The 49,575-nt window shown below is 73.1% G+C and carries 39 protein-coding genes and 3 pseudogenes (1 of these 42 only partly in view); 25 read left to right on the top strand and 17 right to left on the bottom strand.

Features of this window, described 5'->3' with window-relative positions; translation table 11 throughout:
- The first annotated feature begins 171 nt into the window (after window positions 1-171).
- Window positions 172-1,290 carry a serine hydrolase domain-containing protein gene (locus ABD353_RS05635; protein ID WP_344622351.1) on the top strand — a complete coding sequence of 373 codons (1,119 nt, stop codon included), beginning with the start codon at window positions 172-174 and terminating at the stop codon, window positions 1,288-1,290.
- A 90-nt stretch (window positions 1,291-1,380) separates the two neighbouring features.
- Window positions 1,381-3,153, top strand: a complete 1,773-nt coding sequence (locus tag ABD353_RS05630) for a sensor histidine kinase (protein ID WP_425555078.1) — start codon at window positions 1,381-1,383, stop codon at window positions 3,151-3,153.
- Window positions 3,154-3,200: 47 nt separating this feature from the next.
- On the opposite strand, the gene ABD353_RS05625 is transcribed toward ABD353_RS05630, so the two are convergent.
- The 3 genes from ABD353_RS05625 to ABD353_RS05615 form a co-directional block, all read right to left on the bottom strand.
- Window positions 3,201-3,590 (bottom strand): pyridoxamine 5'-phosphate oxidase family protein, encoded by a 390-nt coding sequence (locus tag ABD353_RS05625; protein ID WP_344622349.1) that lies wholly within the window; start codon window positions 3,588-3,590, stop codon window positions 3,201-3,203.
- 89 nt (window positions 3,591-3,679) lie between these two features.
- On the bottom strand, window positions 3,680-4,378 hold the full coding sequence (locus tag ABD353_RS05620; protein WP_344622348.1) for a response regulator: 699 nt from the start codon (window positions 4,376-4,378) through the stop codon (window positions 3,680-3,682).
- Between the two features lie 370 nt (window positions 4,379-4,748).
- Window positions 4,749-6,338: an oleate hydratase gene (locus tag ABD353_RS05615; protein WP_344622347.1), complete on the bottom strand. Its 1,590-nt coding sequence runs from the start codon at window positions 6,336-6,338 to the stop codon at window positions 4,749-4,751.
- Window positions 6,339-6,597: 259 nt separating this feature from the next.
- On the opposite strand from ABD353_RS05615, the gene ABD353_RS05610 reads away from it, so the two are divergent.
- The 6 genes from ABD353_RS05610 to ABD353_RS05585 all read left to right on the top strand — a co-directional run bounded on the left by ABD353_RS05610 (window position 6,598) and on the right by ABD353_RS05585 (window position 14,825).
- On the top strand, window positions 6,598-7,398 hold the full coding sequence (locus ABD353_RS05610) for a universal stress protein (RefSeq protein WP_344622346.1): 801 nt from the start codon (window positions 6,598-6,600) through the stop codon (window positions 7,396-7,398).
- Between the two features lie 218 nt (window positions 7,399-7,616).
- A complete protein-coding gene (gene adhE, locus ABD353_RS05605; protein WP_344622345.1) occupies window positions 7,617-10,253 on the top strand; it encodes a bifunctional acetaldehyde-CoA/alcohol dehydrogenase in 2,637 nt (878 codons plus the stop codon).
- A 58-nt stretch (window positions 10,254-10,311) separates the two neighbouring features.
- Window positions 10,312-12,579, top strand: a complete 2,268-nt coding sequence (pflB, locus tag ABD353_RS05600; RefSeq protein ID WP_344622344.1) for a formate C-acetyltransferase — start codon at window positions 10,312-10,314, stop codon at window positions 12,577-12,579.
- A 30-nt stretch (window positions 12,580-12,609) separates the two neighbouring features.
- A complete protein-coding gene (gene pflA / locus ABD353_RS05595) occupies window positions 12,610-13,437 on the top strand; it encodes a pyruvate formate-lyase-activating protein (RefSeq protein WP_344622343.1) in 828 nt (275 codons plus the stop codon).
- 159 nt (window positions 13,438-13,596) lie between these two features.
- Entirely contained in the window at window positions 13,597-14,043 is a 447-nt protein-coding gene (locus ABD353_RS05590; protein WP_344622342.1) for a universal stress protein, read from the top strand.
- Window positions 14,044-14,150: 107 nt separating this feature from the next.
- On the top strand, window positions 14,151-14,825 hold the full coding sequence (locus tag ABD353_RS05585; protein ID WP_344622341.1) for a CBS domain-containing protein: 675 nt from the start codon (window positions 14,151-14,153) through the stop codon (window positions 14,823-14,825).
- 337 nt (window positions 14,826-15,162) lie between these two features.
- On the opposite strand, the gene ABD353_RS05580 is transcribed toward ABD353_RS05585, so the two are convergent.
- Window positions 15,163-15,402 carry a hypothetical protein gene (locus ABD353_RS05580; protein WP_344622340.1) on the bottom strand — a complete coding sequence of 80 codons (240 nt, stop codon included), beginning with the start codon at window positions 15,400-15,402 and terminating at the stop codon, window positions 15,163-15,165.
- A gap of 182 nt (window positions 15,403-15,584) precedes the next feature.
- A complete protein-coding gene (locus tag ABD353_RS05575; RefSeq protein ID WP_344622339.1) occupies window positions 15,585-17,378 on the bottom strand; it encodes a glycosyltransferase in 1,794 nt (597 codons plus the stop codon).
- 433 nt (window positions 17,379-17,811) lie between these two features.
- On the opposite strand from ABD353_RS05575, the gene ABD353_RS05570 reads away from it, so the two are divergent.
- The 6 genes from ABD353_RS05570 (at window position 17,812) to ABD353_RS05545 (ending at window position 23,340) form a co-directional block, all read left to right on the top strand.
- Window positions 17,812-19,143 (top strand): nucleotide disphospho-sugar-binding domain-containing protein, encoded by a 1,332-nt coding sequence (locus tag ABD353_RS05570; protein WP_344622338.1) that lies wholly within the window; start codon window positions 17,812-17,814, stop codon window positions 19,141-19,143.
- Window positions 19,144-19,484: 341 nt separating this feature from the next.
- Entirely contained in the window at window positions 19,485-20,138 is a 654-nt protein-coding gene (locus ABD353_RS05565; protein ID WP_344622337.1) for a fasciclin domain-containing protein, read from the top strand.
- A gap of 86 nt (window positions 20,139-20,224) precedes the next feature.
- Entirely contained in the window at window positions 20,225-20,953 is a 729-nt protein-coding gene (locus ABD353_RS05560) for an alpha/beta fold hydrolase (protein ID WP_344622336.1), read from the top strand.
- 65 nt (window positions 20,954-21,018) lie between these two features.
- Entirely contained in the window at window positions 21,019-21,663 is a 645-nt protein-coding gene (locus tag ABD353_RS05555) for a carbonic anhydrase (protein WP_344622335.1), read from the top strand.
- A 341-nt stretch (window positions 21,664-22,004) separates the two neighbouring features.
- Window positions 22,005-22,295 (top strand): DUF3040 domain-containing protein, encoded by a 291-nt coding sequence (locus tag ABD353_RS05550; protein ID WP_344622334.1) that lies wholly within the window; start codon window positions 22,005-22,007, stop codon window positions 22,293-22,295.
- 304 nt (window positions 22,296-22,599) lie between these two features.
- On the top strand, window positions 22,600-23,340 hold the full coding sequence (locus tag ABD353_RS05545) for an SDR family NAD(P)-dependent oxidoreductase (RefSeq protein WP_344622333.1): 741 nt from the start codon (window positions 22,600-22,602) through the stop codon (window positions 23,338-23,340).
- A 54-nt stretch (window positions 23,341-23,394) separates the two neighbouring features.
- On the opposite strand, the gene ABD353_RS05540 is transcribed toward ABD353_RS05545, so the two are convergent.
- Window positions 23,395-24,372, bottom strand: a complete 978-nt coding sequence (locus ABD353_RS05540) for an ABC transporter substrate-binding protein (protein ID WP_344622332.1) — start codon at window positions 24,370-24,372, stop codon at window positions 23,395-23,397.
- 347 nt (window positions 24,373-24,719) lie between these two features.
- Window positions 24,720-25,994, bottom strand: coding sequence for a cyanophycinase (locus ABD353_RS05535; protein ID WP_344622331.1), 1,275 nt, complete (start codon window positions 25,992-25,994; stop codon window positions 24,720-24,722).
- A 355-nt stretch (window positions 25,995-26,349) separates the two neighbouring features.
- Between ABD353_RS05535 and ABD353_RS05530 the strand changes: the two genes are divergently transcribed.
- The 6 genes from ABD353_RS05530 to ABD353_RS05505 all read left to right on the top strand — a co-directional run bounded on the left by ABD353_RS05530 (window position 26,350) and on the right by ABD353_RS05505 (window position 32,664).
- The gene (locus ABD353_RS05530) at window positions 26,350-27,303 is read left to right on the top strand and encodes an ABC transporter substrate-binding protein (RefSeq protein WP_344622330.1); all 954 of its coding nucleotides are present in this window, start codon (window positions 26,350-26,352) and stop codon (window positions 27,301-27,303) included.
- Between the two features lies 1 nt (window position 27,304).
- Window positions 27,305-28,270 (top strand): amino acid ABC transporter permease, encoded by a 966-nt coding sequence (locus ABD353_RS05525; RefSeq protein WP_344622329.1) that lies wholly within the window; start codon window positions 27,305-27,307, stop codon window positions 28,268-28,270.
- Between the two features lie 4 nt (window positions 28,271-28,274).
- The gene (locus ABD353_RS05520; protein ID WP_344622328.1) at window positions 28,275-29,039 is read left to right on the top strand and encodes an amino acid ABC transporter ATP-binding protein; all 765 of its coding nucleotides are present in this window, start codon (window positions 28,275-28,277) and stop codon (window positions 29,037-29,039) included.
- Complete coding sequence (locus tag ABD353_RS05515) at window positions 29,036-30,262, top strand: M20 family metallopeptidase (protein WP_344622327.1); 1,227 nt, start codon at window positions 29,036-29,038, stop codon at window positions 30,260-30,262. Before ABD353_RS05520 ends, ABD353_RS05515 begins: the two co-directional genes overlap by 4 nt.
- A 122-nt stretch (window positions 30,263-30,384) precedes the next feature.
- Window positions 30,385-31,680, top strand: a complete 1,296-nt coding sequence (locus ABD353_RS05510; RefSeq protein ID WP_344622326.1) for a cyanophycinase — start codon at window positions 30,385-30,387, stop codon at window positions 31,678-31,680.
- Between the two features lie 99 nt (window positions 31,681-31,779).
- Complete coding sequence (locus ABD353_RS05505; RefSeq protein WP_344622325.1) at window positions 31,780-32,664, top strand: MurR/RpiR family transcriptional regulator; 885 nt, start codon at window positions 31,780-31,782, stop codon at window positions 32,662-32,664.
- 80 nt (window positions 32,665-32,744) lie between these two features.
- Here ABD353_RS05505 and ABD353_RS05500 read toward each other — a convergent pair whose 3' ends face one another.
- The 3 genes from ABD353_RS05500 to ABD353_RS05490 all read right to left on the bottom strand — a co-directional run bounded on the left by ABD353_RS05500 (window position 32,745) and on the right by ABD353_RS05490 (window position 34,413).
- Entirely contained in the window at window positions 32,745-33,167 is a 423-nt protein-coding gene (locus ABD353_RS05500; protein WP_344622324.1) for a hypothetical protein, read from the bottom strand.
- Between the two features lie 229 nt (window positions 33,168-33,396).
- Complete coding sequence (locus ABD353_RS05495; RefSeq protein WP_344622323.1) at window positions 33,397-33,732, bottom strand: hypothetical protein; 336 nt, start codon at window positions 33,730-33,732, stop codon at window positions 33,397-33,399.
- Window positions 33,733-33,864: 132 nt separating this feature from the next.
- On the bottom strand, window positions 33,865-34,413 hold the full coding sequence (locus tag ABD353_RS05490) for a MarR family winged helix-turn-helix transcriptional regulator (protein WP_344622322.1): 549 nt from the start codon (window positions 34,411-34,413) through the stop codon (window positions 33,865-33,867).
- Window positions 34,414-34,476: 63 nt separating this feature from the next.
- On the opposite strand from ABD353_RS05490, the gene ABD353_RS05485 reads away from it, so the two are divergent.
- Together ABD353_RS05485 and ABD353_RS05480 are read left to right on the top strand one after the other, a co-directional pair.
- Entirely contained in the window at window positions 34,477-36,609 is a 2,133-nt protein-coding gene (locus tag ABD353_RS05485; RefSeq protein WP_344622321.1) for an MMPL family transporter, read from the top strand.
- A gap of 86 nt (window positions 36,610-36,695) precedes the next feature.
- Complete coding sequence (locus ABD353_RS05480; protein ID WP_344622320.1) at window positions 36,696-38,312, top strand: MFS transporter; 1,617 nt, start codon at window positions 36,696-36,698, stop codon at window positions 38,310-38,312.
- An 11-nt stretch (window positions 38,313-38,323) separates the two neighbouring features.
- Here the strand turns inward: ABD353_RS05480 and ABD353_RS05475 are convergent.
- Both ABD353_RS05475 and ABD353_RS40350 read right to left on the bottom strand, forming a co-directional pair.
- Window positions 38,324-38,692, bottom strand: a pseudogene (locus ABD353_RS05475) (NUDIX hydrolase); the annotation flags it as partial.
- 141 nt (window positions 38,693-38,833) lie between these two features.
- Window positions 38,834-39,172 (bottom strand): annotated as a pseudogene (locus ABD353_RS40350) (WhiB family transcriptional regulator); the annotation flags it as partial.
- Between the two features lie 701 nt (window positions 39,173-39,873).
- Here ABD353_RS40350 and ABD353_RS05465 point away from each other — a divergent pair.
- The gene (locus tag ABD353_RS05465; RefSeq protein WP_344622319.1) at window positions 39,874-43,446 is read left to right on the top strand and encodes a glycosyl hydrolase; all 3,573 of its coding nucleotides are present in this window, start codon (window positions 39,874-39,876) and stop codon (window positions 43,444-43,446) included.
- A 65-nt stretch (window positions 43,447-43,511) separates the two neighbouring features.
- Here ABD353_RS05465 and ABD353_RS05460 read toward each other — a convergent pair whose 3' ends face one another.
- From ABD353_RS05460 to ABD353_RS05440, 5 genes and pseudogenes are all read right to left on the bottom strand, one after another.
- Window positions 43,512-44,045 carry a DUF4383 domain-containing protein gene (locus ABD353_RS05460; RefSeq protein ID WP_344622318.1) on the bottom strand — a complete coding sequence of 178 codons (534 nt, stop codon included), beginning with the start codon at window positions 44,043-44,045 and terminating at the stop codon, window positions 43,512-43,514.
- 464 nt (window positions 44,046-44,509) lie between these two features.
- Window positions 44,510-46,165: a PP2C family protein-serine/threonine phosphatase gene (locus ABD353_RS05455; protein WP_344622317.1), complete on the bottom strand. Its 1,656-nt coding sequence runs from the start codon at window positions 46,163-46,165 to the stop codon at window positions 44,510-44,512.
- A gap of 297 nt (window positions 46,166-46,462) precedes the next feature.
- Complete coding sequence (locus ABD353_RS05450; protein ID WP_344622316.1) at window positions 46,463-46,747, bottom strand: DUF2267 domain-containing protein; 285 nt, start codon at window positions 46,745-46,747, stop codon at window positions 46,463-46,465.
- A 10-nt stretch (window positions 46,748-46,757) separates the two neighbouring features.
- Window positions 46,758-47,203, bottom strand: a pseudogene (locus tag ABD353_RS05445) (DUF2267 domain-containing protein).
- A 195-nt stretch (window positions 47,204-47,398) separates the two neighbouring features.
- The gene (locus tag ABD353_RS05440; RefSeq protein WP_344622315.1) at window positions 47,399-47,833 is read right to left on the bottom strand and encodes an Hsp20/alpha crystallin family protein; all 435 of its coding nucleotides are present in this window, start codon (window positions 47,831-47,833) and stop codon (window positions 47,399-47,401) included.
- Between the two features lie 107 nt (window positions 47,834-47,940).
- Here ABD353_RS05440 and ABD353_RS05435 point away from each other — a divergent pair, with 107 nt between their 5' ends.
- Window positions 47,941-48,651 (top strand): hypothetical protein, encoded by a 711-nt coding sequence (locus tag ABD353_RS05435; protein ID WP_344622314.1) that lies wholly within the window; start codon window positions 47,941-47,943, stop codon window positions 48,649-48,651.
- 435 nt (window positions 48,652-49,086) lie between these two features.
- Window positions 49,087-49,575, top strand: partial view of a cation-translocating P-type ATPase gene (locus tag ABD353_RS05430; RefSeq protein WP_344622313.1) — the 5' portion only. It continues 2,073 nt past the right edge of the window; 489 of the gene's 2,562 nt are visible here — the first part of the coding sequence; its start codon is at window positions 49,087-49,089; its stop codon lies beyond the right edge, outside the window.

Below are 49,575 nucleotides of genomic sequence, written 5' to 3'. Positions count from 1 at the left end.
CCGCCGTGACCATCCGCGCGACCACCGCCGCCGGCGACATCACCGCCCGCAGCCTCTGACCACCGCCGCACGGCCGACCGGACCGTGGGAGGTGCGCGCAGCCGCACCTCCCACGGCGCCACGGCCGCGGACAGTACCCGGCACGCTCCGACACGAGACGAGGAAACGACCATGAGTGAATCCCTGCGCACCGCCGAGAACGCCACCGGACAGGACCGTCCCGACCTGCAGAAGGCCGTCGAGGACTTCGTCGACGCCGGGTTCGCCGGGGTGCAGATGCGCGTCCACGACGAGCGGGGTGCGTGGGCCGGCACCGCCGGAGTGCGCAAGCTCGGCGAGGCGGCGGCGCCGCCGCCGGACGGACGGTTCTGGATCGGCAGCACCACCAAGACCTTCGTCGCGACCCTGGTGCTGCAGCTGGTCGCCGACCGGGCGATCGGGCTGGACGACCCGGTGGCCGACCACCTGCCCGAGCTCGGGCTGGACGGGCGGATCACCGTGCGGATGCTGCTCCGGCACACCAGCGGGCTGGCCAGCTACACCGGCGACCTCGACCCCGACGGGACCTTCGTGCCGGGCATCCCGGCGGCGGGCAAGCCGTGGGTGGACGACCGGTTCCACAGCTACCGGCCGGAGGAACTCGTCCGGTTCGCCCTCGCGAAGCCGGCCCGGTTCGAGCCCGGGGCCGACCAGAGCTACTCCAACACCAACTACACCCTCGCCGTGCTGCTGATCGAGAAGGCCGCCGGCCGGTCGTACGCCGAGCAGATGCGGCTGCGGATCCTGCAGCCGCTCGGGCTCCGGGACACCGCGGTGCCCGGGGACTCGCCGGAGCTGCCCGCACCGCACGCCCACGGCTACTACCGCTACCAGGACGGCGACCAGTGGAAGGTCGTCGACGTCACCCGCCAGAACCTCACCCTCCTGACCGGGGCCGGCGACATGATCTCCACCACCCGGGACCTCCACACCTTCTTCTCCTCACTGCTGGGCGGCGCGCTCCTGCCCGCCCCGCTGCTGGCCGAGATGCGCACCCCGCACGGCATGCTCGGCTACGGCCTCGGCCTGTTCGTGCAGGACCTCGGCCCGGACGGCGGCACCGTCGTCCACCACAACGGCGGCGCCCCCGGCGGCTACGGCGCACTGATGATCGCCAGCCCCGACGGCAGCCGGACCCTCACCGCGGGGCTGACCACCGGCGACGCCGACGTCGACCCGGCACGGGCGTTCCCCGAGGCGCTGGACCGGCTCATCAGGGCCGTGTTCGGCAACGGCCGGACCACGGGCTGACGACGCCGAACCGGATCCGGCCCGGGTGGCGGGGTCGGCAGGGTCGGGCCGGGCCTAGGGGTGCCGTTCGGGGTGCCGTTCATCCCTGCCATGTCAGGCCGTTCATCTGTCAGAATCGACCGGCCGGCAACCAGGGACGAGGAGGGCCGCGTGGGCGGTGACGAGGTGCGGTCGAGGATTCCGCAGCTGCGGCTGGACGAGCTGCTGGAGGAACTCCAGGCCCGGATCGACGCCGCCCGGGGTACCCGGGACCGGGTGCACAGCCTGCTGGAGGCCGTGCTGTCGGTGGGCCGGGAGCTGGACCTGACCCAGGTGCTGCGCCGGATCGTCGAGGCCGCCGCCTTGCTGGTGGACGCCCGCTACGCTGCACTCGGTGTGATCGGCCCCGACGGCGAGACGCTGTCGCAGTTCCTCACGGTGGGACTGTCGGAGGAGGAGATCGCCCGGATCGGCCCCTACCCGACCGGCAAGGGGCTGCTCGGCGAGCTGATCCGCCGTCCCGAGGCGCTGCGCCTGCGCGACCTGTCGGAGCACCCGGCGTCCTTCGGCTGTCCCGCGCACCACCCGGTGATGCGGACCTTCCTCGGGGTGCCGGTGCGGGTGCGCGACGAGGTGTTCGGCAACCTCTACCTCACGGACAAGCGCGGCGGGGAGGAGTTCGACGCCGACGACGAGTCGGTGATCGCGACCCTCGCCGTGGCGGCGGGCGTGGCGATCGACAACGCCCGGCTCTATGAGGAGGCGCAGCGCCAGCAGCGCTGGCTGAGCGCGAGCGCGGAGATCACCCGCACGCTGCTGTCGGGGAGCTCCCGGTCCGAGGTGGTCGGGCTGATCGCCCAGCGCGCGCGGGAGATCACCGGCGCCGAGCTGGCGGACGTCTCGGTGCCGGTGGCGGGGACCGGATCGCTGCGGGTGGAGCTGGCGCTGGGCGGCGACGGTGCCGCACGGCTCGGCCTCGTCGTCCCGGCGGAGGGCACGCTCTCGGGCGCGGCCGTCGCGAAGGCCGAGCCGGTGACCAGCCCCGACCTCGCCAACGACCCGCGGCTGTCCGCCGGCCCGCGGCGCTTCCAGGGACTCGGCGCGGCGGTGGCCGTTCCGCTGGGCCGGGCCGGCAGCGAGAGCGAGGGCGTGCTGCTGCTCGCCCGGCGGCCCGGCGAACCGCCCTTCACCGAGCGGGAGATCGGCCCGCTGCTGGGCTTCGCCGACCAGGCCGCGCTGGCCCTGGAGCTGGGGGAGCGGCGCCGGGACGCCGAACAGCTGGCGATGCTGGAGGACCGCGACCGGATCGCCCGGGACCTGCACGACCTGGCGATCCAGCGGCTGTTCGCCACCGGCATGACGCTGCAGAGCGCCGCCCGGCTGATCGACCACGCCGGGGCGTCCGACCGGGTGCTCCGGGCGGTCGGCGACCTGGACGAGACCATCAAGATCATCCGGTCGACCATCTTCGGCCTGCGGGCCCGGGAGGACGAGGCCGGGCGCGGGCTGCGGGCCCGGGTGGTCCGGGCGGTCGAAGAGGCGCAGGCCACCCTCGGATTCGCGCCCCGGCTGAGCATGGAGGGCCTGCTCGACACCGACGTCCCGGGGGAGGTCGCCGACCACGTGGTGGCGGTGCTGGCCGAGGCCCTGAGCAACGCCGCCCGGCACGCCCGGGCAGACCGGGTGGAGGTGTCGCTCCGCGCCACCGGCCAGCAGGTGGTGCTCGCCGTGCTGGACGACGGCGTCGGCATCCCCGAGCAGGGACGGCGCAGCGGCCTGCGGAACATGGCCGAACGCGCCGAGGGCCTCGGCGGGCTGCTCGAACTGTCGAGCCCGGCGGACGGCGGGACCCGGCTCGTCTGGTCGGCCCCGCTGGGACGCTGAGCCCACCGGTCCGATGCTCGCCGGCGGGAGCGGCCACCGGTGTCGTGTCAGGGCGGAAGGGGCGTCACGTCGGCGAGGAGGCGTCCGGTCACCAGTTCGGAGCGGATGCGGACGGTGACCCGGTCGGCGGGCCAGGGGTGCGACCCGGCCACGGCCCCGGGGCCGGTCACCTCGGCCCTGCCGAGGATGGTGACGCTCCAGCCACTGCCGTCCGCCTCGCTCACCTGGTCGGCCTGGAAGGCGACCAGCGCGTCCGCCACGGCCCGGAGGAACTCCGACCCGGCGGGGGCGGGCACGAGCACGCTGCCGTCGAGCCGGTACCTGACCGGCAGGACGGCGGGCAGTGCGCCGACGGTGTAGACGACGCGCCCGATCGACGACGTGGCCAGGAGACGCAGGGAGTGCCACTCGCCCAGCGGTGCGGTGTCAGGGGTCATGACACCGATGGTCGCCCGGGACCGCCGCGCGGGGCAGGGGCCTTCGGCCCCGGTCGGACGGCCGGGCGGCCCGCCGCCGGGCCCGGTCGTCAGCGGCCGGTCCGCCCGGCCGCCCGGTCGTGGGAGGCCAGGGCCTGGGTGGCGATGACGGCGGCCTGGACGCGGCGCTCGACGCCGAGCTTGGCCAGCAGCCGGGAGATGTGGTTCTTGACGGTCTTCTCCGCCAGGTAGAGGCGCTCGCCGATCTGCCGGTTGGTGAGCCCCTCGCCGATCAGCGCGAGGATCTCCCGCTCCCGGTCCGTGAGAGCGGGCATGTCGGAGGCCGGCGGGGCGGTGTCGCCGCGCAGGCGGGCCATCAGGCGGGTGGTGGCACCGGGGTCGAGCATGGACTGGCCGGCGGCGACCGTGCGGACGGCCGAGACCAGGTCGGTGCCGGTGATCTGCTTGAGGACGTAGCCGGAGGCGCCGGCCATGATCGAGTCCAGCAGCGCCTCCTCGTCGTCGAAGGAGGTCAGGATGAGGCACGCCAGCTCCGGCATCTTCGAGCGCAGTTCGCGGCAGACGGTCACGCCGTCGCCGTCGGGCAGCCGCATGTCCAGGACCGCGACGTCGGGGCGCAGCGCCGGCACGCGGGCCAGGGCCTGTTCGACGCTGGCGGCCTCGCCGATGACCGTGAGGTCGGGCTCGGAGTCCAGCAGGTCGTGCACGCCGCGCCGGACGACCTCGTGGTCGTCGAGGAGGAACACCGTGATCGGGGTGCCCGCCTGGGCCTCCGTACTGCCCGTCATCGCGTCTCCGTAACTCTCGGACCCGCCGTCGGGGCAGCGGGTGGGACCGTCGGCAGTGTGCCGGGGGCTCCCGGAGGACACCGGGGCCGGGCGGCCCCGGCAACCCCGGCAACGGACCCCATTATGCGCCCCGGTGACGGCGTGTCCGGGCGGCCCTGCCCGGGGAGGTGCCCGCTCGGACGTGACGGGTGTCGCCGGCCCCCCCGGTGGCGCCGAGCCGTGCGGGTGCGGGCTGATCGCTCCGGGCTGCAGGGCACCGGCAGGACACGGAAACGCCGAACCGGGAACAGCGATCGGGCCGTTCCCGGTTCCTGCCGGAACCGCCGCCGGCCGCGCTCCGCGGTGCGGCCGGCGGACGAGGCGGCGCGGCTCAGGCGAGCGCGGTCCGCAGGGCCGCGAGCACGGTCGCCGGCTCGGCCAGAGCGTGGTGCACCGGTGGCACCGGCAGGTCGAGTCCCAGCAGCTGGTGGACGGCGTGCATGGCGCCGCGCACCGAGTACTCGACGGTGAAGACGACGTCCTCCGGAATCTCGACGTACTGGCCGAGGAAGGCGAAGTTCCGTGCGCCGTGCGGGATCACCCTGGGCCGGTCGTGCGTCGAGCGGCGGGCGAACTGGCTGGTGATGTAGGGCATCATCACGGAGGTGATGGTGGTGGAGGCGCGCACCTCCTCCGCGATGTCGTCGAAGCCCAGCTGGCCGAGCAGTTCGGTGAGGATCTCCCGCCCGGTGCATGCGGCCATGGGCTTGCCGGTGAAGTCACCGGGAGCGTCCATGAACAGGCCGTACCCCCACAGGGTGAACACGCCCTCGGGCTGGCCGTCGAAGTGCGGCTGGCGGGGGACGACGATCGACATCAGCCACGGCGAGTCCTTGAAGGTCATCAGCGCACCGGTGCCCGGGGCGTTGCCGCTGTATTCCTCGATCCGCTTGAGCAGGGCGGGGCTGCGCATGGTGAGGGTGAACGACTCCCATGCGGCCTCGGCGACGCTGCCGTTGAAGACCGACGGCCGGCCGAAGTCGGGCGCCTTCAGGGCCAGCGTCTCCCACAGCGTCCAGCTGCCGTCGCGCTTGTCGCGGACGAGCTCCGGGACGGTGTCGTCCCCGCCGAAGGAGGCGTCGGCGGTCATCGAACCGAGCGTGATGAACGCCAGGTCCAGCTCGGCGAGCTCGACGGTCTCCGGGCCGCTCGCCCGCCGCAGGTGGAGGCGCCCGGCGCGGCGGATGCCGTCCCTCTCGGTGAAGTCGACGTCGGTGACGGTCACGCCCTGCTCGATCCGCACGCCGCGCTCCAGCAGCCACTTGGTGAGCGGCCGCACGACGGAGTCGTACTGGTTGAACCGGGTGCGACGGACGCCCGCCAGGGTGTGGATGCGCGGGAACTCCTGGAGGAAGCGCAGGAAGTAGCGCTTGAGCTCGATTGCGCTGTGCCAGTTCTGGAAGGCGAAGGTCGTCCGCCACATCGCCCAGAAGTTGGTGGCGAAGAAGTGTTCGGAGAAGAACTCGTCGATCCGCCGGGCGCCGATCGCCGACTCGGGTGTGACCAGCAGGCGGGCCAGTTCCAGCCGGTCGCGGGCGTCGAGGCCGAGCCGCGACGCGTCGACGATCCGGTGGTCGCGGTCGATCAGCCGGGCTCTGGCGTCCGTCGGCACCGCCCGGTTGAAGTCGGCGACCTCCTGGCGGACGGAGACGTTCGGATCGTCCAGGGTCGGGATCGATTCCAGGAGGTTCCACAGGCACGTGTACGCCTCGTCCTCCAGCATCCGCCCGCCGCGGGTCACGTACGCCCCGTCCGGCGCCTTCCGCCCGTCGAGCGAGCCGCCGGCGAGGGGCATCTGCTCCAGGATGCGGATGTTCTCACCGGGGACGCCGCCGTCCCGGATCAGGAAGGCTGCTGCTGCCAGGGCGGCGATCCCGCCGCCGACCAGATACGCCTTGGTGGTGCGTCCGCTGTCGATCATGCCTCGTCCCGGTCGTCGTGGAGTGCGCCTGCGCCGTCGGCAGGCGCCGTCCAGCCTGGTCGCTGCGCGACCGCCGCCGGCAGGGCCCTGCAGTCCCTCCGCGGGGGCCGCAGGTCCCGGTCGGGCGCGGCAGATCCGGGCCGGTGGGCCCTGTGATCGAGCGGTTGCACCGGGTGATGATGGGTGCGGGTCGCCCGCTCGACGGGGCCGCCCCCGGGCTCGGCCCGGAACGGAGGGGGGCGAGAGGAGACGATTCACCGTGGACCTTCCCGTCACCGTCGGCGTCGACGGATCCGAGGCCGGGACGGCGGCCGCCGACTGGGCCGCCCGTGAGGCGTTGCTGCGCGACCGGTCGCTGCGCGTCCTGCACGCCCTCCCGCTGATGCCCCATCTGCTCCCCGCCGGGGCCGTGGCCGTCCGACCGACGGGCGACCTGCTGCACGAGGTGGCCCACGTCCTGGCGGTACGTCACCCGGGGCTGCGGCTGCGCACCGAGCAGGCCCACGACACCGCCGCCCCGGCGCTCCTCGCGGCGGGCGAGGACGCGGACCTCCTGGTGCTCGGGGCGAGGGGGAGCGGCGGCTTCCCGGACCTGCGGGTCGGCTCGACCGCGCTGCAGGTCGTCGCCCGGACGGGCTGCCCCACGGTGGTGCTGCCGGTGGAGGCCGCCGGGTCGCATCCCCGCGAGTTCGTGGTGGTCGGGGTGGACGCGCGGCGCCCCGCGGACGCCGCCCTCGGCTTCGCCTTCGCGGCCGCCCACCGGTACGGCCTGCCGCTGCGGGCCGTCCACGCCGGGGCCGCACGCCCGGCCGGCTCCGGAGGTGAGGCCCGGCTGCTGGCCGCGGCCCTGGAGCCGTGGAAGGCACTCAACCCCGACGTCGAGGTGCTGGAGGACGTCGACAGCGGGGGGCCGGCCGGGGTGCTGGTGGACGTGTCCGCCAAGGCGCGGTTGATGGTGCTGGGGCGCCGGCCCGTCGGCTCCGTGATCCCGCTCGGCCCGGTCGTCCATGCCGTTCTGCACCACGCCGCCTGCCCCGTGGCGGTCGTGCCCGGGTCGTGAGCGCGAGCGCGCGGACTCCCACCCGGGCGGACCGGCGGACCAACGGCCCTGCGGCCGGCTGCCGAGAAGGGACCTTCGGCCCGAAGACCCGGTCCCCATCGGCGCATCCCCGGCCCGTGCCGCGCGCAGGAAGCTTCTCGTCGAGAGCCGGGCACGACCCCGCCGGCCGCCGCTCTCCGGACGATCCCCGGACGATCCCACTGAAAGGTGGTCCCGCCATGACCCGCCGCCCGCACACCGTGCAGCCGCCCGCTCCGGGCGATGCCGAGCAAGCCGTCGACACGCTCGTGGCCGAAGCCCTGACGGCCCTTCGGGAGTACGCGGACTTCACCCAGGAGCAGATCGACCACATCGTCAAGAAGGCGTCCCTGGCCGCCCTGGCCGAGCACACCGGACTCGCGGTGCTGGCGGTGGAGGAGACCGGGCGCGGGCTGTTCGAGGACAAGGCGGTGAAGAACGTCTTCGCCTGCGAGAACGTCACCCATGTGATGGCCCGGACGAGGACGGTCGGGGTGGTGCGCCGCGACGACATCGACGGCATCGTGGAGATCGCCGAACCGGTCGGCGTCGTTGCGGGCGTGACCCCGGTGACCAACCCCACCTCGACCACGATCTTCAAGAGCCTGCTGGCCCTGAAGACCCGCAATCCGATCGTGTTCGCCTTCCACCCGGCCGCGCAGCGCTGCTCCGCCGAGGCGGCGCGGATCGTGCGCGACGCCGCGGTGGCGGCCGGGGCGCCCGAGCACTGCATCCAGTGGATCGAGGAGCCGTCGATGGCGGCCACCCAGGCGCTGATGAACCATCCGGACGTCGCCACGATCCTGGCCACCGGCGGCAACGCGATGGTGCGCGCCGCCTACTCGTGCGGCAAGCCGGCCCTCGGCGTCGGCGCGGGCAACGTCCCCGCGTACGTGGAGAAGAGCGCCGACCTGAAGCGGGCGGTCAACGACATCGTGCTGTCCAAGACCTTCGACAACGGGATGATCTGCGCCTCGGAGCAGGCGGTCGTCCTCGACGCGGAGATCCGCGACGCCGCACTCGCCGAGTTCCGCACGCTGAAGGCGCACCACGCGAGTGCCGAGGAGAAGGCCCTGCTGGAGCGCCACCTGTTCGGCTCCGCGGACGGCACCTCCTGCGCCGGGGAGCGGCTGAACCCCGGGGTGGTGGGCCGCTCGGCGGCGCAGATCGCCGAGGCGGCGGGGTTCGAGGTGCCGGCGGACACCTCGGTGATCCTGGTGGACGTCGAGCGGGTGGGGCCGTTCGAGCCGCTGACCCGGGAGAAGCTGTGCCCCGTGCTGGCGGTGCTGACCGCGGGATCGCGCCGTGAGGGCGTCGAACTCTCGGCCGCCATGGTGGAGTTCAACGGGCTCGGGCACACGGCGGCGGTGCACACCGAGGACGCAGCGTTCGTCGAGGAGTTCGGGCACGCGGTGAAGGCCTGCCGGATCATCTGGAACGCGCCCAGCTCGCAGGGCGGCATCGGCGACGTCTACAACGCCTTCACCCCCTCGCTGACGCTCGGCTGCGGCAGCTACGGGCACAACTCGGTGTCGGGCAACGTGTCGGCGCTCAACCTCCTCAACATCAAGCGGATCGGCCGGCGGAACACCAACATGCAGTGGTTCAAGGTCCCGCCGAAGATCTACTTCGAGCGCAACTCGATCACGTACCTGGCGAGCATGCCGAACGCCCGCCGGATCGTCGTCGTCACGGACCGGACGATGGTCGAGATCGGCCACCTGGAGCGGATCAGGGGCGTCCTCGACCGCCGCAGCGAGCCCGTCGAGGTGCGGGTGGTCGACTTCGTCGAGCCCAACCCCAGCATCGACACCGTCCGCAGGGGCGCCGAGCTCATGCGGGACTTCCGGCCCGACACGATCGTCGCGCTCGGCGGCGGGTCGCCGATGGACGCCGCCAAGGTGATGTGGCTGATGTACGAGCACCCGGAGGTCGAGTTCGCCGACCTGAAGGAGAAGTTCTTCGACATCCGCAAGCGCGCCTTCACCTTCCCCGACCTGGGGGAGAAGGCGAAGCTGGTGTGCATCCCCACCACCTCGGGCACCGGCTCCGAGGTCACCCCGTTCGCGGTGATCACCGACACCGCCACCGGCCAGAAGTACCCGCTGGCGGACTACGCGCTCACCCCGAGCGTCGCGATCGTCGACCCGGCGCTCACCACCCGGCTGCCCAAGGACGTCACCGCGGACTCCGGCTTCGACGCCCTCACCCACTGCATCGAGACCTATGTGTCGGTCTACGCCAACGACTTCACCGACGGCCTGGCGTTGCAGGGCATCCGGCTGATCTTCGAGCACCTGGAGCGGGCGGTGTCCGACGGGCCGAGCGACACGGTGGCTCGCGAGAAGATGCACAACGCCGGCACCATCGCCGGCATGGCCTTCGGCTCCGCCTTCCTCGGCGTGGTGCACGCCATGGCGCACACCCTGGGCGCCACCTTCCACATCGCGCACGGGCGGACCAACGCCCTGCTGCTGCCGCACGTGATCCGGTACAACGGCGCCGCGCCCGGCAAGGTCACCAGCTGGCCCAAGTACCGCAGCTACGCGGCGCCGGAGCGGTACCGGGCCGTCGCCGAGGCGCTCGGCCTGCCCGCCGCCACGCCGGAGCAGGGCGTGGAGTCGCTCGCCGCCGCGGTCGAGGAACTGCGCGACAGGGTCGGCATCCCGCGGTCCTTCAAGGAGGCCGGCGTGGACGAGGCGGCGTTCCTGGCTGCGCTGCCCCGGCAGGCGATGAACGCCTACGAGGACCAGTGCGCCCCGGCCAACCCGCGGCTGCCGATGCTCGCCGACATGCAGCAGCTGATGACCCAGGCCTACTACGGCACCCGGGGCTGAGCGCCGACGGCCCGAGCAGCACGACCGTTCCGACGACAACACGACGGGAGCAGCGACCATGACGGTCCGGCAGACGGAGACGGCCACCCGCGGAGCCTGGGACGGCTTCCGGGGCGGCCTGTGGCGAGACGCGATCGACGTCCGCGACTTCATCCAGCACAACTACACCCCCTACGAGGGCGATGCGGCCTTCCTGGCCGGCCCGACCGAGCGGACCCTGGCGGTGTGGAAGCGGATCACCGACCGCTTCCCCGAGGAGCGCGCCAAGGGCGTGTACGACGTCGCGTACGACGTCCCGTCCGGCATCACCGCGCACGCACCCGGATACATCGACCAGGAGCGGGAGTTGATCGTCGGCCTGCAGACCGACGCCCCGCTGAAGCGGGCGATCATGCCGAACGGCGGCTGGCGGATGGTGGCGGGCGCCCTGCGCACCTACGGCTACCCGGTGTCGCCGGAGCTGGAGAAGGTCTTCACCGCCTACCGCAAGACCCACAACGACGGCGTCTTCGACGCCTACACCCCCGAGATCCTGGCCGCCCGCAAGGCCGGTGTCATCACCGGCCTGCCGGACGCCTACGGCCGCGGCCGGATCATCGGCGACTACCGCCGGGTCGCGCTGTACGGCGTGGACCGGCTGACCGAGGCCAAGCGGGCCGAGAAGGCCGGACTCGACGCCGCCCCCCGCGACCCCGGCGCGCTGGAGGAGACGATCCGCGAACGCGAGGAACTCGCCGAGCAGATCAGGGCACTGGGCGAGCTCAAGCGGATGGCGGCGTCCTACGGACATGACGTCTCCGGCCCGGCCACCACCGCCCGCGAGGCCGTCCAGTGGCTGTACTTCGCCTACCTCGCGGCCGTGAAGGAGCAGAACGGCGCCGCGATGTCGCTCGGCCGCACCGCCACCTTCCTCGACGTCTACCTGGAGCGCGACCTCGCGGCCGGGCTGCTCACCGAGGAGCAGGCCCAGGAGCTCGTCGACGACTTCGTCGTCAAGCTGCGGATCGTCCGCTTCCTGCGCACCCCCGAGTACGACGAGCTGTTCTCCGGCGACCCGACGTGGGTCACCGAGTCGATCGGCGGCATCGGCGAGGACGGCCGGCCGCTGGTCACCCGCACCTCCTTCCGGTACCTGCAGACCCTCTACAACCTGGGCCCGGCGCCGGAGCCGAACATGACCGTCCTCTGGTCGCCCGAACTGCCGCAGGGCTTCAAGGAGTTCTGCGCCAAGGTGTCGATCGACACCTCCAGCGTGCAGTACGAGTCGGACGAGCTGATGCGGCCCCGCTTCGGCGACGACACCGCGATCGCCTGCTGCGTCTCGGCGATGGCGGTCGGCAGGCAGATGCAGTTCTTCGGCGCCCGGGTGAACCTCGCCAAGACCCTCCTCTACGCGATCAACGGCGGCCGGGACGAGGTGTCGGGGGCGCAGGTCGGCCCGCGGACGGGCGCCGTCACCTCCGAGGTTCTCGACTACGAGGAGGTGCTCGCCCGGTTCGACGAGCAGCTGGAGTGGCTCGCCGAGACGTACGTGCACGCGCTCGACGTCATCCACTACATGCACGACAAGTACGCCTACGAGCGCCTGGAGATGGCCCTGCACGACCGGGCGGTGCGGCGCACCATGGCCTGCGGCATCGCCGGCCTCGCGGTGGCCGCGGACTCGCTCTCCGCCGTCAAGTACGCGACGGTGCGGCCGGTCCGCGACGGGACCGGGCTCGCGGTGGACTACGTCGTCGAGGGCGACTACCCCGCGTACGGCAACAACGACGACCGGGCGGACTCCATCGCCGTGTGGCTGGTCGAGGAGTTCATGCGCAAGGTGCGCAAGCACCCGACGTACCGGAAGGCGGAGCACACCCAGTCGGTGCTGACCATCACCTCCAACGTGGTGTATGGCAAGAAGACCGGGGCCACCCCGGACGGCCGCCGGGCCGGCGAGCCCTTCTCGCCGGGCGCCAACCCGATGAACGGCCGGGACCGCCACGGATACGTCGCCAGCGCCCTGTCGGTGGCCAAACTGCCGTACGCGCAGGCCGAGGACGGCATCTCGCTGACCAGCACCGTCACCCCCGACGCGCTCGGCCGCACCGAGCAGGAGCGGGTGCGCAACCTCGTCGGCGTGCTGGACGGCTACACCGCCTGCGGCGGCTTCCACATGAACGTCAACGTCCTCGACCGCGACACCCTGCTGGACGCGATGGCCCACCCGGAGAAGTACCCGCAGCTGACCATCCGGGTCAGCGGTTACGCGGTCAACTTCGTCCGGCTCACCCGCGAACAGCAGCTCGACGTGGTCAACCGCACCTTCCACGGCTCGCTGTAGCAGCGGCCCGCCGCACCCTGGGAGCCTGCCATGTCCGAAACCCCCGTTCCCGTGAGGACGCCGGGCCGACCCGGGTCCGCCGCCACACCCGCCGCCGCCACACCCGCCGCCGCCGTCACCCGCCGCGAGCCGGGCGGGATGTTCCACTCCTGGGACCTGTCCACCGGCGTCGACGGGCCCGGCACCCGCTTCGTGGCCTTCCTCGCCGGATGCCCGCTGCGCTGCCAGTACTGCCACAACCCCGACACCCGGTACATGCGGGACGGGCGGCGCGTCCTCGCGGACGAGGTCGTCGGGGAGGCCGCCAAGTACGGCGACTTCATCGCCGCCTCCGGCGGCGGCGCCACCGTCAGCGGCGGCGAGCCGCTGCTGCAGTCGGTCTTCACCGGGGAACTCCTGCACCGCTTCAAGCACGAACTCGGCCTGCACACCGCACTGGACACCTCCGGCTACCTCGGCTCCCGGGCCACCGACGCGCTGCTCTCCGACACCGACCTCGTCCTGCTGGACATCAAGTCGTGGGACCGCTCGCTCTACCGCCGGCTGACCGCCCGCGAGTTGGGGCCGACGCTGACCTTCGCCCGCCGGCTGGCCGACCTCGGCAAGGAGGTGTGGGTGCGCTTCGTCCTCGTCCCCGGGCTGACCGACCGCCCGGAGAACGTCGAGGGCGTGGCCGCCTTCACCGCCTCGCTGGGCAACGTCTCGCGGGTCGACGTGCTGCCCTTCCACCGGCTCGGCGCGGAGAAGTGGCGCGCACTCGGCCTGGAGTTCACGCTCGCCGACACGCCCGTGCCCACCGCCGGGCAGACCGCCGCCGCCCGCGCGGTGTTCGCCGCCCACGGCCTGCACGCCGTCTGACGCCCCGCCGCCGCGTCGTGACCGGTCACGAGTCCGAGGCGCAACGTCCGGTACGGGCTGAAGGTCCCGGCAGGGCGGGCCCGCACGGCCCTCACGAACGGCGCTCGGAGAAGCGATGGTTGAGGAGAAGTCGGTCGGACACGAGAGGGAGACACGGCGATGAGTGTGCAGACCGGAGCGGACCGGCGGATCGTGGTCGGCGTCGACGGGTCACCGGCCTCGGTCGACGCCCTGCGGTGGGCCGTCGGGCAGGCCCGTGCGCAGGGGGCCGTGGTCGAGGCGCTGACCGCGTGGGAGTACCCGGCGCCCACCGGCTGGACCGTCCCCGTGACGGTCGATCAGGACCTCGCGGGGATGGCCCGCAAGACGCTCGACGAGAGCATCGCCGCGGCGGCCGGCGCGGTCGAATCGGTCGAGGTCCGGGCCGTCGTGGCGCAGGGCGGCGCCGTGCAGTGCCTGCTCGACGCGGCCCGGGGCGCCGAGCTCCTCGTGGTCGGAAGCCGCGGTCTCGGCGGGTTCACCGGCGCGCTGCTGGGCTCGGTCAGCCAGCACTGCGTGCAGCACGCGCCGTGCCCCGTGGTCGTGATGCGCCACCCGAAGAACTGACCGGACCGAACGGCCGGACCGAACGGCCGGAACGAACGACCGGAACGAACGACCGGAACGATGCGGCGGCCGCCCGGGCCGCCCGGACCAGAAAGGAACAGAGCCCCATGCGACACCGCCTGGTGGGAGAGCTGATGACCTCCGCCGTCGTCCACGTACGGCCCGACACCGGCTTCAAGGAGATCGTCCGGCTGCTGGCCGAGCACGACATCACCTCCGTGCCCGTGCTCGACGACGAGGACCGGCCGATCGGTGTGGTCTCGGAGGCCGACCTGCTGCTCAACGAAGCCGCCCGGGAGGACCCCGCAGGACTGATGCTCATCCCGCGGCTGGAGCCCCGTGAGCACGCCCGCAGCCGGGCCACCACCGCCGAGGGCCTGATGACCGCGCCGGCGGTGTGCGCCCGGCCCGAGTGGACGGTGGTCGAGGCCGCCCGGCTGATGCAGAGCAAGGCACTCAAGCGGCTCGCGGTCGTCGACGAGGCAGGACGGCTCGTGGGCATCGTCAGCCGCAGTGACCTGCTGCGCGTCTTCCTCCGCCACGACCGGGCGATCCGCGAGGAGATCCGGTGCGACGTCCTGCGCCGCACGCTGGACATCGACCCCGACACCCTGGACGTCCGGGTGCGCGACGGCCTCGTCACCCTGACCGGCACCGTCGACCACCGCGGCCAGGTGCCGGTGGTGGAGCGGCTGTGCCGCGGCGTGGACGGCGTCGTCGGCGTGAACAGTCTCCTCGATCACCGGCGGGCGGAGACCGGCGTCCTGGGCCCGACCCGCTGACCTGCCCGGCACGGAGAGGTGACGACCGTCCGTCGGCGAACGGCTCGCGGCCCCGGCATCCGACCGGTCGTCGACTCGGTTGCCGTGATCGCCCGCCCCGGCAGGTCGACCCCGGGCGTGTGGTGAGTACGCCGCCGCGCCCCTACCGACACACGGCCCGCGCGGGAGCGAGAGGCGAACCCGCCGGGCCGCGTGCCGTGCCGTCTCCGCCGAGAGGCGGGTGGTGCACCGGTCCGAGACCGCCGGTCATCGTCGGATGCACGGCACCCGACGGGGCCGGCGGTCACATCGTTTCGGACGGCCGCCCGTGAGGCGGGGCGCTCCCCGGGTGGTGGGTCTACCCGACGTCATCGGTCGAGACCTTCTCGTAGTTCGCCAGGGCCAGGCCGAGGGCGAAGAACGTCGGTGCCCACTCGCCGACGAAGATGCCCCAGCGGTCGGCCCGTTCGACTCCGGCCTGTTCCGCCTTCATCGAGATGCCCCAGCTGAGCAGTGACAGACCGATCGACGCGAACGCGGCCGTGTAGGCGTGCTCACTGGTCAGGCCGGCCTCGTGAAGTTTCCGAACGACAGACATGATCTGCTCCTTTCGCGACGTTCTCGCCTCCCACCATCGGAGGTTCCCCCGTGGGGCCGTACTCGCAGCGGTCCTGCACCGAGTCGTGGCGGAGCCTTCGTGCCCGGCGGGTCCGCACCCCGGACGTGTCGGCCCGACGTCCTGGCGCGTCGGGCCGCGGCGGTGGCACATGCTGCCGGGCGTCAGGGAACCGCCGTGTAGGCCCGGGCCAGAGACTCCGCCATGGCCTCGACGGAGTAGCTACGGCGAACGGTCCGCATGGCGCGCGCGGCCAGGGCGTCCAGCTCCGTCTGCGGCGTGGCGCACACCGACAGCAGCCCGGCCCCCAGGGCCGTACCCGAGCCGGTGTCCAGCAGGAAGCCGTTGACCCCGTCCCTGATGTAGTGCGGCACCCCGCCGCGTTCCGGCCCCGCCGCGGCGAGCCCGGCGTCCATGGCCTCCAGTACCGCCAGACCGAACTCCTCCTTGGCACTCGGGCACACGTACACGGCCGAGCCGGCCCGCCCCTCCGCGAGCGCCCGTTCCAGGATGCGCACCTGCCGGTTGGGGAGTGCGGGCCACAGCGCGATCCGCCGCCGGCCGAGCGGCTGCCCGGCGAGGAGCTTGGCGATGGCGTCGCGCACACCGGCCTCCACGGCCGTGGCACGGCCCGGTGATCCGCCGACGAGCAGGAGCGTCGTCGACCGGTACAGGCCGGTGTCCAGCCACGCCTCGACGAGCCGGTCCTGCTGTTTGACGGGGTGCAGGCGCCCCACGCACAGCATCAGCCGAAGACCCCGGTCCTCCGGGTCGAGTCCGTCCGGCCGCCCGCCGCCGGAGAACAGCCGGGTGGTCATCGCATCCGCGAGCCCGGCGTCGCCGGGCCGGGGAACGAAAGGCGGGATCCCTTCCGGGACTTCGACACGGCGGGACTCCGTGGCGGGGGACAGCTGCGGGAAGTGCGTGTCGAGGTCACCGGTGCCGGGCCGCGAGGGGATGGTGACGAGAAGACCGGCCCGGGCGACCAGCCGGTCCGCGACGAAGACGCGGTGGAGGTCGGCGCGGAGCGCCCGGGCCGTCTCGGTCTCCGCGTGCAGGGGAAGGCCGGCGTGGCGCTCTGCCATCGTGCGGTGCGGATCGGGGGTCACGGTGAACGCCGGACGGGCGCCGCAGCGGCGGGCCGCGTCGGCCACCGCCAGCGACCCGTCGTCCGCGAACCGTACGTGGACGATCCGTGGTCGCGCGCCCGGCAGCGCGAGCAGGCACGCCGCCCACCACGAGACCGCGGGCCGGTGCTCCGCCATGGCCGCCGGGTCGGGCGAACCGTCGCCGTCCACCGGGATCCCGACCTGCCAGTGTTCGGGGCCCAGGGGCGACACCAGACCGGAGGCCCGGTCGCGCAGCGCGGTCCGGCCGGCGGTGACCAGGGTCAGAACCCGCGAGATGCGGCCGGTGGCGGTGAGCGCGTCGCCCAGCGCCGAGAGCAGCACGCTCATCCCGCCGCTCATCCCCACGCCCGGCTCGCCCAGACTGCCGAGCAGCATCGACTGTGCCACCACAGGGCCGCCCGGGGGAGTGGCCGGTAGCCGGCGGACCGCGTCGCGGAACGCGGCGGCCTGCGGTGCCGAAGGGTCCTGCCGGTGCCAGGCCGCCGCCCACAGCAGGTTCTCGTAGACGTCGCCGCCACGGGGCGGGACGGCGTCGAGGAGGGCACCGCCGTGCGGAACACCCGACAGGTAGCGCAGCGCGGCATGCCGAACCCGCCGGTCACCGGCGGTCCACCGTGCGACCTCGCCGGCCCGCAGGGGCTGCAGCCCGTGCGTGTCCGCCAGGTCGAGGAGGAAGGCCGCCTCCTCGTACGGCGGCCGTGCGAGCAGACGGGTCCGCAACTCCCGCGTCGCCGCCCGCGCGTCCGTCGGCGGGTGCGCCGCCCATGCCTCGGAGAGGGCCGTCCGCACGTCCGTGCCGTGGCGGGCCGCGGCCGGGGGGAGCGGCACGGCCGCCCCGCCGGGCCGCCTCGCCGACCTCCCCCCGGGCCCCCCCCCCCCCCCCCCCCGCGCCCGCCGCCGCCAGGTCGGCAGCCGGAAGGCCCGTCGGATCGGGGGCCGACCGGGCCGCCCGGCCGTACTCGGCCGCAGCCAGCGCGCCCAGCAGATCCCGGGCGGCGCCGGGCGGCGGCCCACCCGCCCAGAAGTGGTGACGCCACGCCCGCAGTTCGTCGTCCCGGCCCGGCACCTGCACGTCGGTGCCGGAGGACCGCAGAGAATCCGTTCGGTTCCGCATACACCCCTGCCTCTCGTGGATGGGGGCAAGCCAGGGGCCGGTTCGGCGCGCTCCGCGCATCGGATTGGCCGTGTCCCGCCACCGCGGCTGCGGCCCGCGGCCTGGCATCATCGGAGGCACCCGGCGGTGACCGAGGAGGGACACGTCATGCATGTCGTCGTCATCAGCCCGCCGTTCGCCTCGCACGCGGCACCGCTGGCAGCGCTGGGCGCCGCACTGGGGGCCGCGGGCGCCCGCGTCGACCTGGCGTCCACCAGCGCGTTCGCCCCGCTCGCCGCCCGGGCCGGCATCGGCTTCACCGAACTCGCCGTGACCCGCAACGCCAACCACGGTGTCGCCGAACGGACCCGCCAGGACCCGGCCGAGGCGGCACGGCTCCGCGAGTTCCTGGCCGCGACGTCCCGGGGAGCCGCAGAGACCCTGCTCACCCAGGCCACCCACCGCAGGGCCGACCTCCTCGCCGAACCCGACCGCGTGCTCGCGGACGTCCGCGCCCTGCACCGGCGACTGCAGCCCGACTGGTACCTCGTCGACCAACTCGCCTACCCGGCGACGCTGGCCCTGCACTGCCTCGGTCTGCCGTACGCCACGTTCTGTCCCGGCCACCCCACCTACATCCCGGCCGGGCCGGACGCCTACTTCGGCGTGCCCTACGCGTGGCCGGACACCGTCCGTCCCACCGCCGAAGCCCTGGAGAGGCTGACCCGCGCCGCCGCGGACAACGACCGCGCCTTCACCGCCGCCTTCCACCGGGTCGTCGACCGCCATGCCCCGCACCGGCCCCGGCCCGACCGTGCCTTCGCCCTCAGCTCCCCGCGCACCGTCGTCTACAACTACCCCGAACTCCCCTGGCTGCCGGCTCCCTCGACCGGGGCCGCCGCCCTGCGGTGCGGACACTGCACCCAGCCGCCACCGCCCCTGGCCGCGCCGTGGACCGGCGTCGCAGACCGCCTCACCGCCGGCGGCCGACCGCTCGTCCTCCTGGCCCTCGGCACCTTCCTGTCGGCCCGTCACGACGTTCTGGCAACCGTCGCGGACGGGGTGCTGCGGCGCACCTCCGCCGCCCTGGTCGTCGCGGCGGGCGACAGGGTGGACGAGGTCTCCTCGGCACTGGCCGCGGCCGGTGCAGCGGCCGACCGGTTCCACGTCGCGGACCGGATCCCGCAGCAGGCCCTGCTGACGCGTGCGTCCGCCATGGTCCACCACGCCGGCAACAACTCGTTCACCGAATGCCTTGCCGCAGGCGTGCCCGCCCTCGCCCTCCCGTTCTCCAGCGACCAGTTCGCCATCGCCCACGACCTCGAACGCGCCGGCCTCGGCCTGAGCCTCGACCCGAACGCCCTGACCGCGGACACCGCGGGCCGCGCCGTCGAACACCTCCTCACCGGTGACCGGAGCGCCAACGAAGCCGTACGCGCGGCAGTCCTCCGCCGCGGACCCGACTGGGCTGCCGAGCACCTGCTCCGGCTCATGCGCTGATCCGGGGCCCGTCCGGGCACCGGGTCACCACGGCCGGCCGGTGAACCACGGCCGGCCCGCGGCGGGCCCGCTGCCGTCGGCCGCACGGCGCGGATCCCGGCGTGCTCCCGAACGACCGGCCGGGCGCCGAGCGTCGTCACATCACTCGCCCGGGTGAGTTCCGAGGTTCCACCAATCCCCGGCCGCACCGGTGCCGAAGGGCTCGTGTGACAGGTGACCGCGGCATCCACCGGGCACCGGCGAAGGCCGGCCGTGCCCGCGGTGCCGCACACCGCACGCACTCCCGTCCGGCCGGCAGCGGTGCTGCGTCCGGCCCATCCCCCTTCATGAGGAGCACCTCCGTGTCCACCGTATCCCGCAGCAGGTCCTTCGCCGTCCTCCTTGCCGCCGGCGCCCTCGCGCTCGGACTCAGCGCCTGTGGCAGCAGCGGGAGTTCCAGCAGCAACGCCGCATCCGCCGGCACCCCTTCGGCGGCGGCGCCGTCGGTGACGCCCTCCTCCGCCCCGAGCACCACCATGGCCTCACAGCCCTTCGGCGCCGCCTGCGCGGCGGTCCCGAAGGACGGCGCGGGCTCCTTCGCGGGCATGGCCCAGGACCCGGTGGCCACCGCCGCCTCCCACAACCCGCTGCTGTCCACCCTGGTCACGGCCGTCACCAAGGCGGGCCTGGCCGACACCCTCAACTCGGCCCAGAACATCACCGTCTTCGCACCCACCAACGACGCCTTCGCCAAGGTTCCGAAGGCGGACCTGGAGGCGCTCCTGGCCGACAAGGACAAGCTGACGAAGGTCCTCACCTACCACGTCGTGCCCGAGAGGCTCGCCCCGGACGCGCTGCCCGGCGACCACAAGAGCCTCGAAGGAGGCACCGTGAACGCCACCGGTTCCGGAGAGGACTTCACCGCCAACGGCAACGCGAAGGTGCTGTGCGGCAACGTGCAGACCGCGAACGCCACCGTCTACATCGTCGACACCGTGCTCATGCCCACGTCCTGACCGCCCCGGACGCGCAGCCCCGGCCCCCGGGTGCTCCCGCCCGGGGCTGCGCCCCCGCCCCGTCGGCCCGAACAGGAGAAGAGCCCATGACCAGGCCCCCCGCCGAGCCGACGACCGGCGCGCTCGACCTCCTGCACGTCCCCGCCGACCCGCGAGCCGTGGTGGTCCTGCTGCACGGGGGCCGCGCCGACGCCCTCGCCGCCCCGACCCGCCTCAACCTGCCCGCGCGCCGCATGGACCTCTTCGCCGGGGCCTTGCGCCGTGGGCTGCCGGGTGACGTCGTGCTGATCGCCCGGGTCCGCTACCGCCACCGGGGCTGGAACGGCCCGGCGGCCCATCCGGTCCAGGACGCGCGCCGCGCCCTGGCCGGCCTGGCCGCCCTCGCGCCGGGTCTTCCGATCGCCCTGGTGGGGCACTCGATGGGCGGCCGGGCGGCGATCGCCGTCGCCGACTGCCCCGGTGTCCGAGGGGTGGTCGCGCTGGCACCCTGGTGCCCGCCGGGCGAGCCCGTCGCCCACCTGGCCGGAAGGAGCCTGGTGATCCTCCACGACGACCACGACCGGGTGACCTCGGCCGAGCAGTCCTGGGCCCTGGCCCGCCGGGCCGCCGCCGCCCGCGCACGCGTGGGAACGGTGGCCATGCCGCGCGGCGGCCACGCCATGCTGCGCGATGCCAGAGGCTGGCACCGGCTCACGGTCGACGCGGTCGCGGCCGTCCTCACCGGCGCGCCGCTCGTCCTGGCCTCCGCGACCCCGGTCGGCCCGGACGCCTCCTCCCGGCCGCCGTACCTGCAGAACTCGCACCATCCGGAGTAGGGCGCACCCGTGCCCACCCCCGCCCCGGAGGGACAGGTCACGGCCGCACGCCGTACGCTGCCGCCATGACCGGTGACCGAATGACCGTCCGCGCCGCCCTTGAGACGCTGCTCGCGGGCAACAGGCGTTTCACCGCCGGTTCCCCCGAGCACCCGAACCAGGACGCCGCACGACGCGCCGCCACGGCACCCGCCCAGAGCCCTTTCGCGGTGCTGTTCGGCTGCTCCGACTCCCGTCTCGCGGCAGAGATCATCTTCGACCGGGGGCTGGGTGACCTGTTCGTCGTCCGTACCGCCGGCCACGTGATGGGCCCGGAGGTGCTCGGCAGCATCGAGTACGGCGTCAGCGTGCTGGGCAGCCCGCTGGTCGTGGTGCTCGGGCACGACTCCTGCGGGGCGGTGGCCGCCACCCGTGCCGCCGTCCAGGACGGCACCACGGCCACCGGCTACGTGCGCGACGTGATCGAGCGGGTCACCCCGAGCGTCCTGGCCGCCCGGGCTGCCGGCCGCACCGAGGACGGCGACTTCATCGACACCCACATACACCACACCGTCGACCTGCTCGTCGAACGCTCCCGTACCCTCGCCGACGCCGTGGAGGCAGGCACTGTCGCCGTGGTCGGCCTGTCCTACCGGCTCGCCGACGGCACGGCCCGCGTCGTCACCGCTCGCGGCCTGGACACCGCCACGCTCGTCGCCGCCCGGCAGTAGGGCACCCCGGCGTCCCCGCGCACCGCCGGGACAGCCTGCGGGGGTCGCTGATCCCGGGACCCGCCGTGCGCCGGGGCCGCTCCGCCAGGGGTGACGGCCTGCTCCGCCGGTTCCGGCACCCGGGGCTCGGTCCTCCGGAGCCGTTCTGCCTCGTCCGTCCTGCGGCGTCGACCGGTCGGCGGTCGCCGCAGCGCGCCGCAGGACGGAGTGCGCGGCCCGGTTCCTGAGCGGCCTGCCGATGTCGGGCAAGCCGTGGAGGACCGGTGCGCAATCGCTGCGAGCGGAGGCGACGCGGAGGAGAGATGACGCTCGTCGTAGCCCGCCCAGGGAGGTGCATCGCCGTGACCCCGCGACTGACGGAGCGCGAGCTGCGCGACCTCGACCGGATCGAACGCCACCTGCGTCACACCGATCCGGCTCTCGACAGACTGCTCGGCCGGCAGCCCTCGGTCCGCCGCCTGGTACGGCGCCCGAGGGTCCTGGCGCTGACCGTCACCGTCCTGACACTCACCACTGCGGGTCTCGCGCTCTGTGCGGCTTCGGGCCTCACCGCGGCCGCAGTCCCGGCCGGGGCGGCGGCGGTCGGGCTGGCCGTCAGCTTCCGTAGGCTCTCCCGCCTGGCCCGCGGCTGAACCGCCTCGCGGCTGAGTCGTCAGGCGTCATGTCCGCCGGCTGCGCAAGGAGCTGTTTTCAAAGGACGCTCGGGTGGTCGATTGAGGGGCGCGTGGGGGCACCTATGTGGCATCCGTACGCCTTTGAAGACACGTCCAAGGCCCGTCGGCCCCCGGAGTGGCGACGAGGCCGTGGCCCGGCGGGGGTGCCGACCCGGGACCGGGACCGGCCCGACGTGCCGTCCGTGCCCGACGGAAACGGGGCCTTCGGAGGTGGTGCGACCGGTCGTCAGGTCCTTGCCGACCAGGGACGGTGGAGGTTCTCGTGAGGCTCGACGGGCTCCGATTGCTGGTGGCCGGTGCCACCGGCGTCCTCGGGGGCGGGATCGCCCTCGCAGCGGTGGAGGGCGGCGCGAGGGTGGTGCCGGCCGGGCGCGACCTGCAACGGCTCGCCGAGGTCGCCCGACGACTCGGCGGCCCGCCGGGTCTGGTCTTCGAGGCCTACGACCTGGACGCCTGCCGGGAACTCGCCCCGGCTGCGGCGGACCTGCTCGGCGGTCTGGACGCCGTCCTGGTGGCCTTCGGCGTCGTCGCGTTCGGCCGGGCCGAGGACATGCCGGCACCGGTCGAGGAGCACCTCATGGCGGTGAACGCCCTCGCACCCATGTCCGTTCTCGGCGGAGCCGTCCACGTGATCGGCCGGGAGGGTGCGATCGGGGCCCTGTCCGGGGTCGTGGTCGACCGCCCGACGCCGGACACCGCGGCCTACGGCGCCTCGAAGGCTGCGCTCTGCGGTTGGCTCTCCACCGTCCGCGTCGAGCAGCGGCGCAACGGGATCACGGTGCTCGACGCCCGCCTGCCGCACCTCGACACGGGTCTGGCGGACCGGGCGGTCACCGGGACCGCTCCCCGGCTGCCGCGCGGTGCGAGGACCGGGCCGTGGACGACGGCCGTCCTCGACGGTCTCGTCTCGGGCGCCGCTCTCCTCGTACCCGACCCCGCCACCGGCCGGGCGCGGCTCCTGATGCAGGAGCCGCGGCCGACCCGCACCGCAACGCCCCGGTAGTCCGTGGGTGGTATCCCCGCCCCGCCCGGCGGCAGCCGGCGGTGCTGCGGCGGATCAGTCGAGGGCGCCGTTGATCGTCGCCCGCGGGATGGCGATGTTCGGGACGTGGTAGGCCTCGAGGATCTTCTCGTAGGAGCCGTCGTCCATCAGGGACTGGAGGGCGGCCTGGACGGCCTCCTTGAGGCCGGGGGCCGACTTGGAGATGCCGATGCCGATGGGCGAGGCGCTGGTCGGACCGACGGCCTCCTTGCCGGCGACGGTGTCGAAGGCCGTGCCGTTGTCCGCCGTCCCGGCGACGAAGGCGGCGGTGACCTCGTCGAGGAAGTCGGCGGAGACCTTGCCCGAGCGCAGCGCGAGCTGGGCCTCGGAGTCCTTCGGGAACGCCAGGACGGTGATGGGCGGCTTGCCCTGCTGCTTGCACAGCTCCTGTCGCTGTTCGAGGATCTTCTGGTGGTTGGTGCCGGTCTGGACGGACACGCTCCTGCCGCAGACGTCCGTGACGACCTTGATGCCGTCCGGGTTGCCCTTGCGCACCAGCCATCCCGGACCCGCGTTGACGTAGTCGACGAAGTCGACCGCCTGCTGACGCTCCTTCTTGTCGGTCATCGCCGACATCACGGCGTCGAACTTGCCGGCCTGGACGGCCGGCAGCAGGCCGTCGAACTTCTGCCCGGTGAACTCGAACCTCACGCCCAGCCGGGCGCCGATGGCCTGGCCGAGGTCGTAGTCGATGCCGGTGATCTCCTTGCTGCCCTCGGAGACGTACATCTCGAACGGCGGGTAGGGCACGTCGGTCGCGACCCGCACCTTGCCGGCCTTGCGGACGGCCTCGGGGAGCTTGGCGGTGAGCTTCGCGTCCACCGGGATCGGAACGCCTTTGACGACCAACGGGGCTGACGATCCGGCGGCCGCCGGAGCGGCGTCGGAAGACGTGCCGGCGGAGCCCGAACAGGCGCTGAGCGACAGGGTGGAGGCGGCCAGCGCGACGGCGACCGCCGCGCGGCGGGGCAGGGGGAGGCGGAAGGGGGTCATGGGGCGCCCTCGGTCGAAGGAGAAGGAAGGGGAGGTGCGCCATCATCGGCGCGAATCAGACGTTACATCCATGCGTAGTGGCGCGTGAATGTATCGGGAATTACTTTCGCGCAACGGTGCCCTCCCGGTGAGCGCGGGCGGCTTCGGCCCGGCTCGGGCCGGTGGGCCTGCTGCGGCAGTCGTTACCGATGAATCAATACGTGCTCTGCCTGTAGCGCACGCTACGGCCATGAACGCCGACGAGGTCATCGCCAACCGTGTGGGAGTCCCTCGAAGCGGCGAACGGCCGCACGGCCGGCGCGCCGCACGGCGCACCGGCCCGGTTCCGCGGTCGGACCGCGGGAATCTCAGTAGACGTACAGGCGGGTGTTGAGGTTGGCGAACGACACGGCGGTGCCGCTCTTCCATGCCTGGTAGCCCGTGCCCTTGGTGAGGTCGGCCTCGAAGGTCGGCCCGCTCTCGTAGCTGATCCCGTACTGGTAGGTGCTGCGCCCGGCGTTGACGAGCTCCTTGGCCATCTTGACCATCTGGTAGGAGTGGTCGGTGGGGGAGTTCGGGGAGGAGAAGACGTCGCTCCATCGGGTGCCGACGGTTCCGGTGCTCGGCGCGTAGGAGGGCTTGTTCGACGTGGCCGTCCAGGTGGCGGGGGTGTAGGTGTCTCCGCTGGTCAGGTAGCTCCATTTGACGTTGTCGATCGACCGGTAGCCGCTGTGGGTGCCGACGGTGGCCGTACGGAGGTCGAAGACGGACACGCCGTTGGTGCCGACCACGGCGTCCGTCTCGTCGGCCGAGCCGGGGCGGGTGACGACGAGCGCGGTGTCCTCGTCGATGCCGAAGGCGCGGGTGTGGGCGGTGTCGGCCGCCAGGCGGGTGATCCGGCCCTCGCGACCGCGGGCGGCGAAGTGGGTGTCGAGCAGGCCGGAGGTGAAGAAGTCGAAGCCGCCCTCGGGCCGGTAGGTGAGGTCGTCCGGGTGGCTGCTGCTGACGGTGGTGTAGGAGCCGTAGCGCAGACCGTCCCAGCTCTCTCCGCCGGTGACCATGTCGCGGCCGTTGGCGATGGTGGTGCCGGCGCTGGTGCCCATGACGGCGGCGCCCGCGGCGAACCTGGCGCGGATCGCGGCCAGCGCGGGGGAGTCGCTGTTGTCGCTCTTGAGCAGGGTGGTGACCAGTCGGCTCTGGTCGCCTCCGCCGAAGAAGAAGCCGGTCATCGAGTTGATCTGGTTGATGACGGTCGGGCTGGAGTTGTTGGCGATGTGGTCCAGGTCGATGGGGATCCACTGGGCGTCCCCGGCGCCGTAGGTGTTCTTCAGCAGGTCGACGTAGTAGGCCCCGTTGCAGACCGAGTTGCTGCAGGTGCCGGGGTCGCTCGCGTGGGGGTCGTTGGCGGGGACGTCGGAGGCGGCGGTGATGACGCCGATCCGCGCGCCGCTCCCGCCGGCCTTGGTGAGGAACGTGCCGTAGACCGCGGAGTTGGTCGGTGCGACCGCGCCGCCGGCGAGCACCAGGCTGCCGGCGATCGGGGCGGCGTGCGCCGCCTGGGCGGGGGCGAGGAGCGCCAGGGCGAGTGCGGCGGCGCCGGCCAGGGAGGCGGTGCGGGCGGCGGGACGTGCGGACGCGGGCATGCGTGCTCCTGGGGGAGGTCGGACCCGGATACGTGGGGCGGGGCCGGGAGGTGTGGGGGTCCTGCCCGGGCACGGGGCCATGGGCAGGGGAAGGCCGCCGACGGGGGAGCGGCGGCGCCGAATCGGCGCTTGGGAACGGAAGATACAGATCCTGTCGGCTTGCCGATAGATGTAACGACTGCCCGGGTGAGAATCCTGGCTGTGCGATGCGGAAACGATGCAGCGTCCGGAGGGCGGTCGGCCGTTACGTATTCGTATCCTGCGTTACATCTGTCAATGGAAGAGCATTGGATGTAACGTCAGGGCTCGCGGCGCGGCTCGACGGGCGCCGCCAAGGTTCCCGAAAGGTAGCGACGTGAATTCCCTCGTCTTCCGCAGACCGGCCCTGCTGGCGGCCATCGCCCTGTGCGGATCCCTCTCCCTGTCCGCCTGCGCCGGCGGAGGCGGCGAACCGTCCGCCGCCGCGGCCGTCCCGGTCACGATCGCGGGCGTCACCGTCACCCCCGACGCCGCCCTCCACGCCTCCCTGCCGGAGGCGATCAAGAAGTCCGGCAAGGTCCGCGTCGCCACCGACATCCCCTACCCCCCGTTCGAGATGTACGTCTCCGAGGGCAGCAAGGAGATGACCGGCCTCGACCTCGACCTCGGCCGGGCCCTCGGCGCGAAGCTCGGTGTCACGTTCGAGTTCCAGGCGCAGAAGTTCGACGGCATCGTCCCCGCCGTCCAGGCCGGCAGGTACGACGCCGCGATCTCCGCCATCACCGACAACAAGGAACGCGAGCAGGTCGTCGACTTCGTCGACTACTCCGCCTCCGGCACCGGCATCATGGTCGCCAAGGGCAACCCCCAGAGGATCGTCACCCTCGACGACCTGTGCGGCCGCTCCGTCGCCGCCCAGACCGGCACCAACCAGCAGAAGCTCCTCGAGAAGCACCAGGACAGGTGTCGCGGGCTCGGCCGGAGCGCGATCCACCTCCAGACCTTCCCCAAGGACTCCGACGCCCAGCTCGCCCTGCGCTCCGGCAAGGTCGTCGCCGACGTCCTCACCAAGCCCGCCGCCGGCTGGGCGGCGAAGACCGCCGACGGAGGCGCCGCCTTCGAGGTCGTCGACGACCCCGCCGAGCTCGGCGGCTACAACGCCTCACCCAACGGCATCGCCATCGCCAAGAACCTGCCGCAGCTCACCGACGCCGTCCGGAAGGCGCTCCAGCAGCTGATCGACGACGGCTCCCTCGCCAAGATCTACGCCCCGTACGGTGCCGCCTCGATCGCCGTCCAGCAGGCCACCAGGAACGGCGCGGTGGACTGACATGACCGCCTCCCACACCTCCGCCCCCATGACCCGGACCGACGGCGCCCCCGTACGCGCCGACGAACTCACCGCCGTCCCCGTACGCCACTGGGGCCGCTGGATAGCCGCCGCCACCGCCCTGCTCTCGCTCGTCGGGCTCGTCGGCTCCCTCGCCAAGAACCCCAACCTGCACTGGGACGTCGTCGGCCACTACCTCTTCGCCGACCTCATCTTCGAGGGCCTCGTCACCACCCTGTGGCTCACCGCCGCAGCCATGGCGGTCGGCCTGGTTCTCGGCACCCTCGTCGCCGTCATGCGCCTGTCCGCCAGCCCCGTGCTGTACGGACTCTCCTCACTGTTCGTCTGGCTCTTCCGCGGCACCCCACTCCTCGTGCAGATCATCTTCTGGGCCTACGCCGCCGCCCTGTACAAGCACGTGATGATCGGCATCCCGTTCACGACGGTCACCTTCGTGCAGTTCGACACCAACAGCCTGCTCACCCCGTCGATCGCCGCCCTGCTCGCACTCGGCCTCAACGAGGCCGCCTACGCCTCCGAGATCGTCCGCGCCGGCATCCAGTCCGTCGACCCGGGCCAGACCGAGGCCGCGCACTCCCTCGGCATGAAGCCCGCCCTGACGATGCGCCGCATCGTCCTGCCGCAGGCCATGCGCGTCATCATCCCCCCGATGGGCAACGAGACCATCAACATGCTCAAGACCACCGCCTACGTCTCGGTGATCGCCGCCCACGACCTGATGTCGAACATCCAGGACGTCTACGCCCAGAACTACCAGGTCATCCCGATGCTCGTCGTCGCGGCGCTCTGGTACCTCGCGCTGACCACCGTCCTGTCCGTCCCCCAGGCATGGTTGGAGCGCCGCTACGGCCGCGGCACCACCCGCATGGCCCAGGTCTCTCCGCTGCGCCGGATGTTCGTCGGCGTCACCGGCCTCCTCACCGCCAACCGCGACCGGAAGGGCTGAACCGATGGCCCAGCCCATGGTGCACGCCGAGGGCGTGCGCAAGCACTACGGGAAGCTCGACGTCCTCAAGGGCATCGACCTCACCGTCGAACGCGGTCAGGTGTGCTGCCTGCTCGGGCCCTCCGGCTCCGGCAAGTCGACGTTCCTGCGCTGCATCAACCACCTGGAGAAGGTCGACGGCGGACGCCTGACCGTCGACGGCGACCTGGTCGGCTACCGCCAGGCCGGCAACCGCCTCCACGAGCTCCGCGAGTCCGAGGTCGCCGACCGCCGCCGCGAGATCGGCATGGTCTTCCAGCGCTTCAACCTCTTCCCGCACATGACCGCCCTCGAGAACGTCATCGAGGCTCCCGTCCGGGTGAACGGCGTCAACAGGACCGACGCCCGCTCCGAGGCCCGGCGCCTGCTGGACCGGGTCGGCCTCGGCGACCGCGCCGACCACTACCCCTCCCAGCTGTCCGGCGGCCAGCAGCAGCGCGTCGCGATCGCCCGCGCACTGGCGATGAAGCCGAAGCTGATGCTGTTCGACGAGCCGACCTCCGCGCTCGACCCGGAGCTCGTCGGCGACGTCCTGGACGTCATGCGGGACCTCGCCGCGGACGGCATGACGATGGTCGTGGTCACGCACGAGATCGGCTTCGCCCGCGAGGTCGGCGACACCGCGGTGTTCATGGACGACGGCGTCGTGGTCGAGGCCGGCGATCCCCGGACCGTCCTGGTGGACCCGGAGCAGGAACGCACCAAGGCGTTCCTGTCCAAGGTCCTGTGAGCGCCCCCGCAGGCCAGGCGCCGACCACGGACCGTTCCCCGGTCGGCGCCGCCGTCCTCCTGGCCGCCGCCGAGGCGGCGCTGCCGCCCTATCTCGCCGAACTCGCCGAACTGGTCGCCCTGGACTCCGGCTCCTACAGCCCCGAGGGCGTGAACCGGGTCGCGGACTGGGTCGAGCAGCGGCTGGACCGCATCGGCTTCGCGACCGAGCGCATCCCCACCCGCCTGCCCGACGGCCGCCCGTGTGGTGACGTGCTGGTCGGTCGGCTCGCCGGAACCCTGCCCGCTGCCGACGGCGGGGCCCGGATCGTGCTCGTCGGCCACATGGACACCGTCTTCGAGGACGGCACGGCCGCCGCGCGCCCCTTTCGCACCGACGGCGGCCTGGCCCACGGCCCCGGCGTCAGCGACGACAAGGGAGGACTGCTCGCCGGCATCACCGCCGCCGACCTCCTGGTCCGGCACGGGCGGACCGCGTTCGCCGAACTCGTCGTCCTCGCCACCCCGGACGAGGAGATCGGCTCGCCCGCCAGCCGCCCGATCACCGAACGCGTCGCCACCGGAGCCGACTACGCCCTCGCGCTCGAGTGCGCCCGGGAGAACGGCGACCTGGTCGTCGAACGCAAGGGCGTCGCCGACCTCCTCGTGACGGTCACGGGCCGCGCGGCCCACGCGGGCATCGAACCCGAGCGCGGCGCCAACGCGGCGCTGGCCGCGGCCCACCTCGTGGTCGACCTCCAGGCGCTCAACGGCCGCCGGCCCGGTGTCACCCTCAACGTCGGCGTGGTCCGGGCCGGCACCCGGACCAACATCGTCTGCCCCGAGGCCGAACTGCAGGTCGAGGTCCGCGCCACGACCACCGCCGGGCTGCACACCGCGATCGCCGAGATCCGCGAGGCCGCCGCCCGCACCGTCGTCGACGGCACCACCGCCCGGGTTCACCAGGTCGACCTGTGCCCGCCGATGGAGAACACACCCGCCGCGCAGGCCGTCCTGGCCCTCGCCCGCGAGGCCGCCGCCGAACTCGGCCTGGACATCGACGGGGCCTCCACCGGAGGCGTCGGCGACGCCAACCTCACCTCGGGGCTCGGCATCCCCACCCTGGACGGCCTCGGCCCGATCGGCGGCGCCGACCACACCCCCCAGGAGTGGCTCGACGTGGCCAGCGTGCCCGGTCGGATCGCACTCCTCGCCGTCCTCGTCGACCGCCTGCGCAGGACCTGACCCCCGGACCACCGGGTGCGTGCCGCCGGCGGGCGGTGCGCACCCGGTCATGTCGGCACCCCGCCGGTCATGTCGGCACCACCCCTTCGGCTCCACCCCCTCACCACGACGGGAGACCCCGGATGCACCGAACCCCCACCCCGCGCGCCGGCCGCGCGGCCCTCGCTCTCGCCGCCGCCGTCGTCCTGGCGGCGACCACGGCCCCGGCCGCCCGGGCCCACACCCGGCCGGACGGCGGAACACTGATCCTCGTCGGTGGCGGCCTGAAGGACGACAACGCCGAGATCTACGGCGAGATCATCACCAAGGCCGGCGGAGCGGGCCGCGCCCGCATCGGCGTCCTGACCGCCGCATCCGTGCCCGAGAGCCAGGACCCCGACGCGGCCGACCCCGAGCGCTGCTCCAACTCGGTCTGCAACGGCGCGTACTACGCCGGCCTCTTCAAGCGCCACGGCGCCGCCGACGCCCAGTGGATCCCCGTCGACATCGAGCACGTCGCCGCCGCCGACTCCGACGCGGCCGTCGCCCAGGTCGAGTCGATGACGGGCTTCTTCTTCGGCGGCGGCGACCAGTACCGCTACCTCACCAGCCTGCTCCACGGCGACGCCCACACCGACTCCAGGGTGCTCGCCGCGATCCGTGCCAAACTGGCGGCCGGCGCGGTCGTCGCCGGATCCAGCGCCGGCGCCCAGATCGCCTCCGGCCCCGACATGGTCAGCGGCGGCGACAGCTACCAGGCCCTGCGCGACGGCAGCGCCCCCGGCTACTTCGACGACGCCACCCGACTCGGCTACGTCCCCGCCGGCGGCTTCGGCTTCTTCGGCTCCGGCCTGCTGGACACCCACACCGGGACCTACGGCCGCGAAGGCCGCGCGATCCGCCTCGCCGCCGACACCAACCACGACCGCGTCTTCGCGCTCGACGAGAACACCGCCGTCGAGGTCGAGCACACCGGCGGCCGGAACGAGTCCCTGCGCGTCCTGGGTACCCACGGCGTGTCCGTCTTCGACCTGCGCCGGGCCCGGACCCGCACCGTCGCGGGCCGCTGGAGCATCGAGGGAGTGCGCTACAGCTACCTGACCCGCGGCGACCGCTACCGGCCCCGCACCTGGCAGGTCCAGCCGGCCGCCGGCCGGCGTCCGCTCACGGCCGCCACCGACGCACCCGTTCCGGCCGACCACGACGTCTTCTGCTCCGTCGACAACCCCGACGGCGTCCCTTACGGCTTCTCCGGCACCGCCCGGGCGCTGACCGCGACCACCGCCCAGCGCACCGCCACGGCCACCACCTACGAGACCGGTCCGGCGTTCGCGGTCCGCTTCGAGAGGCGCGGCGACACCCGGGCCTGGACGGACGACGGCACCACCACCGCGTCCCTCGCCGACCTGACCGTCGGCATCGGCCCCGCCGAGCGCTGACCGACCCGCACGGCAGATCCCCGCGGCCCGGCGTTTCGCTAGGCTGCGGGGATCACGCACTCCGACCGACCCGATTCCCGCCCGGGAAAGGACCCGACCATGGCCCCCGTCACGCTCGCCGAAGACATCCGGCAAAGGCTCGGCGAGTGCAGCCCTGCCGAGCGCAAGGTCGGCCGGGTCCTGCTCGCGGGCTGGCCCGCGGCCGGCTTCGAGACCATCGCCACCCTCGCGGAGCGGGCGGACGTCAGCGCCCCCACCGTGATCCGTTTCGTCAACCGGCTCGGCTACCGCGGATTCCCGGACTTCCAGGCCGCGCTGCGGGCCGAACTGGACGAGCGCCAGGCCTCCCCGCTCACCCTGTACGCCGCGGGGAAGTACGGCTCCTCCGCCGAAGCCGGGCAGGGCGAGCCGAGCGGGCCGGCCGGCCTGCTCGCCCGGGGCCGGGAGGTCTTCACCGCGGCGGTGGACCGCACCCTGGCCGAGGTCACGCCCCACGACCTCGAACGGGCCGTCCAACTGCTCGCCGACCCCAAGCGCCGCGTCACCCTCGTCGGCGGCCGTTTCAGCCACCTCTTCGCCCAGTACCTGGGCCTTCACCTGATGCAGATGCGCGACGACGTGCGCTTCCTCCCGGACCGGCCGGTCGAGCGCACCGCGCACCTCGCCGCCCTGGGCCGGCGCGACGTCCTCGTGGTCTTCGACTACCGCCGTTACGAGGACGACAAGGTCACCGTGGCGGAACTCGTCCGCGAGGCCGGCGGGCGCGTCGTGCTCTTCACCGACACCTGGCTGTCGCCCGTCAGCACCCAGGCCGAGGTCGTGCTCTCCAGCCAGGTCGGGGCGCCCTCGCCCTACGACAGCCTGGTGCCCACGCTCGCCGTCGTGGAGACGGTGGTGGCCGGGATCATCGGCGAACTGGGGGACGGCGCCCACCAGCACATGCAGCGGGGCGAGCAGACCGCCCGCCGCATCGGCCTGACCTGACGTCAGCCGGGCTGATTCTGCACGGGTGCGGCCGGGCAGGGGGACTGTTCCCTGCCGGCCGCACCCGCGTCGTTGCGGGTTCAGCAGACGGGTGTGCCGGAGTACAGGTCGGGGTCGGTGACCCCGTTGGTCACGCTGCGGGTGTAGTACCCCCAGGCGGGGCGGTTCCCGAAGTCGTAGGTGTCACCGGGGCGCAGCCGCCAGATATTGAAGTTCGAGTAGGCCAGCGGTTTGCCGGAGACGGCCTGTTCGGGCCGGTGGTCGGCGAGGACGACGTACGCGTCCCGGCCCGAGAGGGTGGCGAGGCCGTTCCTGTCGACGAAGAGCGAGCCTCCTTCCTCCACTCCCACGCCCCAGGCCTTGCCGGAGGAGGTCAGGCCGTCTTTGACGGCCCGGGCGACGAAGGCCATGGTGCGGCCCATGCGGTCGCGGGTCACGAAGTGCGAGTCGTTGACGGTGCCCGCGTAGTTCGGCCAGCTGAACATGCCGGTCGTGAACGTCACGCTGCGGTCGTACGGGTCGGACGGTGCGGTGGCCGAGTCGGTTCCGGCGGTGCAGGCGTCGTAGACGATCGCGCTGTTGACGTGGTGGCCTGCGCTGCCGCGCCGACACCTCCGCCTTTGGCGACCACGGACTCGACGGAGGCCTCGAGCGGGGTGCCCTTCCAGCAGGCGTAGTCGCACTGGTTGCCGCCGGCGAAGTACCCGAACTCGGCGTTGCGCACGTCCGTGTTCACTGGGAGCCGGATGCGTCCTGTGCCGAGGTGAGGACGTAGGTGGTACAGGAGTTGACGTTCGGCAGGCCGGCGATCACGTCGCACTCCGGGGCGGGGCTGCCGGAGGCGGCGGACGCGGCGAGGACCGTGACGTCGACGGTGCCGGTGCAGCCTCTGATCGCGTCGACGGCCTTGGCCATGGTGGCGCCGACGATCCCGCCGGAGCCGTTCATGGTGTAGGCGGGGCCGGCCCAGGAGGCGCGGCTGACGTCGTTCGCGCTGCCCTGCCGGTACCGGGTGGCCTTGGCCTCCGCGGTGGAGGGCAGGCCCAGGACGGTACCGGCGACGAGCAAACCGGCCAGTGCGGTGCGTGTGGCGGATCGGAGGCGTACCGTGCCGCCCGCGCGCAGAACCTGCGGGGTGACGGCCGCCTGCCGTGGTCCGGTCGGCTCGGGATGCGCCGCCGGGGCCCGTGCCCGGCGTTCTCAGTCCTCCGGGGCGCTGCGGGCGAGGTAGGCGCGGTAGGCGGCGGCCACCCGGCCGAGGTAGTGCAGGGCGCCGGCCCGCTCTTCGCCGCTCAGGCCGTCGGAGGCCCGGAAGACCAGGCCGAGCAGGGGCGCCAGCTCGCCCATGACGTGGTCGAACCCGCTGTCGGTGACGTTCAGGATCTGGCGGCGCCCGTCGCGCGGATGTGGACCGCGCGTCATGTGGCCCTCGGCGACGAGCCGGTTGACGGACTGTGTGCCGGCCGCGCTGGTGACACCCAGCCGCCGGGAGAGCTCGACCGGCCCGATCGGCTCGCCGGCGCCCTGCGCCATGGCGACGTGTTCGACGGCCTCGACGTTCGTCAACGGCATGCCCAGGCGCTCCGCCAGGGCGGCGCGGGCCAGTTGGGTGAGTGTGAGGACCTCGCGCAGGGCCTCCGACAGGGCGTCGCCCGCGGACGCGTCCGTCGCGGACGTGTCGGTCGCGGGGTGCCGGGTGTCGGTGGAATCCGATGGCCGGTCGGCTCCGAAGCTTCCTCGTTGCGCCATGACGGCAAGTCTGACACGGTAGAAATCGCTAAGTTACTTAACGACTTTTAGAGGGTGCCTTCCTTGACCCCTGACCCGACCGGCAGCCTGCTGCGGTCCGCGCCGGACTCCGCCGCCCCGGAAGGGGTGCGCCCACGACGGCCCCGCGCCACGGCGTGGCTGATCCTGCTCCTCACCCTCGTCGGCCTGGGTGCCGCGTTCTCGCTCGGCCCCTCCGGCGCCACCACCACCGAGGCCACCGGCGCAGGGCTGCCGGCCGCCTCCCAGTCCGCCCGCGTCGCCGAGATCGTGAAGACGTTCCCGGCCGGCGCGGTCGCGCCCGCGATCGTCGTCTACAGCACCACTGACGGCAGCCCCCTCACCCCGGACCAGCAGGCCCTCGTCGCCGAACGGGCCGAACCGCTCGGAGCACTGGGCCTCGCGCCCGCGGCGGCGCGGCCCGAGACCGTTCAGGGAAGGGTCGCCACCGTCGCCGTCCTGCTGTCCACCGGCGCCGGCGACGCGGAGAACAGCGCGGCCGTCGAGCGGATCCGCCGCACCGCCTCGGAGAACCTGCCGGAGCCGCTGCGCGCGCAGGTCACCGGAGCGCCGGCCGTCCGAGCCGACATCGGCAAGGTCTTCGAGGGCGCCGACGCCACCCTGCTGATCGCCACCGCCTCGGTCGTCGCCGTCCTGCTGCTGATCACCTACCGCAGCCCGGTCCTCTGGCTCGTCCCGCTCCTCGTCGTGGGCGCCGGCGACCGTCTCGCCGGCATCCTGGTCGGCGTCCTCGCCCCGTACGCCGGCGTCGAGGTCGACGCCTCGGCGGCCGGCATCCTCTCCGTCCTGGTCTTCGGCGCAGGCACCGACTACGCCCTGCTGCTGGTCTCCCGCTACCGCGACGAGCTCCATCTGACCGACGACCGCTTCACCGCCATGGCCAGGGCCTGGCGCGGCACCGCGCCCGCAGTCCTGGCCAGCGGCACCACCGTGGTGCTCAGCCTGCTGACCCTGCTGGCCGCCGAACTGACCGGCAACCGGGGGCTCGGCTTCGCCGGCGCCATCGGCATCCTCACCGCCATGCTCTTCGGCCTGGTCGTCCTCCCCGCCGCGCTCGTCCTGCCCGGACGCCGGATCTTCTGGCCCCTCGTGCCCAAGGTCGGCGACCCCGTCACCGCCGACCGCCGCGGCCTGTGGTCGCGCGTCGGAGCCGCGGTCGCCGCGCGGCCCGCCCAGGTCGCCGTCGCCGGCTCCGCCGTCCTGCTCCTCCTCGCCTCCGGAGCCCTCGGCCTGCGCACCGGACTCGCCCAGGCCGACGCCTTCCGCAAGACGCCCGAAGCCGTCCTCGGCCAGCGCACCCTCGCCGCCGTCCAGCCCGCCGGCGCGGCCGACCCGCTGACCCTGGTGTCGGCCACGACGGCCGGCGACCAGGTCGTCCGAGCGGCCCGCCAGGTGCCCGGCGTCGCGTCCGTGACCCCGACGGACCGGACGGACCGGTACGCCCGTGCCGACGTCGTGCTCACCGCCTCCCCCGGAACGGAGGAATCCGACCGCACCGTCGAAGCCCTGCGCCAGCGGGTCGGCACGATCCCCGGCGCCGACGCCCTCGTCGGGGGAGCCACCGCCGAGGCGTACGACACCGCGCAGGCCAACGCCCACGACACCCGCGTCGTGGTGCCGCTCGTCCTCGCCATCGTCTTCGTCGTCCTGGTCGCGCTCCTGCGGGCCCTCGTCGCCCCCGTCCTGCTCGTGGCGACCGTGATCGCCTCCTACTTCGCGGCGCTCGGCGCGAGCTGGCTGCTCTTCCGCACGGTCTACGACTTCCCCGCCCTGGACACCAACGTGCCGCTGCTGTCCTTCCTGTTCCTCGTCGCACTCGGAGTCGACTACAACATCTTCCTGATCGCCCGCACCCGCGAGGACACCACGGCCGGACACGACACCCGCCGCGCCGTGCTGCGTGCCCTGGCCTCCACCGGCGGCGTCATCACCAGCGCCGGCATCCTGCTCGCCGCGGTCTTCGCCGTACTCGGCGTCCTGCCCCTCATCACCCTCACCCAGATCGGCGTCATCGTCGGCATCGGCGTCCTGCTGGACACCCTGCTGGTGCGGACGGTCCTCGTTCCCGCGCTCGTCCTCCTCACCGGCCGCCGCTTCTGGTGGCCCGGGCGGCCGGAGGAGGCCACGGAACGCCGCACGCCCGTCCGAAGCACCTGAACGGCGGGGGGCCGGCCGCACCCGCGGCCGGCCCCCGCCCGCGCCCCGCAGACATCCCGCCGCTCCCAGGAACGGATCAAGCCCCCATGACCGGCAGCACGACCGCAGAGACCGCAGCCGCAGCTCCGTCATCGCCGCGCACCCGGTGGTGGGGACTGGTCGCGATCAGCCTCGGCGTCGCACTGATCATCGTCGACTCGACCATCGTCAACGTCGCGATCCCCAGCATCATCGAGGACCTGGGCATCACCTCGAGCGATGCCCAGTGGGTCCAGGAGACCTACACCCTCGTCTTCGCGGCCCTCCTGCTCGTCGCCGGACGCACCGGTGACCGCCTGGGCCGCCGACGTGTCTTCCTGGCCGGGACCACCGTCTTCGTCCTGGCGAGCCTTGCGGCCGCCACCGCCGCCTCGGGCCCCGCCCTGATCGCCGCCCGTCTGTTGCAGGGCGTGGGCGGGGCCATGATCCTCCCCACGTCCCTGTCGCTGATCAACGCGAACTTCCGCGGCGCCGACCGCGCCCGGGCCTTCGCCGTGTGGGGCTCCACCATCGGCGGGACCGCCGCCCTCGGCCCCCTCCTCGGCGGATGGCTCACCTCCCACCTGTCCTGGCGCTGGGCGTTCGGCATCAACCTGCCTCTCGGGGCACTCGTCGCGGCCGGGGTGTTCCTCCTCGTGGAGGAGAGCAGGGACCCGCGCGCCGAACGCGGCGTCGACCTGCTCGGCGCCGCCCTGTCGGTCATCGGTTTCACCGGCATCGTCTTTGCCCTGATCGAGGGCCGCACCTACGGCTGGTGGCACCTCCAACGCCCGTTCTCCGTGCTCGGGGCGCAGCTGGACGGCGATCCGTCCCCGGTGCCCGTGGCCCTCGCGGTCGGCCTGCTCGCCCTCGCCGCCTTCGCCGCCGTCGAACTCCGCCGCAACCACCGGGGCCGCACCGCCCTGCTGGACCTGCGGCTGTTCACCATCCCCTCGTTCCGCAACGGCAACGTCGTCGCCGGAGTCGTGAGCCTCGGCGAGTTCGGCATTCTCTTCTCCCTGCCGCTGTGGTTCCAGAACGTCCTCGGGTACACGGCCTTCGAGGCAGGGCTCGCCCTGCTGCCGCTCGCCGTCGGAAGCTTCACCGCCAGCGGTCTCAGCGCCGTCCTGGCACCCCGGATCGGCACCGTCAACCTCGTCATGGCCGGCATCACCTGCGAGATCATCGGCGTCGCCGGCATCGGACTGGTGCTCTCGCCCGACGGCAGCGGCTGGCAGGTCGGCCCCTTCCTGCTCGTCTACGGCATCGGCGTCGGCTGGGCCACCGCCCAGATCACCGGCGTCGCGCTGACCGATGTCCCGGTCGCCCGGTCCGGCCAGGGCGCAGGTATCCAGAGCACCACCCGCCAGGTCGGTTCCGCCCTCGGCATCGCCCTGCTCGGCACCGTCCTGTTCACCGCACTCGGCGCAGATCTCAGCCGCGCCCTGCAGGACCACGGAACACCGCCCGCCCGGGCCGAGGCACTGACGGCGAGGGTCCGGACGAGCGCCGGGACGGCCATCCAGCCACTGCTCCACGAGCCGGCCACCCGGCAGGCGGGAGAGCTGGCCCGTGAGTCCTTCACCACCGCGACCTCGCTCGCCGCCTACACCGCCGCCGGCGCACTCACCCTCGGCCTCGGCGCCGCTGTCCGGCTCAAGCGCAAGCTCGCGCTCCAGGCGTGACGCCCTCCGCCTCACCGCGTCCGGAGCAGGAGGTCGAGGAACCAGCGCATCCGCTGACGGTCCTTCGGGAACCGGGCAGCCCAGGGCCGGGACAGATCGAACCAGGCAGCAGGCTGGCCGGGTTCACAGCACAGCGGGATCGCCGGGTCGGCGAAGGCCGCGTAGGAGAATCCCAGGGTGGTCGCCGAGGAGTCCTCACGGAAGCGACGGACGAAAGCCATGGCGGGCCGGTGCATGAGAACCACCGAAAGACCGGTCTCCTCGAACAGTTCACGCACCGCCGCGCGCCGCGGAGTCTCTCCCGGCTCGGCCTTCCCGCCGGGCGGCACCAGGCCCCGCCAGGGATGGTCCACCAACAGGGCCCGGTGCCCCACGGGGTCGAAGACCCAGACCTCGGCCACGAGGGGACCACTGATCCCCGACGGGTCGGCCCGGTCGAGCCAGGTCGCGGAGCCGGGGAGCCTGATCGCTGCCGACCGCACGTCCTGTTCGGCCGCGCGCACGACTCCGGACGGCAGGCAGGAGCGGTTCGCGGCGGTCCGGCCGACGGCCGCCCGGCTCAGGTGCCGTCGCTCCCGCTCGTCCATGCCGCCCCAGATGCCGTGGGCCTCGCCGACCGTCATGGCCGCAGCCGCGCACTGCGAGACGACGGGGCACCGCGCGCACACGGCCTTGGCCCGCTCGGCCTGTGCGGTTCCGGCGCCCTCGCTGCTGAGGGGGAAGAAGAGTTCGGGGTCCTCCGACCGGCATGCGGCGGACTCCCGCCAGCCCGTGTCCCGTCCGGCAGGTCCGCCGGATGCGACTGGCCGGTGGACGTCTGCCCGGTGGACGTCTGCCGGGTCTCGGTGGCCGTTCGTCATCGACCGCTGCCCTCCCGCCTTCGGCCCGCCCGTAGGGTGCGTCCCCGGGCGGGCGTTCCTCCGTGATGGTGAAAAGGGTTGCGGGTGGAGTGTTCGAGGGCCGCTTGCACCATTCCCGCATCGTCTCCACGGCAGGGGTCGTCCCTCGGAGTGGCGTCTGCGGAGTCGGCTCTCGTTTGGCTGAGAGCGCTCTCACTGTTGTTTGTGATGCATGCATGCCAGGACTGTCATTGGTCGACTGGGAGGTGCCGCACCTCCGTGACTGTCTGGCGGGGGTTCCGGCGCGGCTGGTCCCGTCCTCCGAGTTTTCCCGGGCCGCCTTCCGTGGAGGTGGAAGTCATCGCCCGTGAAGCCTTCCTGTCGCTGATTGTCGCTGTTCAAGCGTGCTCTGACGCATGGTCGGCGAACGTGATCGAAGCGGAGCGAACCGGGCGTGTGCCGGTCGGCCGGCCCTCGGGCCGACCCGTGTCGGTGCGGGGGGTTCGGCCCTCTGTGGAGAGATATCCCTTCACCGAGGCGGGTCAGAGTCGTTGACTCCCCTTGAATGCGCCCCTAACCTCCTCAATTTGAGAGCGCTCTCAACCCTACGGCCCACGTTCTTAGTCCCGGCAGGCCGTCCGGGAAGCTCCTCCCGCACGTCGTTCCTTCCTCCCGCCGCGCATCCGCTCCGATGCGTGGCCCCACCCCGGGGAGTTCTCACCGTGCTCAGACCCGATGGCCGTCCCCGCAGGGCCGTGCCCGTTCCCCACCCGTCCGAAGCAGCCCGTTCCCGCCGGACGGTGGCGGCCCGCCGCCGCTTGCTGCGCCCCGGCGCCGTCGCCGTCGCGGCGGCCCTGCTCGGCGCGGCCCTCGCCGCACTCAGCCCGCAGGCGGCGTCCGCCGGCACGGTCGGTGCCGGCAGCTACACCACCCAGCCGCCGGGCCCGCTCCCGTCGGGCTGCGGAAACCTCTCGACCAACCCCCGCCAGTGGGTGACGGCGAATGCGCCTGCGGGCGCGGTGCCCACCAACGACTGGTGGTCCTCGATCCTGTGGAAGAAGACCAACTGCGCATACGGCGAGCCGCTGTTCGCCCACCCGCTGGGCTTCCGGGCCCAGTCGGCGGGCCTCGGCTTCTCGTACACCACGGCGCCCGCGATCTCCGGCAGCGGCACCGGCGTGGGCGAGTACCACTTCCCGTACAGCGAGGACTTCGTCGCGGGCGTGACCGGTCTCGGCGCCTCGGAGGTGAAGGTCGACGGATGGAGCGACTGGACGGTCAGCCCCTCCTTCTCCGACGGGGCGCGTACGGTGCGGGCGACGATCGGTGAGGGCCTGCCCTTCGCCTACTTCCAGGTGACCGGCGGCAACGCCCAGATCTCCGTCGCAGCCGGTGCGAGCGCCACCGTGTGGTCCGACACCGGCTCGGCGATCGGCTACACGATCAAGGGCCACGACTACGTCGCGTACGCCCCGACCGGCGCGACCTGGTCGGTGAACGGCTCGGCCATCACGTCCCCGCTCGCCGGAAAGGGCTACTTCTCGATCGCGGTACTGCCGACCACGCCGTCCACAACGGCCACCGAGCGCGCCGCGCTGGCGGACTCCTACGGCCGGTACGCGCACAGCCACGTCACCGGCAGCACGGTCGCGTACCGCTACGACGAGGCGAGCAGCACGGTCACCACCGACTACCGGTTCACCACCGTCGCCCGCGAGGGCAGCGAGACCGGTACGGTCGCCGCACTGCTGCCCCACCAGTGGCGGTACCTGGCGGGTGGCAGTCCGCTCCCGCAGGCGTACGTCTCGGCGCGCGGCGCGCTCAAGGTCCTCAGCGGCGTCTCCTCGTTCACCACCTCGATGGTCTACCACGGCGTCCTGCCCGAGGTGCCGGCCGTCGGCGACAGCAGCGGCACGGACGCCGCCACGCTGCAGGACTACCTGAACGCCGAGAAGGCCGACCCGACGAAGCAGGTGAGCGACGACACCTACTGGACGGGCAAGGGGCTGGGACGCGCCGCGCGGATCGCGGAGATCGCCGACCAGACCGGGAACACGGCCGTCCGCGACTCGGCGCTGGCCGCGATCAAGTCGAAGCTCACCGACTGGTTCACCGCTTCCCAGGGCAAGACGGCGCACCTGTTCTACTACGACAAGAACTGGGGCACGCTGATCGGCTACCCCGCCTCCTACGGCTCGGACCAGGAGCTGAACGACCACCACTTCCACTACGGCTACTACGTCGCGGCTGCCGCGACCCTCGCCAAGTTCGACCCCGCGTGGGCCACGGAAGGTCAGTACGGCGGCATGGTCGACCTGCTGATCCGTGACGCGAACAACTACGACCGCGGCGACACGCGCTTCCCGTACCTGCGGGACTGGGACGTCTACGACGGCCACGACTGGGCGTCCGGTCACGGCTCGTTCGGCGCGGGCAACAACCAGGAGTCCTCGTCGGAGGGCATGAACTTCGACAACGCCCTCATCCAGTGGGGTGAGGCCACCGGCAACAAGGCCGTCCGCGACGCGGGCATCTACATGTACACCACCCAGGCAGCGGCCATCCAGGACTACTGGTTCGACAGCAGCCACCAGAACTACCCGGCCGCCTTCCCGCACGACGAGGTCGGCATGGTGTGGGGCGACGGCGGCGCCTACGCGACCTGGTTCTCCAGCGCCCCGGAGCAGATCCAGGGCATCAACCTCCTCCCGATCACCGGCGGCCACCTCTACCTCGGCCAGGACCCCGCGTACGTCAAGGCCGACTACCAGGACATGCTCACCAACAGCGGCCACACCCAGCCGACGATCTGGACGGACATCTGGTACGAGTTCCTCGCGCTCGGCGACGGTGACAAGGCGCTCGCGGCCTTCCGCGCCAACAACTCCTTCACCTCGGAGGAGGGGGAGAGCAAGGCCCACACCTTCCACTGGGTCCGCAACCTCGCGGCGCTCGGCACGGTCGACACGACCGTCACGGCCGACACCCCGCTGGCATCGGTGTTCGTGAAGAACGGGGCCCGGACCTACGTCGCCTCGAACATCACCGGCACCACGCGGACGGTGCACTTCTCGGACGGCACCACCGTGGACGTCCCGGCCGGCAAGACGCTGGCCAGTGGCGCGAACACGTGGAGCGGCGGCAGCGCGACCGGTGGTACCGGTGTCGGCGACGGCGGGGGCGGTCCGACGTCCAGCGCCTCGCCGTCCGCGTCGCCGTCGACGAGCGCCTCGGCCGGCACCTCCGCCAGCGCGTCGGCCAGCACCTCCGTCTCGCCCTCCGCGTCGCCGACCGGCGGCACCGTCTCCTCCCCGACGCTGTACCTGCAGTCCGACGGCAGCCTGACCGGCAGCACGCAGGCCGCCGGAACGGCCACCGTGCCCTCCGCGGGCGGCGCGAACCACGACGGCGCCCCGTCCAACCCGCTGACCCTGACCGCCACCGGCCTCAACCTCACCCACAACGGCGGCACCACCGCCTTCGATCTGGCCGTCGACGCCAACACCGCCGTCGGTAACGCCACCCAGCTCCGCCTCTCCTACGACTGTGCGGGCAACGGGAACTGGAACCGCGTCGAGACGTACCACTACTACGCCACCGACCCGGTGCCGGGCGTGGAGCACTACGCTCAGACCGCGGGTCTGGTCTCGGCCACCGGCACGGCCTGCGACCTGGTCAACGGCACGGTCAAGGCGGAGATCTGGAACGCCCTCGGCAGCGGCGGCTCCACCGTCGCCACCGGCAACTCCTCCGTCCTGAACCTGCCCTACACGCCGAGCCCGGTCGTCGACCCGACCCCGACGTCCTCCGCCACCGGCGGCACGTCCTCGCCGACCCTGTACGCGCAGGGCGACGGCAGCCTGACGGGGACGGCGCAGGCGTCCGGCAGCGCGGTGATCGGCTCGGCGGGCGGGGCGAACCACGACGGCACGCCGTCCAGCCCGTTCACACTGACCGCGACCGGCCTCAACCTCACCCACAACGGCGGGACGACCGCGTTCGACCTGGCGGTCGACGCGAACACGGCGGTCGGCAACGCCACCCAGCTCCGCATCTCCTACGACTGCACCGGCGACGGCACCTGGGACCGGGTGGAGACCTACCACTACTTCGCCACCGACCCGGTCGCGGGCTGGGAGCACTACACACAGACCGCCGGCCTGGCCTCCGCGACCGGGACGGCCTGCAACCTGACCGGCGGCACCGTCAAGGCGGAGATCTGGAACGCCCTCGGCGCCGCACCCGGCGCCCTGGGCACCGGAAACCTCACCGTCCTGAGACTGCCCTACAACTGACCTGCCAGCAGCAGGGCGACGCAAGGCCCGGGTCCCGCACGCGGGGCCCGGGCCGTCTGCGCGCCTCAGGCCGTCGGGCTGCCGATTCCGCGCCCGGGTGCGGCCGCGCTCAGGGCCGCGGGCCGGCGCTCGGCGACCGTCTCGGGGTGCCGGTGCCGCCAGTAGGGGTTGTCCAGCGGCAGTTTGCCGCTGACCCGGCCGTACATGCCGAAGGTGGCGATCACGAGTCCCATGGCGAAACTGAAGAGCACGTTGGGCATCCGGAACGCCAGGATGTTGGCGTCCGAGTCGAGCAGCGCCAGGTTGGCGAAGCCGCTGAGCACGAAGAGGGCGCCGACCGTCATGTTGATCGTCGAGGCGGTGTTGCCGCCGACGACCGCGCCGGTGATCAGCGCGGCGGCGGTGACGATCGAGACGAGGCTGAGCAGGCCGTTGCTGGACAGGCCGGCGATGCTCTGCCCGTCGGTGCTGAAGAAGGCGAGGCCGTCGGCGAGGCCGAGGCAGCCGAAGACGAGCAGCATGGCGCCGCAGAGGCCGGCGCCGATCCGGTAGACCTGGGCGAGCCGGTGATCGACGGGGAGTTCGTCGCGAAAGTCCATGACCACACTCCAGAGGGTCTTCACGTGGGACCGTTGGTCCCCACTCTCGCCGCCGACCCCCGGCACCCCCTGTCGCATCGTTCCCGCATCGATGATCCGGGACAGGCGCACCGTCGCGTCCGGCACCGAGCGTCCACGCCAACCGCTCCGACGAATGGCAGCCGGACCGGCCTGCTGGACGGCCTGCAGCCGGACCGGCGGGGCGCGCCGAGTCTCTGCGCGGGACGGCGCAACCGTGAGGGCGCGACGCACATGTCGGTGGGGTTCCGTCTCTCCCTGCCCGCGATGATCGGCGAGTCGGCCCGGGCGCGGGGAGCCCGGACCGTATGGCCGACCGTGTCGCGCGGCGAGGCGAGCAGCCGCTTCACCACCGCCCGACACGGACACCGCTCACGTTGTCCAGGCCGGATCCTCGACCCCGCCGTACCCGCCGACCGGGGCCCGGAGCCGACGGCGGGAGCGAGTCAGAGAGTGATGTGCAGGACGCAGATGTCGTCCCGGCGGTCCTCGGGCGTGACGAGTTCACCCAGAATGCTGTCGAGGACCCGGGGGTTCCCGGCACATGCGGCTGCGGTGCGGGCGAGGCGGTCCAGGCCCTCGTCGATGACCTGGCCCGGCTCCTCGATCAGGCCGTCCGTGTACAGCAGCAGGTGGTCGCCGGGCAGTAGGCGCAGCGTGTCCGGCTCGTAGGTCGGCGTGGCCGTCGCGCCCAGCAGGACGCCGTCGGGGGCGGGGAGGTAGCGGGCCCGGCCCTGGCGGATCAGGAGGGGTGGGAGATGGCCGGCCCGGACCCAGGTGAGTCGCCGGTGGGCGGGCTCGTAGCGGGCCATGATCATGGTGGCGGTGCTGAAGTCCCGTTCGGGGGTGTGCCGCAGGAGGGTGTTCAGCCGGTCGAGGATCGTGTCCAGGGGCATGCCGGTGATGGCCATGCCTTTGGCGGTGAAGCGCAGTTGGGCCATGGTGGCCACCGCGTCCAGCCCGTGGCCGGCGACATCGCCGATGACGAGCAGGGCGCTGCCGTCGGGCAGTTCGATGGCGCTGTACCAGTCGCCGCCGAGGTTGAGGCCTTCCTGCAGGGGTCGGTAGGCGACGTCGACGGTGAGGCCGGCCAGGCGCATGGACTGCTCGGGTGGCGGGAGCAGGGCGTGCTTGAGCCTGGCGGCGAGGTCGCGTTCGGCGGTCAGCAGGCCGCGCTGGACGAGGGCGGTGCGCTCCTGGTCCAGCAGTTGTTGCTCGGCGTTCTTGGCGGCGGTCTGGTCCTGGAAGAAGCCGTGGACCTCCACCGGGTCGCCGTGTGCGTCCGCCGCGGCCTCCGCGACGATCCGCACGTGGCGGATCTCTCCGGTGGGGGTGGTGAGCCGGAAGGTGTGATCGACGGGCTTGCCGTCCCCGAGGAGGTGCCCCACGGCGTCGCCCAGTGCGGGGAGGTCCTCGGCGATGACGCGGGCGCGTAGTTCCTCCGGGGTCGTCGGGCCGAGCGAGCGGTCCCGGCCGAGGATGGAGTAGGCCTCGTCGGACCATGTGATCACGTCGCGGACGAGGTCCCAGTCCGCCCACCCCATGTTCCCGAGGCGCTGCATGGCGGTCAGGCGGCGCTGTTCGCGTTCGCCGCTGTCCAGGCGGGCCCAGGAGACGATCAGCCCAGCCCGGCAGGGCGCCGCCCGGACCGCGAAGCGGGACAGGCGCGGGATGCCGGCGAGGACCTCCTCGTACTCGAACGGTTCCCCCTCGTAGCGGACGCCGGTGGTCAGAGCGCGCAGGTAGCCGTGCCACAGCGCCGTGCCGGCCACGGTCGGGTAGGTCTCCAGGATGCTCCGCCCGACCAGGTCCCTTCCCCGGCGTGACCCGATGTCGACCGCCTCCGGTGAGGCGGCCGCGATCCGGAAGTCCGCGACCTCGCCCGCGGGCCCGAGCTCCGGCAGGAGGAAGATCACCGATCCGGGCAGGGCGTCCAGCATCTCCTGGACCTCCGGCGCGGGCAGTGCCGTGCCCGGACCGGCGTCGGCCGTCGGCCGTCCGCCGGGCCGGTTCCGGCGCGAGGAGAAGACGGCGTCGTCTCCTGCCGGCCCGAAGCCTCCGCCGTCCGACCCGGGCATCGCGGATCCCTTCCCGTCCCTCATACATCGAGCATGGCATGCCCCCGACCAGCAACTCCGGCCGGGCTGCGGCCGCCGGACGGCCGGGTTCGCCGCACGGCCCCTCTGCGGGTTCGGGACGGCGCACGCGGCAGCTCCCCGTCCTGCCGGTGCGCCTCGCAGGCAGGCGCGCACGGTTGTCCCGGGCTGTCCCGGCTGTCCGGAGAAGGGGTCAGGCGGCGGCGGTGAGGTCGGCCCGGCCGAACAGCAGCGCGTAGGTGCGGGGCAGGTGGGCGAGGATGCGGCCGGTGAGGTCGGTGCCGGCCAGGTCGGCGAGGACGGTCAGGACGGTGGAGGCGTCCCAGCGGGCCCGGGCGAGGCTGCAGTCGAGGGCGCGGGCGACGGCTTCGACGAACGCCGGGGCGGGGACCGGCCGGGTGAGGGGAGCTGGGCGGCGATGACGGTGCGGGCGCGGGCGGGAAGTACGGCGGCGAGGTCGCGGCGTTCGTCGCCGGTGAGCCGGGAGCCGAGTACCGCCAGGACGGCGCCCAGGACGCGTTCGGCCTCCGGGCCGGTGTCGTAGCGGCCGGTGGTGCGGACCCGGCGGACGAGGTGGTGCCACGTCATGGCGTCGCCTTCAGGGGTGCGGGCCGCCGGCGTCGGCGGCGCGGGGCCGGTCGGGGCCGGTGGTGCCCGGTCGGGGACGGCCGAAGAGAACGTCGTACCCCGGGGGAGCTGCAGGAGTACGCGCTGGACGAGGTCGTCTCCGGCGGCGTCGGCCGCCGTGCTGAGGACGGCGCCGACGTCCCACGGCGCGGTCGCTTCGGTGGCGCCCTCGATCCAGACGGCGGTGGCGCGCACGAACCGGTCCGCACCGAGGGGTTCGGCGGCCTGCAGCGGGTTGAGCAGGACGAGAGCGAGGGTCTCCGGCAGGCGGGCGGCCAGCTCGGCGCGCACCCCGCCCACCACGTGGGCGCCGAGCAGCGCAAGGACCACGCGGGCCGCCCGCTCGGCTTCCTCGTCGGTGTCGTACTCGCCGCGTCCCCGGAGCTCGGCCAGGAACGCGTCCCATCGGACGGACATGGCAGGGCCTCCCTGTCGTGGACGGGCCCGTTCTGTCAGCCGGTCTCCGGCGTCAGATGCCCGACCGGCTCGGGGAGTTCGACCCAGCCCGGGGAGTTCGAGCAGGCCGGGGAGCCGGGGCTGCGGGGGACGGTCGGCCGGACCCGCCCGTTGCGCCGGGGGAGAGGCGGGGCGGGGCCGGCGACTCTTGGCTGCTCAGGCCTGGATCTGCTTGCGGCTGCCGGTGTGGCTGATGGCGATCTTCCGGGGCTTGGCCTTCTCCGCGACCGGGATCTTCAGGGTCAGCACGCCGGCGTCGTAGTCGGCGGTGATGCCCGCGGGGTCGAGGGTGTCGGACAGCATCACCTGTCGGGAGAAGATGCCGAGCGGGCGCTCGGACAGCTCCCACTTCACGTCCCCGCTGTCGCGGCGGGGGCGGCGCTCGGCCTTCACGGTCAGCATGTTCCGTTCGACGTCGATGTCGATCGCCTCCGGGTCGACGCCCGGCAGGTCGAGGCAGATCACGTAGTCGTCGCCGTCACGGTAGGCGTCCAGCGGCATCGGGGTGGGCCGGGACCACGTGCCCGTGGTGCCCAGGAACTGCTGGGTCAGACGGTCCAGCTCGCGGAACGAATCGGTGCGCATCAGCATCGCGAAACACCTCCAGTTGAAAGGGTGCCAGTGCGCTTTCACCTGAATCCGTTCTAACATGTCATCCATCGGATGACAAACACCGAGTCGTCGAGAGAGTGACACGCATGCCCGAGAGACCCGGCCCTCCACCGATCGTCCCCGCAGCGCCGGTCGGCCCCGCCTCCTTCCTCGCCGCCGCGGCCGCGCTGGGCGTGATCGACGACGCCGTCCGCACCGCCCGGGAAGCACCCGCGATCGACAGCATCCCCACCGCACCCGTGCAGTCCGGCCCCGAGCCGGCGCTGGCCGCGCTGCTCCTGCTGCGCGAGCTGCGCGTCGAACTCGCCGGCTGGGAAGCCCGCCTCGTGGAGACCGCCCGCGCCGCCGGCGCCACCTGGGCCGACCTCGCCCACCCCATGGGCGTCGCCAGCCGCCAGGCCGCCGAGAACCGCTACCTGCGACTCAAGCCCGCCTCCACCCCGTCGCCCGGCACCACTCCCGCTGATGCCACCACCGGCGCCGAACGCGTCAGGGCCGTCCGCGACCGCCGCGCCGCTCAGCGCACCGTCACCACCTGGGCCCGCGACAACGCAGCCGACCTGCGCGTCCTCGCCGCGCAGATCACCGCCCTCGACGACCTGCCGCCCGCCGCCCGGCCGGCACTCGACGCCGTCCGCGCCTCCCTGGCGGCCGCCGACGCCGCGGACCTCCTCGCGCCCCTCGCCGCGGTCCGCGGGCATCTCGGACCCGACCACCCCGGCCTCGCCGACCGCCTCGACGACCTCACCCGGCACACCGACGGCCTCCGCCACGACAGCAACCGGCGCCGCGCCTGAACCCGCCCCGCCGATCGACGCCAACAGCACCTCCGGGACCGGCTCGACCGCACCTGAGCAGCCGTCCCCCGCCGAGAGCGGTGCCGTCACCCGACGCGGCACCGCGTGGGTGGCCGACCCGCACGCGAAGTGGAGCACGCCGTCGCAGCGGTGGTCGAGGTCCGGTCCGGGACGCCCTCGCCGGCGGAGGGCGCGGCCTGGTGGGACGGTTGCCGCCCCGGCAGGGTCCGCCCGGCCCTGTCGGGGTGCGATCACCGGTACCACCATGGGAACCGTCGATCGGTTGCGGGCCGGCACGAACCTTCCCGGCGGCCCACGCCACGGCGGCCACGGCGGCCGAGGCGGCCGAGCACGGTGGTGCCAGGTGCCGAGCGGACGTGCCTGGCCTGTCCGCAGTCACCGGCACGCCGATGCGACCGCGCAGGAGGTGGACCAGTGACAGCAGCCGTCGGGCACAGCCGAGGCCTGACCACCGAACAGGCCGACGAGCTGCTGGCCCGGCACGGCCCGAACGAGGTCGCGCCCCCGGCGGGCACTCCGTTGTGGTTCCGGGTCGCCGCCCAGCTGCGTGATCCGCTCGTCCTCGTCCTGCTGGCCGCGGCGGCGCTGACGCTGGCCACGGGCGATCATGCGGATTCGGTCGTGATCGGACTGGTCGTCGTGGTCAACACGGCCGTCGGCGTGGCCCAGGAGGTCCGTGCCGACCGTGCGGTCGCCGCGCTGTCGGCACTCTGCACACCGAGAACGCGCGTGCTCAGGGACGGCGTCGAGCGCGAGGCCGCTTCGACCGGAATCGTTCCGGGGGACGTCGTCCTGCTGGGGGAGGGGGACGTCGTCCCCGCGGACGCCGTGGTCGCCGAGTCCTCCGCACTGCTGCTGGACGAGTCCGTCCTGACCGGCGAGTCCGTGCCCGTGGACAAGGAC

It is taken from the genome of Kitasatospora arboriphila, from assembly GCF_039528095.1.
Taxonomy (GTDB): Bacteria; Actinomycetota; Actinomycetes; order Streptomycetales; family Streptomycetaceae; genus Kitasatospora; species Kitasatospora arboriphila.
This window is presented reverse-complemented; position numbering and strand designations above follow the sequence as displayed.

Bases quoted from the DNA above. Each gene is read 5' to 3' on its own strand.
- ABD353_RS05480 (WP_344622320.1), top strand. From the start codon at position 36,696: ATGACCGGCAGCACGACCGCAGAGACCGCAGCCGCAGCTCCGTCATCG.
- ABD353_RS05490 (WP_344622322.1), bottom strand. From the start codon at position 34,413: ATGGCGCAACGAGGAAGCTTCGGAGCCGACCGGCCATCGGATTCCACC.
- ABD353_RS05585 (WP_344622341.1), top strand. From the start codon at position 14,151: ATGCGACACCGCCTGGTGGGAGAGCTGATGACCTCCGCCGTCGTCCAC.
- ABD353_RS05460 (WP_344622318.1), bottom strand. From the start codon at position 44,045: ATGGACTTTCGCGACGAACTCCCCGTCGATCACCGGCTCGCCCAGGTC.
- ABD353_RS05450 (WP_344622316.1), bottom strand. From the start codon at position 46,747: ATGACGTGGCACCACCTCGTCCGCCGGGTCCGCACCACCGGCCGCTAC.
- pflB (WP_344622344.1), top strand. From the start codon at position 10,312: ATGACGGTCCGGCAGACGGAGACGGCCACCCGCGGAGCCTGGGACGGC.
- ABD353_RS05630 (WP_425555078.1), top strand. From the start codon at position 1,381: ATGTCAGGCCGTTCATCTGTCAGAATCGACCGGCCGGCAACCAGGGAC.
- ABD353_RS05505 (WP_344622325.1), top strand. From the start codon at position 31,780: ATGGCCCCCGTCACGCTCGCCGAAGACATCCGGCAAAGGCTCGGCGAG.
- ABD353_RS05555 (WP_344622335.1), top strand. From the start codon at position 21,019: ATGACCGGTGACCGAATGACCGTCCGCGCCGCCCTTGAGACGCTGCTC.
- ABD353_RS05525 (WP_344622329.1), top strand. From the start codon at position 27,305: ATGACCGCCTCCCACACCTCCGCCCCCATGACCCGGACCGACGGCGCC.
- ABD353_RS05520 (WP_344622328.1), top strand. From the start codon at position 28,275: ATGGCCCAGCCCATGGTGCACGCCGAGGGCGTGCGCAAGCACTACGGG.
- ABD353_RS05535 (WP_344622331.1), bottom strand. From the start codon at position 25,994: ATGCCCGCGTCCGCACGTCCCGCCGCCCGCACCGCCTCCCTGGCCGGC.
- ABD353_RS05580 (WP_344622340.1), bottom strand. From the start codon at position 15,402: ATGTCTGTCGTTCGGAAACTTCACGAGGCCGGCCTGACCAGTGAGCAC.
- ABD353_RS05440 (WP_344622315.1), bottom strand. From the start codon at position 47,833: ATGCTGATGCGCACCGATTCGTTCCGCGAGCTGGACCGTCTGACCCAG.
- ABD353_RS05620 (WP_344622348.1), bottom strand. From the start codon at position 4,378: ATGACGGGCAGTACGGAGGCCCAGGCGGGCACCCCGATCACGGTGTTC.
- ABD353_RS05455 (WP_344622317.1), bottom strand. From the start codon at position 46,165: ATGAGGGACGGGAAGGGATCCGCGATGCCCGGGTCGGACGGCGGAGGC.
- ABD353_RS05540 (WP_344622332.1), bottom strand. From the start codon at position 24,372: ATGACCCCCTTCCGCCTCCCCCTGCCCCGCCGCGCGGCGGTCGCCGTC.
- ABD353_RS05615 (WP_344622347.1), bottom strand. From the start codon at position 6,338: ATGATCGACAGCGGACGCACCACCAAGGCGTATCTGGTCGGCGGCGGG.
- pflA (WP_344622343.1), top strand. From the start codon at position 12,610: ATGTCCGAAACCCCCGTTCCCGTGAGGACGCCGGGCCGACCCGGGTCC.
- adhE (WP_344622345.1), top strand. From the start codon at position 7,617: ATGACCCGCCGCCCGCACACCGTGCAGCCGCCCGCTCCGGGCGATGCC.
- ABD353_RS05625 (WP_344622349.1), bottom strand. From the start codon at position 3,590: ATGACCCCTGACACCGCACCGCTGGGCGAGTGGCACTCCCTGCGTCTC.
- ABD353_RS05590 (WP_344622342.1), top strand. From the start codon at position 13,597: ATGAGTGTGCAGACCGGAGCGGACCGGCGGATCGTGGTCGGCGTCGAC.
- ABD353_RS05435 (WP_344622314.1), top strand. From the start codon at position 47,941: ATGCCCGAGAGACCCGGCCCTCCACCGATCGTCCCCGCAGCGCCGGTC.
- ABD353_RS05635 (WP_344622351.1), top strand. From the start codon at position 172: ATGAGTGAATCCCTGCGCACCGCCGAGAACGCCACCGGACAGGACCGT.
- ABD353_RS05560 (WP_344622336.1), top strand. From the start codon at position 20,225: ATGACCAGGCCCCCCGCCGAGCCGACGACCGGCGCGCTCGACCTCCTG.
- ABD353_RS05510 (WP_344622326.1), top strand. From the start codon at position 30,385: ATGCACCGAACCCCCACCCCGCGCGCCGGCCGCGCGGCCCTCGCTCTC.
- ABD353_RS05570 (WP_344622338.1), top strand. From the start codon at position 17,812: ATGCATGTCGTCGTCATCAGCCCGCCGTTCGCCTCGCACGCGGCACCG.